General features: G+C 39.9%; 54 protein-coding genes and 1 tRNA gene (1 of these 55 running past the window's edge). 32 read left to right on the top strand and 23 right to left on the bottom strand.

Translation table 11 applies throughout. The features are described 5' to 3' along the window. Nucleotides 1-11 precede the first annotated feature (11 nt). Nucleotides 12-84: transfer RNA gene (locus H561_RS0102640), tRNA-Met, on the top strand. 376 nt (nucleotides 85-460) lie between these two features. Then, entirely contained in the window at nucleotides 461-871 is a 411-nt protein-coding gene (locus H561_RS0102630; protein WP_034761124.1) for a hypothetical protein, read from the top strand. Between the two features lie 45 nt (nucleotides 872-916). Here the strand turns inward: H561_RS0102630 and H561_RS0102625 are convergent, their stop codons facing one another. Together H561_RS0102625 and H561_RS0102620 are read right to left on the bottom strand one after the other, a co-directional pair. Further along, on the bottom strand, nucleotides 917-1,123 hold the full coding sequence (locus tag H561_RS0102625) for a hypervirulence associated TUDOR domain-containing protein (RefSeq protein WP_027385605.1): 207 nt from the start codon (nucleotides 1,121-1,123) through the stop codon (nucleotides 917-919). 138 nt (nucleotides 1,124-1,261) lie between these two features. Then, a complete protein-coding gene (locus H561_RS0102620) occupies nucleotides 1,262-1,843 on the bottom strand; it encodes a hypothetical protein (RefSeq protein ID WP_027385604.1) in 582 nt (193 codons plus the stop codon). A 325-nt stretch (nucleotides 1,844-2,168) separates the two neighbouring features. On the opposite strand from H561_RS0102620, the gene H561_RS0102615 reads away from it, so the two are divergent. The 5 genes from H561_RS0102615 (at nucleotide 2,169) to H561_RS0102595 (ending at nucleotide 6,898) form a co-directional block, all read left to right on the top strand. Then, a complete protein-coding gene (locus tag H561_RS0102615; protein ID WP_027385603.1) occupies nucleotides 2,169-2,534 on the top strand; it encodes a BlaI/MecI/CopY family transcriptional regulator in 366 nt (121 codons plus the stop codon). Nucleotides 2,535-2,540: 6 nt separating this feature from the next. Continuing rightward, nucleotides 2,541-4,412: a M56 family metallopeptidase gene (locus H561_RS0102610; protein ID WP_027385602.1), complete on the top strand. Its 1,872-nt coding sequence runs from the start codon at nucleotides 2,541-2,543 to the stop codon at nucleotides 4,410-4,412. A gap of 97 nt (nucleotides 4,413-4,509) precedes the next feature. Then, entirely contained in the window at nucleotides 4,510-5,331 is an 822-nt protein-coding gene (locus H561_RS0102605; protein WP_027385601.1) for a GLPGLI family protein, read from the top strand. Between the two features lie 4 nt (nucleotides 5,332-5,335). After that, on the top strand, nucleotides 5,336-6,232 hold the full coding sequence (locus H561_RS0102600) for a GLPGLI family protein (RefSeq protein WP_027385600.1): 897 nt from the start codon (nucleotides 5,336-5,338) through the stop codon (nucleotides 6,230-6,232). Between the two features lie 105 nt (nucleotides 6,233-6,337). Beyond that, nucleotides 6,338-6,898: a sugar O-acetyltransferase gene (locus H561_RS0102595; RefSeq protein ID WP_027385599.1), complete on the top strand. Its 561-nt coding sequence runs from the start codon at nucleotides 6,338-6,340 to the stop codon at nucleotides 6,896-6,898. 71 nt (nucleotides 6,899-6,969) lie between these two features. Here H561_RS0102595 and fsa read toward each other — a convergent pair whose 3' ends face one another. Then, nucleotides 6,970-7,623 carry a fructose-6-phosphate aldolase gene (fsa, locus tag H561_RS0102590; protein WP_027385598.1) on the bottom strand — a complete coding sequence of 218 codons (654 nt, stop codon included), beginning with the start codon at nucleotides 7,621-7,623 and terminating at the stop codon, nucleotides 6,970-6,972. 284 nt (nucleotides 7,624-7,907) lie between these two features. Then, a complete protein-coding gene (locus H561_RS0102585; protein WP_027385597.1) occupies nucleotides 7,908-8,459 on the bottom strand; it encodes a tetratricopeptide repeat protein in 552 nt (183 codons plus the stop codon). Between the two features lie 184 nt (nucleotides 8,460-8,643). On the opposite strand from H561_RS0102585, the gene pepE reads away from it, so the two are divergent. From pepE to H561_RS0102570, 3 genes are all read left to right on the top strand, one after another. Then, complete coding sequence (gene pepE, locus H561_RS0102580; RefSeq protein WP_027385596.1) at nucleotides 8,644-9,336, top strand: dipeptidase PepE; 693 nt, start codon at nucleotides 8,644-8,646, stop codon at nucleotides 9,334-9,336. Between the two features lie 102 nt (nucleotides 9,337-9,438). Beyond that, complete coding sequence (gene dacB, locus H561_RS0102575; protein WP_027385595.1) at nucleotides 9,439-10,809, top strand: D-alanyl-D-alanine carboxypeptidase/D-alanyl-D-alanine endopeptidase; 1,371 nt, start codon at nucleotides 9,439-9,441, stop codon at nucleotides 10,807-10,809. Between the two features lie 6 nt (nucleotides 10,810-10,815). Continuing rightward, entirely contained in the window at nucleotides 10,816-11,970 is a 1,155-nt protein-coding gene (locus H561_RS0102570) for a sensor histidine kinase (RefSeq protein WP_027385594.1), read from the top strand. 291 nt (nucleotides 11,971-12,261) lie between these two features. On the opposite strand, the gene H561_RS0102565 is transcribed toward H561_RS0102570, so the two are convergent. From H561_RS0102565 to H561_RS0102545, 5 genes are all read right to left on the bottom strand, one after another. Further along, nucleotides 12,262-14,118 (bottom strand): M61 family metallopeptidase, encoded by a 1,857-nt coding sequence (locus H561_RS0102565; RefSeq protein ID WP_027385593.1) that lies wholly within the window; start codon nucleotides 14,116-14,118, stop codon nucleotides 12,262-12,264. Between the two features lie 141 nt (nucleotides 14,119-14,259). Continuing rightward, complete coding sequence (locus H561_RS0102560) at nucleotides 14,260-15,891, bottom strand: M1 family metallopeptidase (RefSeq protein ID WP_027385592.1); 1,632 nt, start codon at nucleotides 15,889-15,891, stop codon at nucleotides 14,260-14,262. Nucleotides 15,892-16,095: 204 nt separating this feature from the next. Beyond that, nucleotides 16,096-16,920, bottom strand: coding sequence for a twin-arginine translocase subunit TatC (gene tatC, locus H561_RS0102555; protein ID WP_027385591.1), 825 nt, complete (start codon nucleotides 16,918-16,920; stop codon nucleotides 16,096-16,098). A gap of 77 nt (nucleotides 16,921-16,997) precedes the next feature. Beyond that, complete coding sequence (locus H561_RS0102550) at nucleotides 16,998-17,507, bottom strand: hypothetical protein (protein WP_027385590.1); 510 nt, start codon at nucleotides 17,505-17,507, stop codon at nucleotides 16,998-17,000. 8 nt (nucleotides 17,508-17,515) lie between these two features. After that, nucleotides 17,516-18,475, bottom strand: a complete 960-nt coding sequence (locus tag H561_RS0102545) for a KpsF/GutQ family sugar-phosphate isomerase (protein ID WP_027385589.1) — start codon at nucleotides 18,473-18,475, stop codon at nucleotides 17,516-17,518. Between the two features lie 157 nt (nucleotides 18,476-18,632). Here H561_RS0102545 and recQ point away from each other — a divergent pair, with 157 nt between their 5' ends. From recQ to H561_RS0102510, 6 genes are all read left to right on the top strand, one after another. Next, nucleotides 18,633-20,837, top strand: coding sequence for a DNA helicase RecQ (gene recQ / locus H561_RS0102540; RefSeq protein ID WP_027385588.1), 2,205 nt, complete (start codon nucleotides 18,633-18,635; stop codon nucleotides 20,835-20,837). A 591-nt stretch (nucleotides 20,838-21,428) separates the two neighbouring features. Beyond that, on the top strand, nucleotides 21,429-21,779 hold the full coding sequence (locus H561_RS0102530) for a hypothetical protein (protein ID WP_027385586.1): 351 nt from the start codon (nucleotides 21,429-21,431) through the stop codon (nucleotides 21,777-21,779). Nucleotides 21,780-21,897: 118 nt separating this feature from the next. After that, nucleotides 21,898-23,301, top strand: a complete 1,404-nt coding sequence (gene lpdA, locus H561_RS0102525; protein WP_027385585.1) for a dihydrolipoyl dehydrogenase — start codon at nucleotides 21,898-21,900, stop codon at nucleotides 23,299-23,301. Nucleotides 23,302-23,401: 100 nt separating this feature from the next. Next, on the top strand, nucleotides 23,402-24,265 hold the full coding sequence (locus H561_RS0102520; protein ID WP_027385584.1) for a DUF4476 domain-containing protein: 864 nt from the start codon (nucleotides 23,402-23,404) through the stop codon (nucleotides 24,263-24,265). 95 nt (nucleotides 24,266-24,360) lie between these two features. Further along, entirely contained in the window at nucleotides 24,361-24,846 is a 486-nt protein-coding gene (locus H561_RS0102515) for a hypothetical protein (RefSeq protein WP_027385583.1), read from the top strand. A gap of 47 nt (nucleotides 24,847-24,893) precedes the next feature. Next, the gene (locus H561_RS0102510) at nucleotides 24,894-25,718 is read left to right on the top strand and encodes a CvfB family protein (RefSeq protein WP_027385582.1); all 825 of its coding nucleotides are present in this window, start codon (nucleotides 24,894-24,896) and stop codon (nucleotides 25,716-25,718) included. 50 nt (nucleotides 25,719-25,768) lie between these two features. On the opposite strand, the gene H561_RS0102505 is transcribed toward H561_RS0102510, so the two are convergent. Continuing rightward, the gene (locus H561_RS0102505; RefSeq protein ID WP_027385581.1) at nucleotides 25,769-29,692 is read right to left on the bottom strand and encodes a DUF7948 domain-containing protein; all 3,924 of its coding nucleotides are present in this window, start codon (nucleotides 29,690-29,692) and stop codon (nucleotides 25,769-25,771) included. A gap of 181 nt (nucleotides 29,693-29,873) precedes the next feature. Here H561_RS0102505 and H561_RS0102500 point away from each other — a divergent pair, with 181 nt between their 5' ends. The 4 genes from H561_RS0102500 (at nucleotide 29,874) to H561_RS0102485 (ending at nucleotide 36,177) form a co-directional block, all read left to right on the top strand. Then, complete coding sequence (locus H561_RS0102500) at nucleotides 29,874-30,467, top strand: TetR/AcrR family transcriptional regulator (protein WP_027385580.1); 594 nt, start codon at nucleotides 29,874-29,876, stop codon at nucleotides 30,465-30,467. A gap of 91 nt (nucleotides 30,468-30,558) precedes the next feature. Then, complete coding sequence (locus H561_RS0102495) at nucleotides 30,559-31,911, top strand: TolC family protein (RefSeq protein ID WP_027385579.1); 1,353 nt, start codon at nucleotides 30,559-30,561, stop codon at nucleotides 31,909-31,911. A 5-nt stretch (nucleotides 31,912-31,916) separates the two neighbouring features. Next, complete coding sequence (locus tag H561_RS0102490) at nucleotides 31,917-32,978, top strand: efflux RND transporter periplasmic adaptor subunit (RefSeq protein WP_027385578.1); 1,062 nt, start codon at nucleotides 31,917-31,919, stop codon at nucleotides 32,976-32,978. Nucleotides 32,979-32,985: 7 nt separating this feature from the next. Continuing rightward, nucleotides 32,986-36,177: an efflux RND transporter permease subunit gene (locus H561_RS0102485; protein ID WP_027385577.1), complete on the top strand. Its 3,192-nt coding sequence runs from the start codon at nucleotides 32,986-32,988 to the stop codon at nucleotides 36,175-36,177. Between the two features lie 255 nt (nucleotides 36,178-36,432). Here H561_RS0102485 and H561_RS0102480 read toward each other — a convergent pair whose 3' ends face one another. The 4 genes from H561_RS0102480 to H561_RS0102465 all read right to left on the bottom strand — a co-directional run bounded on the left by H561_RS0102480 (nucleotide 36,433) and on the right by H561_RS0102465 (nucleotide 38,787). Further along, nucleotides 36,433-36,954, bottom strand: a complete 522-nt coding sequence (locus tag H561_RS0102480) for a hypothetical protein (RefSeq protein WP_027385576.1) — start codon at nucleotides 36,952-36,954, stop codon at nucleotides 36,433-36,435. A 205-nt stretch (nucleotides 36,955-37,159) separates the two neighbouring features. After that, nucleotides 37,160-37,606 (bottom strand): KTSC domain-containing protein, encoded by a 447-nt coding sequence (locus H561_RS0102475; RefSeq protein WP_027385575.1) that lies wholly within the window; start codon nucleotides 37,604-37,606, stop codon nucleotides 37,160-37,162. Nucleotides 37,607-37,691: 85 nt separating this feature from the next. Further along, nucleotides 37,692-38,237, bottom strand: a complete 546-nt coding sequence (locus tag H561_RS0102470; protein ID WP_027385574.1) for a hypothetical protein — start codon at nucleotides 38,235-38,237, stop codon at nucleotides 37,692-37,694. Between the two features lie 133 nt (nucleotides 38,238-38,370). Next, nucleotides 38,371-38,787, bottom strand: a complete 417-nt coding sequence (locus H561_RS0102465) for a winged helix-turn-helix transcriptional regulator (RefSeq protein ID WP_027385573.1) — start codon at nucleotides 38,785-38,787, stop codon at nucleotides 38,371-38,373. A gap of 108 nt (nucleotides 38,788-38,895) precedes the next feature. Here H561_RS0102465 and H561_RS0102460 point away from each other — a divergent pair, with 108 nt between their 5' ends. From H561_RS0102460 to H561_RS0102440, 4 genes are all read left to right on the top strand, one after another. Next, on the top strand, nucleotides 38,896-39,987 hold the full coding sequence (locus H561_RS0102460; RefSeq protein WP_027385572.1) for an alkene reductase: 1,092 nt from the start codon (nucleotides 38,896-38,898) through the stop codon (nucleotides 39,985-39,987). A 120-nt stretch (nucleotides 39,988-40,107) separates the two neighbouring features. Then, nucleotides 40,108-40,812 (top strand): SDR family oxidoreductase, encoded by a 705-nt coding sequence (locus H561_RS0102450; protein WP_027385571.1) that lies wholly within the window; start codon nucleotides 40,108-40,110, stop codon nucleotides 40,810-40,812. A 91-nt stretch (nucleotides 40,813-40,903) separates the two neighbouring features. Further along, nucleotides 40,904-41,668, top strand: a complete 765-nt coding sequence (locus H561_RS0102445) for an SDR family oxidoreductase (protein ID WP_027385570.1) — start codon at nucleotides 40,904-40,906, stop codon at nucleotides 41,666-41,668. 11 nt (nucleotides 41,669-41,679) lie between these two features. Continuing rightward, a complete protein-coding gene (locus H561_RS0102440) occupies nucleotides 41,680-42,681 on the top strand; it encodes an NADP-dependent oxidoreductase (protein WP_027385569.1) in 1,002 nt (333 codons plus the stop codon). Between the two features lie 17 nt (nucleotides 42,682-42,698). Here H561_RS0102440 and H561_RS0102435 read toward each other — a convergent pair whose 3' ends face one another. The 6 genes from H561_RS0102435 to H561_RS0102410 form a co-directional block, all read right to left on the bottom strand. After that, a complete protein-coding gene (locus H561_RS0102435) occupies nucleotides 42,699-43,238 on the bottom strand; it encodes a hypothetical protein (protein WP_228372210.1) in 540 nt (179 codons plus the stop codon). 226 nt (nucleotides 43,239-43,464) lie between these two features. Then, nucleotides 43,465-44,043 (bottom strand): hypothetical protein, encoded by a 579-nt coding sequence (locus H561_RS0102430; protein ID WP_027385567.1) that lies wholly within the window; start codon nucleotides 44,041-44,043, stop codon nucleotides 43,465-43,467. Between the two features lie 31 nt (nucleotides 44,044-44,074). Then, nucleotides 44,075-44,656 (bottom strand): GDP-mannose pyrophosphatase NudK, encoded by a 582-nt coding sequence (gene nudK / locus H561_RS0102425; protein WP_027385566.1) that lies wholly within the window; start codon nucleotides 44,654-44,656, stop codon nucleotides 44,075-44,077. Nucleotides 44,657-44,685: 29 nt separating this feature from the next. Next, the gene (locus H561_RS0102420) at nucleotides 44,686-45,594 is read right to left on the bottom strand and encodes a TIGR01777 family oxidoreductase (RefSeq protein WP_027385565.1); all 909 of its coding nucleotides are present in this window, start codon (nucleotides 45,592-45,594) and stop codon (nucleotides 44,686-44,688) included. A 25-nt stretch (nucleotides 45,595-45,619) separates the two neighbouring features. Continuing rightward, complete coding sequence (locus tag H561_RS0102415) at nucleotides 45,620-45,964, bottom strand: hypothetical protein (RefSeq protein WP_027385564.1); 345 nt, start codon at nucleotides 45,962-45,964, stop codon at nucleotides 45,620-45,622. A gap of 4 nt (nucleotides 45,965-45,968) precedes the next feature. After that, entirely contained in the window at nucleotides 45,969-46,577 is a 609-nt protein-coding gene (locus H561_RS0102410) for an HPP family protein (RefSeq protein WP_027385563.1), read from the bottom strand. Nucleotides 46,578-46,776: 199 nt separating this feature from the next. Here H561_RS0102410 and H561_RS0102405 point away from each other — a divergent pair, with 199 nt between their 5' ends. From H561_RS0102405 to H561_RS0102375, 7 genes are all read left to right on the top strand, one after another. Continuing rightward, nucleotides 46,777-47,109: a single-stranded DNA-binding protein gene (locus H561_RS0102405; RefSeq protein WP_027385562.1), complete on the top strand. Its 333-nt coding sequence runs from the start codon at nucleotides 46,777-46,779 to the stop codon at nucleotides 47,107-47,109. Nucleotides 47,110-47,125: 16 nt separating this feature from the next. After that, on the top strand, nucleotides 47,126-47,578 hold the full coding sequence (locus H561_RS0102400; RefSeq protein WP_034761115.1) for an HRDC domain-containing protein: 453 nt from the start codon (nucleotides 47,126-47,128) through the stop codon (nucleotides 47,576-47,578). A 151-nt stretch (nucleotides 47,579-47,729) separates the two neighbouring features. Beyond that, the gene (hisS, locus tag H561_RS0102395; protein WP_027385560.1) at nucleotides 47,730-49,079 is read left to right on the top strand and encodes a histidine--tRNA ligase; all 1,350 of its coding nucleotides are present in this window, start codon (nucleotides 47,730-47,732) and stop codon (nucleotides 49,077-49,079) included. A gap of 3 nt (nucleotides 49,080-49,082) precedes the next feature. Then, nucleotides 49,083-49,736 (top strand): GNAT family N-acetyltransferase, encoded by a 654-nt coding sequence (locus tag H561_RS0102390; RefSeq protein WP_027385559.1) that lies wholly within the window; start codon nucleotides 49,083-49,085, stop codon nucleotides 49,734-49,736. A gap of 153 nt (nucleotides 49,737-49,889) precedes the next feature. Beyond that, nucleotides 49,890-50,819, top strand: a complete 930-nt coding sequence (locus H561_RS0102385; RefSeq protein ID WP_081411618.1) for a PH domain-containing protein — start codon at nucleotides 49,890-49,892, stop codon at nucleotides 50,817-50,819. Between the two features lie 44 nt (nucleotides 50,820-50,863). After that, nucleotides 50,864-51,718, top strand: coding sequence for a PH domain-containing protein (locus H561_RS0102380; protein ID WP_027385557.1), 855 nt, complete (start codon nucleotides 50,864-50,866; stop codon nucleotides 51,716-51,718). Between the two features lie 63 nt (nucleotides 51,719-51,781). Next, the gene (locus H561_RS0102375; RefSeq protein WP_081411617.1) at nucleotides 51,782-52,582 is read left to right on the top strand and encodes a class I SAM-dependent methyltransferase; all 801 of its coding nucleotides are present in this window, start codon (nucleotides 51,782-51,784) and stop codon (nucleotides 52,580-52,582) included. 47 nt (nucleotides 52,583-52,629) lie between these two features. Here the strand turns inward: H561_RS0102375 and H561_RS0102370 are convergent, their stop codons facing one another. The 3 genes from H561_RS0102370 to H561_RS0102360 form a co-directional block, all read right to left on the bottom strand. Then, nucleotides 52,630-52,899, bottom strand: a complete 270-nt coding sequence (locus tag H561_RS0102370; protein WP_027385555.1) for a YtxH domain-containing protein — start codon at nucleotides 52,897-52,899, stop codon at nucleotides 52,630-52,632. A 96-nt stretch (nucleotides 52,900-52,995) separates the two neighbouring features. Then, a complete protein-coding gene (locus H561_RS0102365) occupies nucleotides 52,996-53,838 on the bottom strand; it encodes an isoaspartyl peptidase/L-asparaginase (protein ID WP_027385554.1) in 843 nt (280 codons plus the stop codon). Between the two features lie 75 nt (nucleotides 53,839-53,913). Then, nucleotides 53,914-54,801, bottom strand: coding sequence for a cyanophycinase (locus H561_RS0102360; protein WP_034761207.1), 888 nt, complete (start codon nucleotides 54,799-54,801; stop codon nucleotides 53,914-53,916). Between the two features lie 201 nt (nucleotides 54,802-55,002). Between H561_RS0102360 and cphA the strand changes: the two genes are divergently transcribed. Beyond that, a protein-coding gene (cphA, locus tag H561_RS0102355; RefSeq protein WP_027385552.1) for a cyanophycin synthetase crosses the window boundary here: on the top strand, nucleotides 55,003-56,747 show its 5' portion. 883 nt of this gene lie beyond the right edge of the window; the window shows 1,745 of its 2,628 coding nt (coding positions 1-1,745); it begins with the start codon at nucleotides 55,003-55,005; the stop codon falls past the right edge of the window.

Here is a 56,747-nt window from a genome sequence, read left to right as displayed (position 1 = left end):
TAAAGATACACCGCGGGATGGAGCAGTAGGTAGCTCGTCGGGCTCATAACCCGAAGGTCATCGGTTCGAGTCCGGTTCCCGCTACTAAAGAAGAGTATTACAAAAATTGTAATACTCTTTCTTATTTCCCCAAATGGTGAATTTTATATCGCCTGACTGATTTATCCATTTGATGTCCTGATCCGGATCATACAACAGGAGAGAAAGATTATTCTTTAATGCAAAGATTTTATTTGAGAAGGCAGGGAAGTAAGATGATGTTGCCGATATATAGAAGAACTGCATTGATCCTGTTATTTTATCTTAATGTATACCTGTTGTATTTTACCTGCAGAAGAAATGAAATTTCCGGCTTTAAATACCTCTGCATTTATTTAAAGACTTTTACAGATGAGTTGCTGTAATGGCTTAATTTATGCAGGTGAATATCTATATATAATATACCATTAAATATAAGACTATGTATAAAAAAATCCTTGCAGGTCTGGGAGGTGCCGTTGCACTCAGCCTGCTTCACGAAGCCATCAGAAAAAATTTCGACAATGTTCCGGAGATCAACAAAGTGGGCGAGGAAGCGCTGAATATGGCTTTGGATAAAGTGGATATGAAGGTGACGAACCACGAGCAGCTGTATGCCGCTACATTGGCCGGTGACGTGATCGGAAACGGAATGTATTATGCAGCGACTGCCACTACCGACTTTAATATTGCTTCCGGCGTATTGATGGGGCTCGGTGCAGTAGCCCTTCCTGAAAAAATGGGCCTCGATGATACACCGGTTGCCGAGAATAACCAGAAAAAAATAATGACGGTTGCCTATTACCTTTTCGGAGCGGTTGTTACCAAACTGATTTACGATAGAATAAAGTAAGGATCCATACCCTAAAATAACTGCCACAAATTAATTTGTGGCAGTTTACATTTTTTTAAGAGCGGAAGCTTTGTGCACCGCTGATTTTCCTGTCTTTTCACTCATCACCTCATATTGGGGTTCTTCCTCCGAGGCGCGCCGCTGCCTGTTCATAAAAACGAAATCCTTTGTATGGATGTGGGTAATCTTCCCATGGGTTTCCCCGTAGCTGGAATTCCATCTTACCATGTCTCCTTTTTTTAAACCGCTCATTTTCTTTGTTTTAAATTTCGGATTACCTGATCATTTATCATGCCATACGTATCTGCCTGGCTTCAATGGCCGCATCACACATAAAAAATCCCGCCTTGGATAAAAGCAGGATTATTTCAATACGGTAATTTAGGTCTTTTACTGAGCCAGCTGGCTGAAAGGCTTAAGCGCATTGTCATCAGCCATTGTCTGTCCTATGAATTCTTTTTTCTGACCTCTTTTCATTCTGTTGGCTGCATCGCCTCCGTTAAAATAAGAATCGTTCAGTTTTGTTGTGATTTCAGAAGGGTTAAACTCAAATTTCGTATCACCTTCCACCCCAAGATAACCGTTTTTCCGGGTCAGGTTGGTAATATAGTTGTTATAATTGATCAGAGTCCCCCTGAACATAGAATTGTGGTACTCCATACATTTTTTCGCTTTTTTGGAAGAATTGTTAAGGATACAGTTGTTCATGTTCCCTCTGTACAGACGCCATTCCGTTTCCACTTTTCCGTATTCCTTCGCTAAGGCAGTCTGGCCATTGGTAAGAATATTCGGATCGTTTTCTTTTTCGCTGATCTCTTTTAAATGCTTGATCACTAACGGAACGGTATTTTCAATTTTTTTCTTCGCTTCTCCTATCGCACTGAAATCTGCTGCCGGAGAGGCTTTCTTCTGAGCAGTGGTAAAGTTAAAAATGAAGAGTAATAGTACAAACAATAAATTATATCTTTTCATGAGAAATTTTTAAAGCACTAAAATAAATATATTTTCTGAGTTTAAACCATTTCCTTTTAATTTTCTGTAAGAAAAATTAACAACTTTTAAGAACTTCAGGGCTAATAATGCACTTTGCTATACAATAGACAGGAAATAATTTTACTTATTGCAAATGCAGTAAATTTAATTTAAAATTATCATTCTGATTTTCAGGGTATTGAATATATATATTCCTTATCACTAAAAAAATAGTTGTTTGAACGGATTTTATTTCTACATTTGTATCACTAAGGAATTAGTGATATTAATCTGTATGATAATAAAACGATAAAATGAAAAGGATATGAAAATTCAGACTTTAACCAAGGCAGAAGAGCAGGTGATGCAGTACTTATGGAACCTCGAAAAAGGATTCCTGAAAGATGTCCTGGATCTGTTCCCTGAACCGAAACCCCATACGAATACCGTTTCTACCATTTTAAAAGTACTGAAAGAAAAGGAATTCGTAGACTATAATGTATACGGAAGACAGCATGAATATTTCCCGCTGGTTTCCAAATCCCAGTATTCCGGGAAAACCATGAAAAGCCTGGTAAAGAATTATTTTAAAGGCTCTTATAAAAATGCCGTTTCCTTTCTGGTGGAAAAGAATGAAATGACGGTAGAAGACCTTGAGATGTTACTGAGCGAACTCAAAAAGAAAAATTAGCAGCCTATGGAACCTGTACTTCTGTATTTCGGGAAAGTTATTGTATGCTCCGGTGTAACATTTCTATATTACCGGTTGTCTTTAAAAGACAGGACCTTTCATCACTACAACCGATTTTATCTTTTGTCTGCGATGCTGCTCTCGATTCTGCTCCCTTTAATAAGGATAGAAGACTTTACGATTGAAGTAAGCCCTGATGTATACCGGTTAATTGATAAGGTACAGAATTTTAACACCTATAAAAACACGACCTATGATTACATTTATGTTAGAATTATTTTTTCAGCTCTGGCACTTGTTTCTTTCTTTTTTTTAGGAAGGTTCATCTACGGGATTTTCAGGATCCACCAGCTTAAAAGCCGGTTTCAGAAAGAGCGCTTCGAAGGGATCAACTTTTACCGGACGGATCTGTCCGAAGCTCCGTTTTCTTATTTCAGAAATCTGTTCTGGAAGAATACGATTATGATCAATTCTGATGTCGGAAAGCAGATTTTGAAGCATGAAATGGTTCACATTGAACAAAAGCACTCATATGATAAAATAGGTATCGAAATAATCACTTCTGTTTTCTGGTTCAACCCGTTCTTTCATATCATTAAAAAAGAAATAAGCTTAATTCATGAATACCTGGCGGATAAAAAAGCCGTCAGACAATCGGACACCCAAGCATTTGCGCAGATGCTGCTGGCCAGTCACTTTTCCGGAACCCCGTTGCCGGCAACCAGTCCGTTTCTCAGTTCAAACCTTAAAAAACGATTAAAAATGTTACAAAAACCTAAAACCCAATTCGGGTATGCACGGAGAATACTGGCATTGCCGGTAGTATTTTCAGTAGCCTTTGCATATATGGTAAATGCCAAAAACCAGGAAATCAGAGCGACGAATATAGAAATTGAGAAAGCGGTTTCCCGGATTGAAAAAGATAAGGATACCGTTGCCGGAAAAGATACAATAAGTCCCGGCATCTCTAAAAATCCTGTCGTAATAGCCCATGCTTACAAGCGTTCGGATGATGAAAAGAAAATTGCCGGTTTAAGTAAGAAAATCCAGGAAAACACGGCAACGCTGAAAAACCTAGCCCCTAAAAGCGAAGAATACAACAGACACCTTGAAGAAATAGGAAAGCTGTCCGGAGAGATTGGAAAAATTGCAGGCTCGGAAAACTTTCTGAATTCTGTAATGGTGATAAGAATGGACGGTAAAGATGTAAATATTAAAGATTATTTCAAATCGGCAGCGTGGAAGGATAAAATGAAGACTGTTGAAAATATGAAGCCTGAAGAAATGCCTGAGCTTCCTGAAATTAATATTGAACTTCCTGATCTTCCGCCAACTCCGCCGATGCCGAATGTGCCCAACGCACCGGATGTACAGGTGTATGCTTTTAAAGACGTGAAAGAAATGAAATGGTCTCCTGAACTGAAAAGGGATTTTAAAGTATCAGGGACAAAAGTACAGGAATCTGCAGCGACGGCAAAAAGAAGAGCTAAGCTTGATAAGGAAAGGATGAAGTTAGATGTAAAAAGAGCAAAACTTGAAGGTGAAAGAGCAAGACTGGATGCGGAAAAAAGAGCTTTGGAAGGTGATAGAAAAGTTTACATTTACAGCAACACATTAAAAAATATACAGGGTGATAAAATTTCTAAATTGACCGCAAATAACCTTAAGATCGTCTACAACAAAGATGCTGCGATGGCATCGGGAATTAAAAATATCAACGGCACGGATGACATGAAGATCTATTTTGACGGAAAAGAAGTGACGAAGCAGCAGATGGAAGCCCTGAACCCGGATAAGATTAAAAGGATGAGTGTTAATAAAAAAAACGTTGACGGAGGCAGAACTTCCGGAGAAATCTGGATCGAAACCAGAAAATAACCATAAAACCAGATATAGCCCTATCAGTACTTTAAGTTTCAAACTTTGATATGATGTATTGACAGGGATTTTTATTTATTTAAAACCAGCAGAACCCATGAAAAACAGTATTTTACTTTTTATATTTTTAAGTATCATCACCAGTGCCCAGAGCCAGCGTTTTACCTATGACTATCAGTTCATCCCGGATTCCACTAACGTTTCGGAGGTTAAAAACGAACTGATGAACCTGGATGTCTCGAAATCCGGCTCTAAATTTTACAGTTATACCGTTTACCACTCAGATTCTCTGATGAAAATTGATCTTAACCGGCAGCTGGCATCCACGGGATCAATCAATGTAAAGTCTGATAATCAAAAAGGTCTGGTGAGATATACCGTTTCAAAAAAATACCCCAAGTATGAAGTCTTTTTGCACAACAGGATTTTAAGGGACCAGTATAATGTTTCTGAAGAAAGGCAGATGGTGTGGAAAATAACTTCAGAAAAAATGAAAATCGGGGAGTGGTCCACGCAAAAAGCAGAAACTGATTTCGCCGGAAGACATTGGTATGCCTGGTTTACGACTGAGATCCCGATTCAGGACGGACCCTATAAATTTCACGGGCTTCCCGGTCTTATCGTGAAACTGGAAGACCAGACCGGATCTCACCGTTTCACTTTGCAGGCTGTAAAAAATATCAGTTCCATTCCAGAAGAGATCTTCGGTGCCAATGAAATTCCGGTTAATGCCAAACAGTACAGCAAACTCTTAAAAGATTATGAAAATGATCCTACAAAAGGACTTAAGCAAATGCAGATGGGCGGTGCGATAATGATTATGAAAGACGGACAGAATTCCGACATGAAAAGCCAGGAAGAGCGCATCAAGGAAAGAATGAGAAAGGATAATAACAAGATCGAACTTGAGAATATTTAAAGCGATGAAGAAAATTTTTGCAGCATTATTTTTAGCTACAGGCCTTAGCCTTTTTGCGCAAAACCGTTTTTTTTACGAATACCGGTTCATTTCAGATTCTACCGATACAGCAGATGTGAAAAAGGAAATGATGCTTTTGGATATTGATCAAAACGGATCAAATTATTACAGTCAGGATAAATTTGTAGCAGATTCCACATCAAAAGCCGATCTGGAAAAACAACTGAAACTGAATCCCGGCAATATTAATATCAGCCGGAGTGATAAGCCGGGACAGGTATCGTATAAAGTAACAAAGCGATATCCTGATTTTAAGACCTATCTTTTTACCAGCGTATCATCTGACCGCTATAAAATCGAAGAAGATCAAAAACCGGAATGGAAAATACTGCCTGACAAACAGAAAATAGGCGCATACAATGCGCAAAAAGCCACAACCGATTTCGGAGGAAGAGAATGGACAGCGTGGTTTACCACAGATCTGCCTTTCCAGGACGGGCCGTATAAGTTTTATGGACTGCCCGGGCTGATTGTGAAGATTGAAGACAAAACAGGTTCTCATTCGATGACGCTGGTCGGAAATAAAACGATTGCCATTACAGCAGATAAAGAGCCGGAACTTCCGCAGGGAATGCAGGTATACGGAATGGGCGGGAAAGATATTGAAATCAATAAAAACCAGTTCAGAAAAGTATGGAAAGCCTATGTGAACGACCCCACGAAAAATATGCGTGAGATGATGATGAAGAATACCGATAATAACAGGGTGGTCTTCAAGACCAAAACGGCAGACGGCAAAGAAATTTCAGATCCGAATCAGGTATTCAGAGAAGTGGAGAAAAAAGCAAAGGAAGGTTTTAAAAAGAACAACAATCCCATCGAGCCGGATTTATACCGGTAAAAATATCATTTTTTTTAAAAGCAGGGTGAAAGTCATTTTTCATCCTGCTTTCTTTTTGTTATATTTAATAATACATCTTAAACATCAAACCTAAAATAAGAATTTATGACAGAAAAGGAAAAATGTGAAAACGGACTTTTATATGACGCCAATTACGATCAGGAACTGATCAACGAACGGATGGCCGTTAAAGATCTCTGCCTGGAATACAATCAGCTTAAAAATTCCGATACGGAAGGAAGAGCAGCATTGATTAGGAAGATTGTAGGAAAAACAAAAGAAACCGTCTGCATAGAGCCGAACTTCTGGTGCGATTACGGCTATAATATTGAAGTCGGGGAAAATTTCTATGCCAACCATAACCTGGTGATCCTGGATTGTGCCAGGGTGATTTTCGGGGATTATGTCTTCATCGGGCCGAACTGCAGTTTTTACACCGCCAGCCATCCGCTTGATGTACAGCAGAGAAACCAGGGGCTGGAGTCTGCACACCCGATTACGGTAGGAAACAATGTATGGTTCGGAGGAAACGTTGTTGTTCTACCGGGAGTCAGCATAGGGAACAATTCCGTGATCGGAGCGGGAAGCGTCGTGACGAAGGATATTCCGGATAATGTAGTGGCTGTGGGAAATCCCTGTAAGGTTATAAAGACTATTGATCAGTAGTAAGAATAAATCAACCGGGCGCGGAAACTTTGTTTCCGCGCCCGGTTATATTAAGAAAAGCCTGTTGAGGCTTATGCTAATTTCTGGGAATCCGAAATAAACTGAGCCAGTCCGCTGTCTGTTAACGGGTGTTTCAGCAAGCTCAAGATCGGAGGAAGCGGTGAAGTGATGACATCGGCACCGATCTTCGCACAGTCGACAATGTGCATCGAGTGGCGGATGGAAGCTGCTAAAATTTCAGTTTCATACATGTAGTTATCGAAAATCAGCCTGATTTCTTTAATCAGATTCAGTCCGTCGGTAGAAATATCATCCAGTCTTCCCAGGAACGGAGAAACATAGGATGCCCCTGCTTTTGCTGCCAGAAGCGCCTGTCCCGGAGAGAAAATCAGGGTACAGTTGGTTCTGATCCCTTTGTCTGAAAAATATTTTAACGCTTTGATGCCGTCTTTGATCATCGGGATCTTCACAACGATATTCGGGTGGATCGCTGCCAGTTCATCCCCTTCTTTGATCATTTCTTCATATGTGGTAGAAAGTACTTCTGCAGAAATATCCCCGTCTACGATTTCGCAGATGGCTTTATAATGGTTTTTAATGGCTTCAGGCCCCTGAATTCCTTCTTTTGCCATCAGGGAAGGATTGGTGGTTACACCGTCAAGGATTCCAAGGTCTTTCGCTTCTTTAATCTGCTCTAAATTCGCAGTGTCTATAAAAAATTTCATTTGTTTAAAGATTTATTTAATACAAAGATAAACATTCCTTTCTGAGTGTAAAATTTTTTAGTCAAGGTTTATGGAGAGTGGTAAGAACAGCAAGAAATAAACAACGGTTTTTTACTTTTGAAAACGCCGGATTCTCAATTAAAGTTGAATTAAAAGTTAAATCAGCTTTGTTTTTATAAAGTCCCGATACTCAAATTTAAACAGGCTTAAGGGTATTATTTTTAAGTCCGACAGAAACATAAGAAGGGATAAAAAAAGATCCTGAAATTTCAGGATCTTTTTGATTACGAATTTAATGCTTTGCTTAGTTTTACAGCATCCTGGTTGGTAGGATCATACTGTAAAGACTTGGCGATATGCTGCTTGGCTTTATCCGGGTTGCTCTGCTGTTCTGCAAAAGCAACATAGAAATAGGCGTATGCCAGGTTTTTCTTATTCTGTTCCACTTCTTCCGGTTTTACCAGAGAAATGTATTTTTCGTAAGCCATTTTTGCATTGGCATCGTCTTTAGCCGACTGGTAAGCATAGGCCTGACTGTAATAGGAAGGCGCCCAATCCGGTAATAAAACGGATATTTTTTTCCAGGTGTCAATGGCATTCGTCCAGTCCGAAGCCTCCTGATATGCGGTCGCCAGTTTCGCTAATGCTTCTGTATCCTTAGGATTGGCTTCTGTTTGTTTTTTAAGGTTGTCGATAGCCGGGTTTGATGACTGGCTGGTGGCTGCTACCGTAGCCGTACTGTCTGTCTGGGCAGTCTGTGCGCTTACAAAACCGGCACTTCCCATAAACATTAAACCTAAAAAAAGATTTTTGATATTAATTTTAGTCACTTTCATAATTCTTTATTTTTTAATAATCTCGGATTTTAAAATTCAATAATAGTTCCAGAAAACTCGAAAGTTTAGATCCGTTAAGATTTTTTTGAAAAGATTAACAACCTGCCGGTGTGTTTTATATTAATTTTTGATTTGTTACGGTTTAAACTATCTTTGTTATTCAACAATCAATCAAGAATTTTATATGAATGTCATACTCGCTTCAACGTCTACTATTTTCGGAGGAACCTATCTGGATTATTTAAAGGAAGAACTCATAGGGTTATACGATGGAATCGATGAACTGATTTTCATTCCTTTTGCAAGGCCCGGCGGGATCTCCCATGATGAGTATACTGAAAAAGCCCGATCCTTCTTTGAAACGATTAATATTACAGTCAAAGGATTGCATGAATTTGACAACGCCATTGAAGCTGTTGATAATGCAAAAGCCTTTTTTACAGGTGGCGGAAATACTTTCCTGCTGGTAAAAACACTTCATGAACAAGGCCTGATGCCGGTCCTGAAAAAAAATATAGAAAGCGGAAAGCCTTATCTGGGCTGCAGCGCCGGGAGCAATATCGGCGGACAGAATATGAAAACCACGAATGATATGCCGATCGTTTACCCACCAAGCTTCGACTGTATGGGGCTGGTGCCGTTCAACATCAATCCGCATTATCTGGACCCGAATCCGGACCTGAAGCACAACGGGGAAACAAGAGAAACGAGAATCAGGGAATTCTTAACCCAAAATGATATAATGGTGGTGGGACTCCGCGAAGGAAACTGGATCAGGATAACCGGAGATCGGATTACGGTGGAAGGAAGTGAACTGACCCGGATTTTTGAAAAAGGAAAAGAGCCTTATGAAATAGAAGCAGGCTCCGGCTTATAAACTTTACTTTAACTATATTGGACTACAGAATGCGATACCCGGCAGTGGTTAGGAAACTAAGCCGTCTTGCCGAAGCATCTGCATTCAGAAAATAAATCCGCAATGAGAAAAACATGTGCTGCTCTTATCGCATCGACACAGATTATTCTGGCCCAGAATACAGCCCAGAAACTGGATGCCGCCACGGAAAACCTGATGAAATCTTCTGCCGCCGTTTCATCCAACCTGTCATTATATGTTTCTGATGAAAACGGAAACCTTATCTATGAATACCAGGGGAATAAAGGGCTGTCCACCGCATCGACCCAAAAAATATTTACTGCAGCGGCTGCTTTGGAGACCCTCGGTAAAAATTACAGATATAAGACTACCGCCGGCTATTCAGGAACGGTTTCAGGAGGAACCCTGAACGGTAACCTGTTCATTGCTTCCACCGGAGATCCTACATTGGGAAGCTGGCGGTATGACGGGTACAAACCTGAAAACTTTAAGCAGAAACTAACCGAAGCAATCAGGAAATCCGGAATTTCCGGAATTTCCGGCGATCTGGTTATTGACGATTCTTATTTTGACCACCAGACCATTCCCGGAGGCTGGCCCTGGGATGATCTCGGAAATTATTACGGAGCCGGGGTCTGGGGCGTCAACTGGCGCGAAAACCAGTTTGACATCAACCTCAACGGAACGGAATTCAAAAGTTTTTCCTACCCATTGGAAGGGGTCAGGTGGCTGAATGACCTTAAGGTGGCCGGAAATTCAGATCAGAGCTTGGTTTTTACGGCACCCTATTCCAATGTGGCACTGATCAACGGAACCTTACCTTCAAAAACAGTTACGGTTTCGGGTGCGACACCCAATCCGCCCTTACAGCTCGGGATTGAAGTACAGCAATGGCTAAAGGAATCGGGAATAGCCTTTTCAGGAAAGGTAATCACCAATTCCCAGCTCGAAATTGAAGGGAAAAAACTGATGGACGTTCCAAAAAGCAACATCATTCTTACCTATGAATCGCCGACGCTGGATAAAATCGTTTATTGGTTTTTAAGGAAAAGTATCAATATGTACGGTGAAACCTTGATCAAAACATTAGGGAAAGAGAAAAAAGGAAATCCGGGGTTTAAAAGCGGTGTCGCTTTTCTGAAAGAGTTCTGGACATCGAAGGGGATTAATCCGAATATGATCAATTTTGCCGACGGAAGCGGGCTGTCGCCACAAAACTACGTTTCGGCGAAGGCGGAAGTACAGGCTTTATTGTATGCCCGGAAACAACCTTGGTTTGATGCTTACTATGATGGGTTTCCTACCCAGGATAACGGACTTAAAATGAAGAGCGGGACCATGAGGGATACAAAATCTTTTGCCGGCTACCATACGTCAAAAGAAGGAAAAAAATATGTGTTTTCAATCATTATCAACAACTACCAGGGAAGCGGGAGCACCGAGCTCCAGAAAATCCTGAATGTTTTAAAATAAACTGTTTTGAGGAAATCAATACTGTCAAGGCTTAATAACTGGATTATTTTCTTTCTGATGACCCTTGTGGTTTTAACGGTGGTCATTGCTTCAACCGTCCTGATCAATTTCCTTCGTAAAGAGGAAATTAAAAGGGTGGACATTCTGGTGAGTGCTGTAAAATTCCAGCAGGAAGCAACCACTCCGAACCTTGAAGTTCAGGGGCTGATCCTTCAGATCTACAGTTCGAATACGACCATTCCGGTCATTATCCTGGACAAAGACAATCAGATCATAGAACATAAGAATATTCCGCAGGAAATAGAAAATGATCCCAAGGAGATCATTGCTTTTGCTGAAAAAATGGCTAAGACCTATCCCCCGATCGAACTTAAGTTTCCCAATAAAAATAACCAGTTTGTCTATTATGATAATTCTCCGTTATTAAATAATCTACGCTACTCCCCTTATATTTTAGGATTTTTCATCCTCTGCTACTTCCTGTTTTCGTTCTGGTTCCTGAGAACCATTAAAAAAACGGATGAAGGCTATCTCTGGGCCGGACTGGCCAAAGAAACGGCGCACCAGATCGGGACCCCTCTGTCATCCATGATCGGGTGGATGGAAATCATGAAGCTGGATACCCCGGATTCCGAAGGCGTCCATGAAATCGAAAAGGATATTGAACGGCTGAGAACCATTTCGGAACGGTTTTCCAAGATCGGTTCTGTACCGGAGCTGAATGACCGGGACTTTAATGCAACCATCCGGGAAAACTATGATTATCTGAAAACAAGGATTTCAAGGAAGATCAACTTCGGGCTGCATCTTCCCAATTACGATATTTCGGTTCCCCATAACAGAATTCTGATCAGCTGGGTAATTGAAAACCTGGTTAAAAATGCAGTGGATGCCATGAAAGGGGTGGGCTCAATTTCCATGACGGTATCTGAACGGAATAAACATATTATCATCGAGGTACAGGATAACGGAAGCGGAATGACGAAACAGCAGGCCGGAAATGCCTTTAAACCGGGATATTCAACCAAAAAGCGCGGCTGGGGACTCGGCCTGTCATTGGCCAAAAGGGTGATTAAAGAATACCACAACGGTGATATTAAAATTGCACAGACCGAAGTAGGAAAGGGCACGACTTTCAGGATTACGATCAGAAAAGCTTGAGGGTATTGTAATTTTTAAGTTGCTGAAACGAAAGGCAATAAGTGTGATTATATTATATCAAAGCCTGTTTTTGGTTTTACAAAAAGATAATTTCCCGCAGATAATCGCAGTCCCATAGATCTTGATGTACATTTAAACCCGCTGAATCTAAAAATCAGCGGTAGCAACATTAAAATCAGGCTTTAAAAAGTTTTAATTTTAAAATTTAAATAGCTCTTGATCTTAAAAATAAACAAGCGGAGATTCTTTCTCCGCTTGTTGTTGTATTGCTGATGGCATGTTGAATGAGGATTACTTTTTCCCGGTCAGCCACTGATCCTGCAGTTTCTGTTCTGCAGCAGAAGGGCTGGCTTTAAACTGAAGGGTTTCCATCGTCATCTTATCCAGAATGGCTTTCCCTTTAAGCTCCGTTTTTTCAGATTTTCCGCCATTGTTCCTTAATACCGTTACGGTTACATTCTGCCCTTCCTTAATGGTTTTGGAATAATTGATAAAGTCCTGAATATTCTGAACATTAATGGTCTTCCCGTCTAGTGCAGCGATTTCGTCGGTAATCTTAAATCCTATGCTTTTTGCGAAAGGCGATAACGCTGAGCTCTCATCAAACACAAACGTATTGTTTTTGTCATTATAGCCGGTCTGGTTCGGATCTCTGATAAACCAGAATATAGGCGGGGTTTCCTGTTTCTTCATTTCCACGCCTACCATATTCAGGTATTGCGCGTAAGGTGTCGGCTGGTCTCCCGCAATGTATTTGTTATAGAAATCTTTCACCTGGGGATAGCCTGTAACCGTTACCAGTTCATCAATCAGCTTGTCATCCTTGAAAGGTTTGTTTTCCCCGAACCTCTGGGACAGTTTCCGGATCATATCACGGTAGCCCATTTCACCGTTTGACAGTTTCCTTAATTCAATATCCAAGCACATCGCCAGAAGCGTTCCTTTTTCATAAACGTTCCTGTACTGGTCCTTGTATTCATCCTTAAGAATATTCTTGCTCATGACCGTAAAGGGCATGGTATCATTGTAATTCTTAGAGTTGGTGATTTTTTCATTCATCCTCTGCAGGAACTCGTTTTTCGTAATCAACCCTTCCTGGATCTGGAACAGGTTGGCAAAATATTCCGTTCCGCCTTCATACATCCAAAGGTGCTGGGACATTTTCGGATCTGCGTAATCGAAGTAATGAATCTCTTCAGAATGCGTTTTCAGAGGATTTACCGTATGGAAAAACTCGTGGGAAACCACATCCGTAATGGTTTTGTCGATAGCTTCCTTCGGCATCATCTCAGGCAGGACGACACTGGTGGATTCATGGTGCTCCAGTGCCCCGAAACCTTTGATCTGAGGGCCTTCGGCTCCGGCCAGGTAAAGCATGATCGCATATTTTTTATTGGTATTCATGTCGCCCAGGAACTTTTTCTGAGCCATGACCATTTTTTCGAGATTGTCTTTAAAATCAGCCGCTTTATATTTCCCGGAAGGAGAATAAACACCCAGAACGAGATCCATTCCGCCGGCATTGAAGGTAATATAATCCGGTTTTGTGTACATTAATGGCGAGTCGGTAACCTTGGCGTAATTGGCCAGCGTAAACGTATCGGTAGATTCAGACTTGTCCTGGTCAACCAGAGCCGTAGTCCCGTAAAAATCAGCAGGCTTCTGAATCACCAGCTGGTAAGGGACATCCTGCATGTTATCGATATATCCTATAAAACCGTGGGTATTGATCAGGTATACTTTTCCTGCTTCGATATCCGTTCCTGAAGGTGAAAATACCGCCTTATGTTTCGAGGCATCCATTTCATCGTCAAAACTGTCATTAACCAGATACGTCACTTTGGTTAAATTCTGGGCATTTTTAATTGAATAGGTATTGTCACCTGCCTTCGTAAAAGCGAGTTCTTTTCCTTTATTGTCTAAAAACTTAATGCCTTCCACAAATCTTCCGTAGTCATCTACGGAGTAGGTTCCGGGAACCGTTTTCGGGAAGTGGAATTTTACGTCCCCTGATTTCATTTTGGGGAAGTCCATGGTCACGGCAACCTGGTCATTTTTTACATTCACCAGGTCAATGGTGGTTTTTATGGATTGGGCATTCGCCAGAAAAGCAGTTAAAATGCCTAAACTGAGGGCTGTTTTTTTCATTGAATTCTAATTTATACAGTAATTAGTTGTGCTCAGGAAACTTTTGTTACAGGAAGCTGTACTAATTTTTCTTAAAACGGATGGCTTACGCATGATTTGAAACAGAAGGTAAAACAGCGCCTGCCGTTTTACCTGTTCGGGTTATTGTACTCTTTTGTAGTTGACATAATAATTCCTGTTAAATTCTATAGGAGACCCTTTTTTGAGTTTTACGGTCTGCCATTCTTCTGTCGGGTTAATGGTCTGTTCACCGTCTATCCTGACAGGCAGATTCAGATTTTTCACAACATTGGTATACCGGAACTTGAGCTTTTCTCCCAGCTGCGAATATTCTAAAACCGGTATTTTCGTAGTCCTCAGGTATTGATTGAATACTCCCGAAAAATCAATTCCCGCTTTCTTTGAAATATATTCCTCAACCTGCCGGGTGGTTACCGTCTGATGGTAAAAGTCTTTATTCAGCCCTCTTAAGATCTGCCTGAATTTATCATCATTATTGATCACCTGACGGATGGTATGAAGCATACTCGCGCCTTTCGGGTACATATCCCCGCTGCCTTCATTTCTTACCCCGTATTTTCCGATAATCGGAACGTCATTGGCAACGATCTTTCTGATTCCCATGGCATAGAGATCAGCCGATTTTTTATCCATATAACGTTCAGTAAACAAAACCTCGGAGTAATTGGTAAAGCTTTCATGAATCCACATATCCGCCTGATCCTTGGCCGTGATATTATTGGCAAACCATTCATGGCCGCTTTCGTGAACAATAATAAAATCCCAGTTGAGACCGACCCCGGTGCCGGAAAGGTCTCTTCCCAGATACCCGTTCTGATACCCGTTTCCATAGGCCACACTGCTCTGATGCTCCATGCCCAGGTAAGGCGATTCTACGAGTTTATAAGAATCTTCATAAAAAGGGTAGGGACCGAACCAATACTCAAAAGCGGAAAGCATCGGCTTTACCTGCTGGAACTGTTTTTTAGCTTTATCCAGGTTATAGTCCATCACCCAGTAATCAAGAGCGAGCTTTCCTTTTTCCCCGTTAAACGTATCTTTAAAATTTACATATTTTCCGATATTCGGGATGATGGAGTACGGGTTAATGGGGCTTTTTACTTCCCATGTATAGGTAACTTTATCCCCGGTTATTTTTTTGTCGGTCAGCCTGCCGTTTCCGACACCCACCAGATCTTTCGGCGTAATGATCTTCATCACAATCCCCTCGTCAGGCTCATCGCTCCAGATGTCTTTTACCGGCAGCCAGACCGAGGCCCCGATTCCTTCATCCGCAACGCTCATCCAAGGATTTCCTTTTTCATCATTGGTGAATACCCAGCCTCCGTCCCACGGAGCATTTTTGGCAATGACAGGATTTCCGGAATAAGCAATCTCCAGGGTATACTTTTCTCCTTTTTTAAAGTTTTTATTGCTTCTGATCCAGATAAAGTCACCGTCCTGCTTATACTCTGCCACCGGGAAGCTTGCTCCCACTTTATCGGCTTTCATCGGCTGCTGCAGATCGATCTGGAAAGTCGGATTTTTAACGTCTTTAATGATCTCGAAACTGATGATATTGCTTCCCTTAATGCTTTTCTGCGTAAAGTCCGGTTCCACGGAAAGATTATATTTCTTCACGTCCCAAAAATTCCGGAACGGGGTATCGGAACCTTTTAAGGTGTCCTGTCTGGTAAAAACTTTATCTTTCTCAAAGAATTGCCCGAAGGCAAGACCGGAAGCCAGCAGAAGCGTCAATGGCAGCTTTTTCATTTGAAGTACATAATTTAATCTTCCAAAAATAGAAAATTAATTAATGGCAAAACCTGTGAAAGGATAAAAATGCGGGGAGTTTTGATAAAAAAAAGTTTCCGTCTGAATTATAAACAAACCCCAGGCAGAAAATCCTGATCCTGCCAGCCCATAAAAAAACCCGCAGAGTCAGTCTGCGGGAATATATTTAAAAAGCCTAGGTAATTATTTCTTCACCGGTAAATTTCCGGCTGCTTTCTGAACTTTCTTGTAGGTATAGGCGCACATAATGATGCTGAACTCATACAGCAGAAGCAGCGGAAGTGCAGCCATCAGCATGCTCAATACATCTGCCGGCGTAATAATAGCGGCAACCACCATGATGAGGACAATGGCATGACGGCGGTACGTCCTCATGAACACCGGCGTCAGAATCCCGATCGTCGTCAGGAAATAGATAAGGACCGGAAAAAGGAAAATAACGCCCATTCCCAGCACCACCTGTAAAAATAAGGTCGTATAATCACTTAGATCATAGAGCGGAATGATGATGTCTGAAATTTTAAAGATCACCCCGAAATTAACGGCAAAAGGAAGGATTAAAAAATAGCCGCACAAAACGCCCATCATGAAAAGGATCCAGACGGAATTGATAATAAAAATAGAGTTTTTCCTTTCATTCGGATGCAGGGCCGGACTGATAAATCTCCATAATTCCCAGACAATATACGGGAAGGCCACCACGATTCCCCCGAATATAGAGACGGCCATCATCACGTTAAACTGCTGGTAAAGTTTGCTTGCCCGCACCGGGAAATCTTTGGGAAGATGGATGCTTTCCTCACCCAGGATCAGCCTTGAAAAATGGTTGACCATTTCAAACGTCGGAAAATCGTTTCTGGTAGGACCAAAAAAAATGTGATCCATAATCCAGTTGATATTGAAGCCGATAATGAAAGCGGCAATGATAATAGCAATAATCGAACGGATGAGATGGCCTCTTAATTCACCAATATGCCCGAAGAAGGACATGTCTTTAACATCACTCACAGAATAATATTTTTACGGCTTCAAATGTATGAAAAAAGTTTTAGTAAAGCAGGACGTTAAGGGTATGAAGATGAAGTTTAATGATTGACAGCACCGCTGCTCAGATCAACTTTCATGTCGGTCAGTAATTCTTCTGCCATTTTGTTGATTTCCTTCCATCGCTTATCCATATTGAGATCTACCTTTTCAAAAAACCACTCGTCTCCGGTAATTTTGGAAGTTATTTCTTTAAACTGTAAAAGTTTTGGCCGTACAGTTTCATTGATGACGCCGTTTCTGAACATGCTTCTGAATATTTCTTCTGTGAAGATAAATTCGATATCTTCTTCCAGTCTTCTGAATGGGAAATCTTCAGATATAGTTGAGGCGCTGAATTTTTCAGCATTGTGTGAACATAAGATTAAAGCCCTTATTAAAATATCAAAGTAATCAGTATAATTTTCATTAAACGTCTTTTCCGTGAAATGATTTTCCTTTTGTTCCTTCTTTCTTGTAATGTAATACGTGCGTGGCTGATCTGCCTGATTGTACAGATAACATCTTAATAAATAGATTAAAAGGGATACAACAACTATCAAAAAATACATCGTGAAGTTTAGTTGATTCCTTCATCCAACAGTTTATGCAGGTCAATAATGCCGAAATATTTTCCGTTTTCCGTCACGATCAGCTGCCCGATGTTGTTGTCTTTCAGTATTTTCATGGCTTCTTTTGCCAGAGCGCTTCTTTCAATGGTCTTCGGGTGGGCAGACATAATGTCTCCGGCCGTCACTTTGGAAATATCGTCGCCTTTCAAGAGCATCCTTCTTAAGTCGCCGTCGGTAATGACGCCTATGATCCGGTCATTATCGGTTACTACCGTAATCCCGTGCCGCGATGCGCTGATGGAAATGATCACGTCTTTTACCGTAGCGTGTTCTGTGACGTTGGGTTTCTGGGAAGACAGGAAATCGTCCACTTTTGAAATCAGATTCTTGCCCAAGCTTCCTCCGGGATGGAATTTTGCAAAATCATTGGCTTTAAAATCATTCATTTCCATTAAAGAAACGGCCAGCGCGTCTCCCAAAGCCATCTGAAGAGTTGTTGAACTGGTCGGGGCCAGCTGGTTCGGGCACGCTTCCACATCCACATGGGTATCCAGGATAACCTCGGAAAATTCTGCCAGTTTACTGCTTTTGTTCCCGGTCATGGCGATCAGGGCAGAAGAATACTCTTTTAAGTAGGATACTAAATTGACAATCTCCGGTGAGTTTCCTGAATTTGAAATGCATAAAACGACATCCTGTTTCTGGATGACGCCCAGATCCCCATGAATGGCTTCCGAAGCGTGGAGAAACTGCGAAGGAGTACCGGTGGAATTTAAGGTCGCCACTATTTTATTCCCCACATGCGCTGATTTTCCGATGCCCACCACGATCAGCTTTCCTTTTGCAGCATGGATGATGTCCACGGCTTTTACAAATTGATCGTCAAGCCTGTTTTTCAGTTTTTCAAGTTCAGAAATTTCAATTTCCAGGGTGTTTTTCGCAATTGAAATGATGTTGGCTCTCTCCATTTTACTTTTTGATGGCTCTATACAAACTCTTAGAAAATACCATAATTTTACAAGAGTTATTAATATAAATTTTATTTTTAATACCTTCGTTTGCTTTTATGTTAAGCAAAAAATGTATAACTTTGGGTTAGATGCAAATTTAGCAATAGAAAATTAGATGAGCGCAAAAAAAGCCAATTTATCAGGCGAATTGAAGAAATATTTCGGGTTTTCTACTTTTAAAGGCCAGCAAAAACAAATTATCCAGGACCTGTTAGACGGCAAGGATATATTTGTGCTGATGCCTACAGGAGGCGGAAAATCCCTATGCTATCAGCTTCCGGCTCTTATTTCTGAAGGTACGGCAATTGTCGTTTCACCTTTAATCGCATTAATGAAGAACCAGGTGGATGCCGTGAACGGACTTTCATCCGACGACGGGGTGGCACATGTTTTAAATTCATCATTAAACAAAACACAGACCAAACAGGTATTTGACGATATTAAAGCCGGGAAAACGAAGCTTCTGTATGTCGCTCCCGAATCCCTGATCAAGGAAGATTATGTAGACTTTTTGAAAGATGTGAAAATTTCTTTCGTCGCGATCGATGAAGCTCACTGTATTTCGGAATGGGGACACGATTTCAGGCCTGAGTACAGGAACCTGAAATCCATTATCGATAAAATTGCGGATGTACCGGTTATCGCCTTAACGGCTACGGCAACGCCCAAGGTTCAGGACGATATCCAGAAAACGCTGGGCATGACGAATGCCCTGGTTTTTAAAGAAAGCTTCAACAGGCCCAACCTGTTCTACGAGGTACAGCCTAAAGTAAATATAGACCGGGCCATCGTTAAATTTATCAGTCACCACAAAGGAAAATCAGGAATTGTTTACTGCCTGAGCCGGAGAAAGGTAGAAGAGTTTGCCCAGCTTTTACAGGTAAACGGCATCAATGCGCTGCCTTATCATGCGGGACTTGACCAGAAAGTCAGGGTGGCGAACCAGGATAAATTTCTGATGGAAGAAGTGGATATCATCGTCGCAACCATCGCATTCGGAATGGGAATCGATAAGCCTGATGTCCGTTTCGTTATTCATTATGATTTTCCGAAATCCCTGGAAAGCTATTACCAGGAAACCGGACGGGCAGGACGTGACGGAGGCGAAGGCCACTGTCTGGCATTCTATGACCCGAAAGATATTGAAAAATTAGAGAAATTCCTGGCCCAGAAGCCCGTTTCAGAAAGAGAAATCGGATTACAGCTTCTGAATGAAGTGGTAGGCTATGCCGAAACGTCCATGAGCAGGAGGCAGTATATTCTTTGTTATTTCGGTGAAAACTTTGATCCGGTGAACGGAGACGGCGCCAACATGTGTGACAATTCAACGAATCCGCCGAAACTTAAGGATGCCACGGATGATCTAATAAAAGTACTCAAGTTAATCCGCGATACGGGAGAAAAATTCAAATCCAAAGACCTGATTTCTGTCGTTACAGGGAAAGAGAATGCGGTAACAAAGTCTTACAAACTTGAGCAGACCTCTTATTTCGGCTTCGGCAAAGAGGAAAAAGACAATTACTGGAAAACGGTTTTAAGACAGGCTACGGTTCAGAATTTTTTACTGAAAGATATTGAAACGTACGGGGTTTTGAAGATCACCGAAAAAGGGAGGATGGCCCTGAGCAGAGCGCTTGAAGTTTCATTTTTAATTGCTGAAGACCGGGAGTTTGACCTTACGCAGACCAAAGCTGAAAATGACCAGATCCAGATGCAGTCCGGAGGCGGATTGGACCAGAACCTGTTTACTTTATTAAAGGAATTAAGAAAAAAAGTTGCCAAAAAGTACGGGATTCCACCTTACACCGTGTTTATGGATCCGAGCCTGGAAGATATGACGGTTCAGTACCCGGTTACCTTAGACGAAATTGCAAAAATTTACGGAGTAGGAGAAGGAAAGGCCAAGAAATACGGTAAGGAATTCGCTGACTTCATCAGTAAATATGTAGAAGATCATGCGATTGAGCGTACCCAGGATATGGTGATGAAACAGGTGGCCAATAAATCAAGCCATAAGGTCTTCATCATCCAGAGTACGGATAAGAAAATTGACCTTGAAGATATTGCCAGAGCCAAAAACCTTTCAATGGATGAGCTCCTGAAGGAAATGGAACGCATTGTTTATCAGGGAACCAAACTTAATATTGATTATTATATCGAAGATAATTTCGATGAAGATATTGTAGACGGCTTCATGGAATTCATGAATGAATCTGAAAGCGACAGCATGAAAGTCCTGCTGGATGAATTCGGGGACGAGCTCTCTGATGAGGAAGTACGGATGCTGAGAATAAAATTTATAAGCGATGTAGCCAACTAAAAATGGATCTGCATCCTGATGAAATCATCATAAAAGAAATTCTTCCCCGGAAGAGTTTCTTTTTTAATTTGACGGAAAAACTGAGAATGGTTTTTTCAATTTTTTACCTTGCAATATCCTCTTTTTTATTAGCTAGTGTTTTTGATACCGGTTTTTCTGTATTTTCATTGGTGGGAACAGGTATTTTCTGCAACGCATTATATATTGCTTTTTTCAGATGGATTGTTAAATATTTTAACCTGAAAACAACCTGTTATGTAATAACGGACCGGAGAATCATAATTGCCGGAAAAGAAAGCAGAAGTGTATTTAAATTCAAAAACTTACAGGATATAAAACAGATCAATGCTGAAATGAATAATAAATTCTTTGGGAATATTATTTTCGGAGAGTCTGAACATATTTTCGGTAGAAACGACGAACCTTTCTCGCTGTTGAAAAACAGAGGCATAAATTTCAATGAAAATCAGTATGCTTTTATAAGTGTTAAACATATCAACGAAATAATCCCCGTCTTTGAAAATCTCGGATTAAGGTTAACAAAACTTTTTACTAATTTTATGGTGGTAGAAAAGCCTAATATTTTAATACATGAAAAAAATACCGAAACTCGGTTGTACCTGTGAAAAACCTCCTTTCAACTATATGGATTTCAGACAATCTGAACTGGGTACAGATCCAACCAACGGAAGATATGCCGAAGTCAGTATCCTGCAATGCAGACTCTGCCAGAGAATCTGGATTCATTATCTGGTTGAATACGAGCATTTTTCCCATTCGGGAAGATGGTACAGGGGAATTGTCGCCAAGAAGGATCTTTCCGGGATCACTCCTGAAAATGCCCTGGAATATCTGGAAAATCTTGAATGGTATCTATATGGAGGTTCTTTTTTTAAAACCGCCGGAACATTCGGGCAAGGGAAAGCTGCTGTAGATTTATAATTTCTTCATTAAAACAGTGCATCCTAAAATTTGACAAATCTCAGTTGGGCACTTGGTAATTAATCAGTAAATTTGTAAGCATTAAGAAAGTTAATAATAACAAATTCATAAAAATAACATGAGTCAATTCGATGTTACCGTAATCGGTTCCGGTCCTGGTGGTTATGTTGCTGCAATCCGTGCCGCACAATTAGGTTTCACAACAGCAATTATAGAAAAATATCCGACTTTGGGAGGAACCTGCCTTAACGTAGGATGTATTCCGTCTAAGGCACTGTTGGACAGTTCTGAGCATTTTGAGAATGCCAAGCACAATTTTGCCGGTCATGGAATTATTATCAATGAGCCTAAGGCTGATATCGCAAGAATGATCGAGCGTAAAAATGAGGTGATCAAACAAAATACGGACGGAATCAGCTACCTGATGAACAAAAACAAAATCACTGTTTTTGAAGGCGTGGGAAGCTTCGAATCTGCCACTCAGATCAAAGTAACGAAAAACGACGGTTCTGAAGAAACGATCGAATCCAAATATACCATTATTGCTACCGGTTCCAAACCGACTTCTTTGCCGTTTATTACATTAGACAAAGAAAGAGTGATTACTTCTACGGAAGCTCTGAACCTTAAAGAAATCCCCAAGCATCTGGTGGTCATCGGAGGCGGTGTCATCGGCCTTGAATTGGGTTCTGTTTACCTGAGATTAGGTGCCCAGGTAACCGTTGTTGAATTTATGGATAAGATTATTCCCGGAATGGACGGTGCATTAAGCAAGGAACTGACAAAAGTCCTTAAGAAGCAGGGAATGAAATTCATGCTTTCTACTGCTGTTTCTGCCGTTGAGAGAAATGGTGATGCGGTAAAAATTACCGCTAGGGATAAAAAAGGAGAGGAAGTAACGGTAGAAGGAGATTACTGCCTTGTTTCTGTAGGCAGAAGACCTTTCACAGACGGACTTGGCCTTGAAAAAGCAGGGGTTGAGCTGGATGAGAGAGGCAGAGTAAAGGTAAACGACCATTTGCAGACCAATGTGGCCAATATCTATGCGATCGGAGACGTGATCAAAGGCGCTATGCTGGCACATAAAGCGGAAGAAGAAGGCGTTTTTGTGGCTGAAACACTGGCCGGACAGAAACCTCACATCAATTATAATTTAATTCCGGGCGTTGTTTACACATGGCCTGAAGTTGCCGGAGTGGGTAAAACCGAAGAGCAGCTGAAAGAAGAAGGCGTGGCTTACAAAGTAGGGTCTTTCCCGATGAGAGCTTTGGGAAGAAGCCGTGCGAGCGGAGACGTTGACGGATTAGTAAAGATCATTGCCGATGAAAAAACGGATGAAGTACTGGGAATGCACATTGTAGGAGCCAGAGCAGCGGATCTTATTGCAGAAGGGGTTATTGCAATGGAATTCCGTGCCAGCGCCGAAGATATCGCCAGAAGCTCACATGCGCACCCGACCTATGCGGAAGCCATTAAAGAAGCTGCATTGGATGCTACGGCTAAGAGACCGATTCATATGTAATATTTATCTGATTAAAATTTAATCTTTTAAAAATATTTGTAAATTAGAGAGGCATTAGCCTCTCTTTTTGTATGAAAATATGAGCTACAAATAAAAAATTATGAAAAGTATTTTTATAAGCGTATTGCTTCTCTTTGTGAACAATTCATTTGCTCAGGAAGCAGGGAAAGTGGGTGAGTTTCTGAAAAATGAAGCTTCCAGAACTGAGATCGGATCTTTAAACAAAAAAAGGTCAGATACAAAAGATAATAATAATTCAGGTTTTAGACATCAGGGTAACAGCGGCTTCAGAACAAAAAATCCACAATACCAATGGAATCAGGAGTATGGCTATTCTGAGGTTTTTCTCAGAATTCCCGAACAGGGACTTTTCAGTGTGGAAATAGGAGATCAGTTGATTTCAAACAATTCCGGGAAATTCCGTTTTTTTGACTTGCCGGCGGGAAGAATCCCTATTTTTGTTTATGAAAGCGGCTATTTATTGTACAGAACTACTTTAAATGTCCGGAACAACAGCAGGCTGGTTCTTGATTTTTTTTCAGATAAAGGTCTTTATCTGTTGGATTCATATCCTGTTCAGAATCAATCTTATGGTTTCAACAGCTGGAATGATGTCTGGAATACTCCTTATGGAAGCCAGGGAGGCAGTTGGAATAATTCAGGAAATAATGCAAACGTCATGGACAACAGTTCTTTCAGCGAGTTTCTCGATATGCTCAGAAAAAATGCAAAATTTGATGACAGCAGATTTTCTATGATCAGACAGCAGATGCAGACAACCATGTTTACTGCCCAGCAGATCAGTATTCTGGTGAAGGAGATGAGTTTTGATAAAAACAGGCTTTCACTGGCAAAATCGATGTATGCTAAATGTCCGGACAAGCAAAAATATTTCCTCGTTTATGATGCTTTTGATTTTGAAAGCAGTAAAAGAGAGCTGATGGATTTTATTTCTAAATTATAAGTGGGTACTATATTTCCGAGCCTTACCGAATGATTTTATAAAATTAAGAGATGCTTTTGTCTCTCTTTTTTCTTATATTCAGTTAAAATTTTTCTATGAGAAGCAGGTTTTTCCTTTTACTGATTTTATATTCCGGTTTTGTATTAAGTCAGGATATAAAGCCTATCACCAAAGCTGTAGCAGAAATCAGTCAAATCAAAAATTATAAAATTAAAACCGTTCCGGACTACTATTTTGCGGATCAGGGAAAGACAACTGATAACGGGATTGAACTGAAAGGGTTTTACAGCAAAGGGCAGCTCAGGAAAATGGTGCACTCTGTAGGCTTGTCTGCATGGAATATCGTAACCCAATATTTTCTCACAGAAAAAGGTGAACTGATTTTTGTCTACTCCAAGAAATACCGAATACTGGATGGAAACGGATACCTGAAAAAACCTGAAAAGATATCGGAAGCAAGGTATTATTATATCCGTGGGAAGCTCGTGAAGAAGCTTAAAGTTTCTGCTGACCAGGACCCTGAAACCAATTACCTGTATGAGGCAAAAATACTTGAAGAAGATTTAAGACAATATAAATAGGTTGAAATTTTCAATTTCCGTACCTTTGTCAGCTAATTTATCATTCAATGCAAATAGGAAAGACACAGACTTTAAAAATTTCAGAAAAAAACAATTCAGGATGGATTTTGGCAGATGAATCGGGCGAAAAGGCCTTTCTTCCTAAAATTTTCACTCAGGACGATAAGGAAATTGATGATGAAATTGAAGTTTTTGTGTATCAGGATGACAGTAAGCTGAAGGCCACTACAGAAATCCCTTTGGCGGAAGTGGGGGAATTTGCCGTAATGAGCTGTGTTCAGAGTCTTCCGAGCGGCGCGTTTATGGACTGGGGCATTATCAAGGATTTATTCGTTCCTTACAAGCAGCAGAAAACCAAAATTATTGAAGGGAAAAGATATCTGGTCTACCTGTATATAGATGACGAACTTGAACTGATTACCGGGACTACCAAATTCAAAAGAAACCCGCAGTACGAGGACCTGCCTTTCGCAAAGGGGGATAAAGTGGACCTGCTGATGATGAATGAAAGCGAACTTGGTTGGAATGTGGTAATCAATAAAAAATACATCGGATTGATTTATACTTCTGATGTTTTCAAAAAACTGTATCCTTTATCAGAAGAAACGGGATACATCAAGGCCATCCGCGAAGATGGGAAAATAGATGTTTCCTTACAGCCTGAAGGTTTTGAAAATATCGACGAGTTCAAACAGAAAATCCTGAATAAACTGGAAGAAAACTACGGCTTGCTTTACCTTTCAGACAAATCGACTCCCGAAGAGATCAAAGATGAGCTTCAGATGAGCAAGAAGAACTTTAAGAAAGCAATCGGCGGGCTTTATAAAGATAAGGTGATTGACCTTTCAGAAGATAAGATCAAGTTATTATAACAAAATAGATAAAAATAAAACGGGCAGAAAATTCTGCCCGTTTTATTTTTTTACTCCCTGTTCTTTATCAGCAGCCAGCCGGTATACAGCCTTCCGTCTGATACCTTAATTGTGTACCAGTAATTGCCTGTCGGAACCGGGGTCCCGTTTAACTTACCGTCCCAGGCCATCGGTTTTTTGGTTGTTGTTTCCTTAAATACCGGAAGTCCTTTTCTGTCGTATACATTGACTTCGGTTCCCGGATAATTTTCAAGGCCGGTGATTTTCCAATGGTCATTGTATCCATCGCCGTTCGGAGTAAAAGCATTAGGGATACTGAATATCGAAAAACGTTTTTGCCCGATGATACATCCGCCTTTGGTCCTTACATACACGGTATATTCTCCTACAGGCAAATTCATAAAGATATTTGAATCCTGCCAGATGAAATTGTCTAAAGAATATTCAAAACTTCCTGTTGCGGAAAGGATAACGGTTGCTGTATTATTGCTCATATTCACAGCCGTGATTTCCGGTAAAGCAGTATAGCTTACCTGGACAGCATCTGTATTCTGGCAGCCGAAACTGTTGGCTACCGTCACCGAATAATTTCCCGGAGCAGAAACGGTAATGGTTTGTGTGGTGGCTCCCGTACTCCAGAGATAGGATGAATATCCGCTTCCTGCATCCAGGGTGGCATTTTTGCCGTTACAGAAATCAACTTTTTCGGGAAGATTAATCTTAGGCTTCGGGTTCAGGGTTAAGTTTAATCTCACCACTTTAAAACATCCCTCGGGTGTGGAAACTTTCACATGAATGATGGTGGTTCCGATGCTTAAACTGTAACTGGAAGGATTTGAAATGGGGTTTCCTGCGTCATCCGTATAGGTAAATGTATAAATGCTGGGATTGACAATAATATCAGCCTGATAAGAGGTGAGGTTGACTATCATTGATCCCCCTGTCGTACTGTTACATAGTATTTCGGAATAATCATCAGCCGGAACATTGTTCGTGGAAAGGGTCACGGAAACAGCAAGCTTCTCCGATTCACATGAATTCAGGGTCTGGGTAACAAAGTAAGTGGCACCGTAGACCAGCGGAGTGGTTAACGGCAGGATGTTCCCTGCTGCATCATAGAATTTTAAAGCAGTTCCTGTAACGGCCAGATTCGCCAAAGTAGGATTTGCTGAAGCACAAAAATCCTGAGCTGTGTTTCCTGTTGGTTTCGGCGTTTCGTTTACCGTAACCTGAATGGCTGTCGTATTGCTTTCACAGCCGTTAATGGTTTGGGAAGCATAATAGGTCTGACCGTTTACCAATGGAATGGTCGGAGCCAAAAGTATTCCTGCCGCATCATACCATTTGATGTTCTGCCCGGTAATCTGAATATTGGAAATGGCTGGATGATTGCCTGCGCAGAAAATCTGCTGGGTGTTTAAGGTAGCAGGAAGGGCAGGAGCTGTAACAATCACATTTTGGTTTTGAGTTGCCGTATTTCCATGCCCATCATTGTAAGTCCAGTGAATTACATACGTTCCAGGAAGAGAATAGGAAAGCAGATCTGTTGTTGTGGCATTAAGTATTCCTGCGCAATTATCCGTCGCTGTAGGAATATTCGAAACAATCGTATGACAATCTCCTGTGATGTCAGGAAGAGTTGCTGCATTTGGAACGGGTGCGACGTTGTCACCTACAATAACGTTTACCGTAAATATACCGTCACAATCTCCCAATCCTGAAATCTGACAGGTATAAGTTCCTGCGTTTGCAGAAGTAGCATTTGGAATTGTTGGATTTTGTAAAGCGGATGTGAATCCGCTTGGTCCGGTCCAACTGTAAATTGCGCCTGGTGTTGCATTCAGTTGGATCGTTGAATTAATACAAACCGGAGAGTTTGATGCAATAGAAGAGCTGGATGTACAATCTCTGAATTTAGCAACAAACATATCATTTCCTCCACCAGGAGTTTGTTGAAAGGTTCCCGGAGTTGCAATTCCAGATGTATTTCCATTTGACATTCCTGTTAAGTAAATAGCTCCTTCATTATCTTTTGTGATTAATCCGAGTTGTGTTGCTCCGTTGCCTTTATAATAAGTTCCCCATTCTTTTGCTCCAGTTTGATTAAACTTTAAAAGGAAAACACCATTATATATTGTAGGCATTCCCATATAAGCCCCGGGAGTAGATACATCAGGCATACCGAAATTTTGTAAATGTAAGCCTGTGAAAAAGACATTACCCGATGAATCGGGATATGCAGATAATTGTCCTCCAGAATTAAAATCAAAATAAGTTTTTGTTATGTTGTTGGTTAGTAGATCTACTCTCCAAACTCCGGGTTTTCTTAAAGCTCCTCCAGTAGGAACAAATGTCATATATTCACCTGCTAAAACTAAAGTGTTGTTGATTATTCTTGCTTCTCTAACAGTTTCCCATCCGACTTCTCCGAAATAGCTGGATTTCAATAAATTTCCTGTTTTAGAAAACTTTAAATATATTCCATCAGTATTACCTGCATTTGTTGCCTGAAAAGGATTTAACATGGGTATGTTCACGGATTGTGTAGCCCCAATTATTTCAATGTCGTTAGCCGAAGAAAATATTTGAAAAATAGAAGTAGATCCATCTGGCTTTCCGAAATATGTTGCCCAATCTACATTTCCGGTAGTAGAATTTAATGAAGCTAATATACCATCTGTATATCCGTCCGGAGTAGCCTTAGTAGTTTGAGTAGCATTTACAGTTGGAAAGTCTGCACTAAAAGCATCTCCTCCAAAATAAATATGATTTTGATTATAAGAAATAGTAAAAAGTTCATCATTCTTACTGGATATAAACTCTTTTTGAAAAATTAGATTTCCATTATTATTGAATTTTACAATAACAATATTATAATTATTAAATCCTCTTTGAACTTTTCCTCCAGCATAAACATTGTAATTTTCATCAAATGTAACATCATTAAACAAATCATCCATTCCGAAGCCATAATAAGTACCCCATAGTTTCTGTCCATTTTTTGTAATTTTCATTAAAAAAGCATCATATCCTCCGTTCATATTTTGCTGATAAGCTCCTGAGGTAGTATAATTTGTTGGGCTATTGGTTGTTCCTAAAACATATCCAATATTTTGAGAATCAGTTTTAATTTTTCCAAAATCTGCATTGCTTCCGCCAACATAGCTTCCCCAAACTCTTGTAGGGACAGGATCAATAACGATAATTTTATTTGAGGAATTAAGAGGAGAATTAAATCCAAAAGTTTGTTCTCCAAGATCTTTGAAAGAAACATCAATGTTTTCTTTTTTATTACCTGCAATCCAGCTGTTCGGAATATTTTCAAACATTTCCCCGAAACGGATTTTCATTAAAAGCTTATGGTCTTTAACAGAAGTTGGAGCGCCATTAAATTTCATTTTAATATCTGAAATTTTTCCTCCCGGATGGATGATAAAGTTATACTCAACAGGCTTCAACGTATCTTTTGGTTTAAAAAATACCAAATCAATATTCGGATAAATATTTTTATAGGAGACTTTTTGATAACGATAAACGTTTGTTATACCTTTAGGTTTATTGGGAATATTGTAATAGTTATCATAATCAGCAGATTTTCCTTCTGCAATAATCTTTGCCTCTTTATTCGAATTAAGCAGTTCAATGTCAATTCTGTGAAATTGGTTTTCATAAAGAAATTCATCATAATGATAGTCTTTTGCAGCAACCGACTGGTCTTTTCTAAACTTTGACGAATTGGGGTTTACTGTTTTATTTGTTTCATACACATCATAAGAAAATCCGTTAGAACGCAGTTGCACATTCAATCCGGCAGAGTGGAAGAGATACTTTACATCGGCATTTTCTTTGCCATCCTGATCAACGATCTGGCCTTTGTTTTCATAGAAGAAATAATCATTGTTTTGCGAACTTATTTTCTGTGAGAAAAGGAAGCTACAGCAGAATACTGTAAAAAGAAGCAAGATTTTTTGCATCGGTTATTAATTTTCGGCAAATATATAAAAACACTTTGCTTAGTACAGATTAAGAAAGATTAATCTCATCACTAAACTCCAAAACCTGATACATCTCATTCCTATTTGATTAATTATTTTGTTTAACAATTTTGTCAAAACAATTGATTGGTTTATATTTGCACAAAATTGTTTAACAAAAATGTCAAAACAAGAAAAAAAAGACCAAACACAGGAACTGATAAAAGAGACCGCAAAGAATTTATTCTTTGTGAAAGGGAAATTTAACGCCACTACGCAGGAAATTGCGGATGAAGCGGGTGTCAACAGAACATTGATTAATTATTATTTCAGATCAAGGGATAACTTAATCCAGATCATTTTCGATGAGGCCCACCGGGTAGAAAAAGAAAAATCTGAAATCATTATGAGTTCTGACCTTCCCTTTAAAGCTAAAATATCAGAATTTATCAAGGAAAGCTTATCCACCAGCCTTCAATATCCTTACCTGGAAACGTATATCGTTTCGCAAATCAATAAAGGAAGCTGTCATAAAAAAGATGTGGAGGAAGAAGAGCTTAAGAGGCTTTACAGAGATATTGAAAAAGAAATGGAGTTGGGGAATATCGAAAAAATGGCACCTGTACAGTTTCTGCTGAATATGGTTTCGCTTCTGGTGTTTCCGAGTGCGGTCCGGCCATTATTACTAGAAAATCTGATGATCACTGATAAAGAATTCGATACAATAATTTCGGAAAGAAAAGAGATCATTCTCAACATGTTATTTAAAAAATAAGAAATGTTAAAGTATTTTAAGAAATGATCCGTCATTTAGAAGTAAACATTGAACAAGTAATTGCATTAAAAAAATAAACGAAGTTAAAATTATGAAAAGAAAACGTATAACTGCAAATAAGCTAAAAATTGGGATAGCTGCTGCATTTATGATTTTCGGTTTTTCATCGGTGTCTGCACAACAGCAGGTTTCTCTACAGGAAGCCATCAAGCAGGCGCTACAAAACAAAGCAGAAGCCAAAAAAGCTGCTTTACAGATTAAAAAAGCCGAATATAAGATTGATGAAGCCCGTGCCGGGGCTTTACCACAGATCAGTGCCACGGCAGGCTTAACCTATAATCCGGTAATCCAGGAGTCTTTGCTTGAATTCGGTGGCGAAAGGATCAGGGCCCAGCTGGGACAGCCGTGGAGTTCTACCGCTTCCGTGCAGGTTCAGCAGGCTATTTTTGATCAACGGGTTTTTACAGGTCTTAAGGCCGCAAAATCTACGAGAGAATTTTATGTGCTGAATGCCCAGTTAACGAATGAGCAGATCATTGAAAATGTAGCTACTGCCTATTATCAGGTTTTTGTACAGGAGGAAAACCTTAAAACCGTGGAGGCCAGCTATGCCAATACGGAACGGGTAAGAAATGTGATTAAAAGCCTGGTGGATAACGGCCTGGCTAAATCCATTGACCTTGACCGTACCAATGTTCAGCTGACAAATATCGGTTCTAACAGGCAGACTCTGGTCAACTCAGTGGAGCTCTCAAAGAATGCCCTGAAGTTTTATATGGGCGTTCCGATGAATACTGAGATTGAACTTGAGGAAAAAACAATTGAGCCAAGACCTGAGCTTGCTGCCGCTATGGTTAACCTTGATGACCGTACGGAAATCAAAGTTTTAAATAAGAACAGGGAACTTTTGGTCTATAACAAGAAAGCAACGGAAGCCTATCTTTATCCTACCGTAGGGCTGATCGCCAATTACGGATGGGGCGGACAGGGAAGTAAATTCCCGCTGACCAACGGCATCAACAACGGAGTGCTGTGGAGTGATTATTCGGCAATCGGCCTTAATATCAATATCCCGATTTTTACCGGCGGTTCTACTAAGGCAAAGATCAATCAGGCGGAAATTGATATTCAGGATCTTGATCTTGATATCCAGAATACCCAGCTGAGCCTGAGCCTGGACTACAAAAATGCTGTGACCAATATTGAAAATACACTGATCAATATCGAAAGCATGAAAGGCAATGTAGGCCTTGCGGAAAGGGTTCAGAAAAACACGCAGTCCAACTACCAGTATGGTCTGGCAACCCTTACGGAAGTACTGGATTCTGAAAATGCGCTGACCCAGGCAAAACAGAACTATGCCAATGCATTGCTGGACTATAAGCAGGCTGAAATCAAGTTAATCAAAGCAAAAGGAGAATTAAACACACTACAAAACCCGTAACAGTTATGAAAAAAACTTTAATATATATCATCGTAGCGGCTGTCCTTATTGGCCTGGCAGCGTATAAGATTGCCGACAATAAGAAAAAGCAGGAGACAGAAGTAAAAGAAGTGGCCAAGCAGGTTGACAAAATCAACGTTAACGTGATCACGGTAGCAAGAGAAAATATAGATACCGATTATTCGGCTAACGGAACTTTTATCCCGAAGCAGGAAATGCAGCAGTCTGCTGAAATTTCAGGACGTATCGTAAATGTTCTGGTCAAAGAAGGTTCAAGAGTGGGTGCAGGCCAGGTACTGGCAACCATTAAAAGAGATGCCATTGAAGTGGATGTTACCCAGGCCCAGAATAATTTACAGAATGCCATTTCAGATAACCAGCGTTATGAAAATGCATTTAAAACCGGCGGTGTTACCAAGCAGCAGGTTGACAATTCAAGACTGCAGCTGAAAAATGCCCAGGCAGCCGTCAGAGCCCAGGGCGTAAGGGTGAATGATGCCAGCATCCGTGCAGGAATCAGCGGTACCATCAATAAAAAAATGGTGGAACCGGGAATGGTTGTCGCACCGGGAACCGCTTTATTTGAAATCGTAAATATCAACAGCTTAAAACTTTCGGTTTTGGTTGACGAAAGCCAGATCGGAAGAATTCAGTTAGGCCAGGAAGTTCCGATTAATGTGAATGTTTTGCCTGAAGATTCTTTCAGCGGCAGAATTACATTTATCGCTCCTAAAAGTGATGCTTCCCTTAATTTCCCTGTTGAAATCGAGGTGCAGAACAGAGGAAACCTAAAAGCGGGTATGTACGCAACGGCTTTATTCAAAACAAACAACGGTGCTGAAACTCAAAATATGCTGACGGTTCCTGCAGAAGCTTTCGCAAACGGAGTTAGTTCAGGACAGATTTTCATCGTTCAGAATGGTACTGCTAAAATGATCACTGTGAAAACAGGAAAAGTATATGGTGACAAAGTACAGATCTTAAGCGGGCTCAACGGCGGCGAGCAGGTGATTACCAGCGGACAGATCAACCTAGACAACGGTTCAAAAATCAATATCGTAAAGTAACCAGAAGATGAAGTTAGCAGAAATATCCATTAAAAGACCATCCCTGGTAATCGTATTGTTTACGATTCTTACTTTGGGAGGTTTATTAAGTTACTCCATGATGGGGTATGAATTGATTCCGAAGTTTGAAACCAACATGGTAACCATTTCTACGGTATATCCGGGAGCTTCGCCTGCTGAGGTGGAAACTTCGGTAACGCGAAAGATTGAAGACGCTGTGGGTTCTTTGGAAAACGTAAAAAAAGTAGAATCCTCTTCTTATGAGAGTTTATCGGTAATTATGGTTCAGCTGAACACGGGTGCCGATGTAAATTATGCTTTGAATGATGCGCAGAGAAAGGTCAATGCGATTCTGGCAGACCTTCCGGAAGATGCAGATCCTCCATCATTGCAGAAATTCTCACTGGATGATTTACCGATCATGACTTTGAGTATTTCAAGTGATAAATTGAATAATAAGGAACTTTACGATCTTTTAGATAAAAAAGTAGAGCCGGTTTTCTCCCGTGTAAACGGTGTTGCTCAGGTTGATCTTGTAGGCGGACAGGAGAGAGAAATTCAGGTAAATTTAGATGAAAAGAAAATGCAGGGTTATGGCGTTGCCATTTCAGATGTACAGCAGGCAATTCTTTCTTCTAACTTAGACTTCCCAACAGGAGCTTTAAAGACGAGAACTTCAAGATCTACCATCAGACTTTCCGGGAAATACAGAGATATTGCCGAGATGAACAGTCTTGTAGTATCAAACAAAAATGGAGCTCAGGTTCGTTTATCTGATATTGCAACAGTTTTCGATACTCAGAAAGATATTGAAAAAGTAGCGAGATTTAATCAAAATCCTACCATTTTACTTCAGGTAAAAAAACAGTCTGATGCCAATGCCGTATCAGTTTCTGAAGCAGTAAAGAAGACGATTGAGCAGGTTCAGACCAATTATACAGTTCAGGGATTAAAAGTTGCGATTGTAGATGACAATACAGACTTTACGCTTGAAGCGGCAGATCACGTAATTTTCGATTTATTCTTGGCGATTATTTTGGTGGCCGTTGTAATGTTATTGTTCCTTCACAACATCAGAAACGCATTTATCGTAATGGTTTCCATTCCGGTATCATTGATTGCAACGGTTATTGGAATGTATTTGATGGGATATACTTTAAACTTAATGAGTTTATTGGGACTTTCACTGGTTGTAGGTATTCTTGTGGATGACGCGATTGTAGTATTGGAGAACGTTTACCGTCACATGGAAATGGGGAAAAGCAGAATCCGTGCGGCCTACGACGGAGCTTCAGAAATTGGATTTACCGTAACAGCGATTACAATGGTAATCGTGGTAGTATTCTTACCGATTGCGATGAGTTCAGGTTTGGTTTCAGATATCTTAGCGCAGTTCTGTGTCACGGTAGTTATTGCAACACTATTCTCATTACTGGCATCATTTACCATTATTCCTTGGCTGTCTTCAAGATTTGGAAAGTTGGTTCATTTGACGGGTAAAAATCCTTTCGAGAAATTCATCCTTTGGTTTGAAAAACAATTGGATAAATTCACGCACTGGATTACAGGAATTCTGGAATGGGTTTTAAAAACCGGTTTAAGAAGGGTAATGACCGTTGTTCTTACATTTGTACTTCTGATTGTTGTGACAATGGGATTAATGGGTGGCGGATTTATCGGTGGAGAATTCTTCCCGAAAATGGACAGAGGTCAGTTCCTTGTTCAGATGGAATTACCTAAAGATGCTTCCGTTGAAAAAACAAACCAATTGACTTTACAGGTTGAAAAATATCTGAGAAATGATAAAGATGTAGTCGATATGATTACTACAGTTGGTCAGCAGTCATCAGGTTTTGGTGGCGCGCAGGCAACTTTATACCAATCAGAAATTCAGGTAATTTTAGTTGATAAATCTGAACGTAACGAAAGTACAGATATTAAATCTGCTAAAATTAAAAGAGCTTTAGAAGAAAAATTCACCGGAGTTGAGTTTAAAACAGCACCAATCGGATTAATGGGAGCAGATGCTGCACCAATCGAAATGGTAGTTACTGCTCCTGATAACGCAACGGCAAACAAAGAAGCCAACAGAATTCTGGCTTTGCTTAAAAAAGTTCCGGGAGCTGTAGATGCAGAATTATCTTCCGACTCAGGAAATCCTGAAGTGCAGGTTAATATCGACCGAGATAAAATGTCTTCTTTAGGTTTAAATCTTTCAAGTGTTGGTCAAACAATGCAGACTGCATTCTCAGGAAACACAGACGGAAAATTCAGAGCCGGAGAATACGAATATGATATCAACATCCGTTTTGGTGATGCCAACAGACAGTCAATTGATGATGTAAGAAACTTAATGTTTACCAATCCATCAGGCGAGCAAATCAGATTGAGTCAGTTTGCTGATGTGAAAATGGGATCAGGACCAAGTTTGCTGGAGCGTAGAGATAAAACGGCTTCCGTAAAAGTGAAATCTAAAGTGGTAGGCCGTGCAATGGCTGATGTTGCCAACGAATGGGCAGACCAGTTTATGACCAATGAAAAAACAAAACCAGCCGGAGTAAATTACCTTTGGAGTGGAGATATGGAGAACCAGACAGAAGGTATGGGGACTTTAGGAATCGCTTTACTGGCAGCTATTGTACTGGTTTATCTGGTGATGGTTTCGCTTTATGATTCGTTTGTGTATCCGTTTGTGGTATTGTTCTCAATTCCTTTGGCATTGATCGGAGTAATGGTGATTCTTGCCATTACAGGAAATACGATTAATATCTTTACAATGCTGGGGATGATCATGTTGATCGGTTTGGTAGCGAAAAACGCGATTATGATTGTCGATTTTGCCAACATGAGAAAAGCAGCAGGAGCAAGTACGCATGACGCTTTGATTCAGGCTAACCACGCACGTCTCCGTCCGATTTTGATGACAACGATCGCAATGATCTTCGGTATGATCCCGATTGCGATTGCAAAAGGGGCAGGAGCGGAGATGAACAACGGATTGGCTTGGGTAATCATCGGTGGTCTGACCTCATCATTATTCCTTACCTTAATTATTGTTCCTACGGTTTATTCACTATTCGATTCAATGTTGAGAAGAATGGGTAAACATGAAACAGTTGATTATGAAGCTGAAATGAAAGCAGACTATGAACATAAAGAATTAAGTGAAGACGGGTACACCCCGAAACACATAGATTAATATACCAACCTTAACCTTAATTAACCGAAAGAAGCGTATCAGCAATGATGCGCTTCTTTTTATTTGGATTTTAAGCGATATTGAATATCAGATAATCAGAATTAATTTCAGCCAATATTAGAATTTCTTTGGACAGGGAGTCTCACTTCGTAGCTTTTGGGAAAAGCGTATCGAGAAGTTAGTCCCGGCTAAAAATTTTCAATACATTTTTCTCCGCTCTGCTGCGAAAAACATCCGAACTGATGAAACTTTAAATCAAGGTAATTTTAAGTAATCAAAACACAGGTTTAAAGACGCTGTGATATGCCGATCCAGCTCCAGATCGTTTTCCAGAGGATAATAGAACTCTTTCGGATTCACAAAAACATTATTGTATTTCGTCCGCTCGCTGGCGCCGTCTACGTCAATGTTCAAGGGTTTTATTCTGTTCACAGTGGGCAAGCCTTTGCATGTAATCTTGGATTCCACACATCCGACCAATGCGCCTCTTCCCAGGATGTCAAAACATATGGCCGTATAAATTCCGTTGGGGACAGCTTGTCCGGGCGGCAAAATACAGGCATACAGAACATTTGGGAAATTACTGAAGCCTTTGGAAATTTTTACGGAAAGTTCAGTATCTCTGAAAGCCGGATAGCGGCTTTCAAGTTCGGTTTTAAAATCAAGAAGCGTGTCGCGGATATTTCCTAAAGTGGGATCAGAGATTCTCATCGCATGACCTTTAATAGCCGGATTGACCTGCCTGAATTCGCAGATGGAATTGAAATAATGAATCATGGAAGTTGAATGAATACGAATATAGGTATATCAGAGGAAACTCAAATCGATATGGTAAAATATTTTATAAGGAAAAATCTGCTTAATTTATCTCAAAAAATAATTTCTTACTGATTTTTTAGATTGAACAAGATTCTTATAAGTAAATGAAAAAGACTTCCGGAATCAACCGAAAGCCTCATTATTTTATCATATAGAAAAGAAATTAATCTGCCATTACCTCACCGGATTTTCTGTAGATGAACTTTCCGTAAATATGCCTTCTTGCAAAACGGCTCGCCGAATCGGAATTGACCATTTTGATGTACACATTCCTTGGAACCCCGATGTATTCGAACATTTTACCGTTCAGATGCTGAACTTTCAGAATCTGTTTCTCCAGATAGAAATCAGTAATGATGGATGTGGTAATTGTTTCCGTGTATTCTTCCTTATATTTTTCCTGCGTTTCCGGGTTGATGCTTACCAGAAAATGATAGGCTTCGATGATCGATTTGCTTTTCTCTTCTGCTTCCAGCTGTCCGGCTTCATCGTTCACAAATTTATCAGGATGCGTATCTTTCATCACATTTCTGTAGATGGTTTTCAAATCTTTCAGGGTAGCGGTATTATCTACGCCCAGAAGTTTTCGGTGTTCGCCAATTCTTTTCATACTGTATAATCCTTATTTCGGGGTGCAAAATTAAGCTTTTAAATTGGAAAACTGTAAGTTATTCATTATTAATATAAAAACAATTTTATTTTATGTGCTTTCCTGTTTCTTCCAATAGCATTTTTACATTTTTAAATTCAAAATTATCCTTATTATTTTCTTTTAAATTAAAAAATTCAGTTTTATTTGTTACCAATGCATCAGAAATATAAGTTTTAGAAGTATACTTAGCTAAATCAGGTTGTTGAAATTCGTCAAAATAAATTGTTATTTCACTAATTACACTTTTTTGAGATTTATAATCATATTTTTTATAGTGCTTAACTTCAGATTTTAAAACACGGATTAGCCTATTATTAATATCTCTTGTTATTTGAATTGTATAGCCAATTGAGCCAATTTTTCTATTCTTGTTTATTATAAATCCGGAACCTTCAATAAGTTTGGTTGGATAATCTTTTGAATATACATCAATAGTATCTAACCGACTATAGTTTTTTTGTTTCCCCGGTTTAGGATATTTACAAGTTATTATGGGAGTTTTATAAATTGAATCACATAAAGAACCCATATTTTGACTATAAACACTTTGTGTCAAAAGGAAAATAATCAACATAATACTATTTTTCATTATTGTGATACATTTTATTCTAAAGATAAAAAATTGAAGCTAAATCTCTTTAAAGAAATAATAAACTCTAAATGTGATTTATAGAAGAATTTTAAAATCGCAATCAATAATTTCTAACATGTTATTATACCAATCACAAAATCACCCTCTTTAACTCCTCAATTTTCTCTTTAATAAACCCTTCCTTATCCTTTTTCACCTCTTCCAAAACCATCGCCTGGCTTTCAGGAATGACCGAATATTTTTCTGCCCAGAGATTGATTTCAATCAGCAAAGGCATAAGGTCAATCCCTTTTTCGGTGAGTTTATACAGGACTTTGGCTTTGCTTTCGGGATGCTCCTGTTTGGTAATGATACCGTTCTGTTCTAACATCAGAAGACGCGAAGCCAGGATATTGGTCGCTATTTTTTCGTCGGATTTCAGGAAATCCCCATAGGTACATTGTCTGGAAAACATGAGGTCTCTTACAATCAGCAGAGACCATTTGTCTCCCCATACATCTAATGAGCTGCTGATCGGGCAGTCTGATCTCTTTTTTGAAGTTGACATAAAAATAAATTTAAATAATTAAAAATAAATACTTGCATTTTGAAAGTAATTGTATAGATTTGTACTTGCAAAACGAAAGCAAATTTACTCAATTAAATTTAAGGTACAATGGAAAACCTACTTTTTGATCATTACGACAGCAATAACCTGAATCTTAATAACCGTATCGTCATGGCTCCGATGACCCGAAGCCGTTCAGACAACGCCGAACATAAAGCTACTGAACTCACTGCAAAATATTATCAGCAGCGAGCAACAGCAGGCCTGATAATCACAGAAGGCACCTTCATCAGTCCCGAAGCGGTCGGTGTTGTCAATGTTCCCGGAATCTATACTGCGGCACAGATTGAAGGCTGGAAACTCACGACGGAAGCCGTTCATAAAGAAGGTGGAAAAATATTCGCACAGCTCTGGCATACCGGAGCGTATTCACATCCCGATTTACACAACGGTAAAAAACCATTGGCTCCGTCCAATGTCAATCCTGAACAGCAGATCTTTACGGCAAAAGGGTTTCAGTCATCGCATGAACCTCAGCCAATGACCACGGAAGATATCAAAAGAACGGTAAACGATTTCAAACAAGCCGCACTCAATGCTTTTGAAGCAGGTTTTGACGGGATAGAGCTTCACGGAGCCAACGGATATCTGCTGCAACAGTTCTTCAGTAAGAATAGTAACCTGAGAACCGATGAATACGGCGGTTCTGTAGAAAACAGGGCACGGATATTGTTCGAAATCCTGGATGCAATAAAAGAAATGACCGACATCCGGAAAGTCGGAGTCCGCCTAAATCCTTCACTCAACGGTATTATGGGAATTTTGGTGGATGATGAAACCATTGAGCTGTATAATTATATCGTCAGCCGTCTCAACGATTACGATTTGGCTTACATTCACCTGATTGAGCCTTTTACCGATGTTTCGGGTAATGCTCACGCTGTACAGGAAGTGGCAAAGCATTTCCGTAAAATCTACCACGGAACCATTATCATCAACCGGGGCTTCACCAAAGAAACAGCCATGAAAGTGTTGGAGGACGGTGATGCCGATTTGGTTTCTTTCGGAGTTCCGTTCATTGCCAATCCCGATCTGCCAGCACGTTTCAAAACAAGCGCACCGCTGAACGAGGCGGATCAGGCAACATTTTACACGCCGGGCGAAAAAGGGTATACCGACTATCCTGTGCTGAACAATTAAAAAATCCGGGCGAACGGGCGGGCTTTCCGCTGTATCTTTTGTTTCACAAAAGGATGCCGCTGCAATCCCTGTCGCAAACCCACAACCATATCAATATTTAACATTCAAACAGACAAAACAATGAAAACAACAGGAAATACCGTATTCATCAGCGGCGGAAGTGCCGGAATCGGATTAGCCATTGCAAAAAAACTTCATGTAGAAGGAAATAGTGTCATCATCAACGGAAGGAACGGAGAACGTCTCCAGAACGCCCTAAATGAACTTGACGGTGCCGTAGGAATTCAGGGCGACCTTTCGGTGGAAACAGACCGGCTTCGGATCGCAGAAGAATTGAAAATTAATCATCCCGAACTGAATATAATCATCAACAATGCAGGATCGGCATTCGCCTATCTGTTAAATGAGACCCGGAATGCCCATGAAAAAGCTGTTGTTGAGATGAATACCAACTATTTCAGCATCATTCATTTTACAGAGCTTTTACTTCCTTATTTAATTCAAAAAACAGAAGCAGCGGTAATTAATGTTTCATCAATTGCTGTTTTTAGAAGTCATAAAATGTTGCCGACTTACAGCGCATCAAAAGCTGCTTTACATGGCTACACAGAAGCGTTAAGACAGACCTATGAAGAGCAGGAAAATGTTCAGATTTACGAAGTATACCCGCCATTAGTAAATACAGAATTTTCTGCAGAAATCGGTGGTGCTAATGGAATCCCGCCTTCTGAAGTTGCTGACGAACTGTTGAATGCGTTAAAGCAAAATCAGTTTGATGTTCCGGTAGGGGATTCAAAACAGTTTTTTGCAAAAGAACCGGCGTAACCTGAAATTTAACATCATTCTTCGTCAGTAACTGTTTATTTAAATAATATTTCTGACGAAGAGTTTCTAATATCTAATTAATCAATCAGTCATGGAATTAAAAGGAAAAACAATTCTCATTACCGGCGGAGCTTCAGGAATCGGATTGGAAGCTGCCAAACAGTTTCTGGAAATCGGGGCAAGAGTCATTATTACAGGCAGAAACCAGGATAAACTGAATGCCGCCAAAAGCAAATACCCGGAATTAACAGCCATCAAAAGTGATTTGGCCAATGCCGGCGATGCTACAATTCTTTATGACAAAATAAAAAAACTCGGAGGAATTGATATTCTTTATAATAATGCAGGGGTTATGGTTTCGTCGTCTAATTTAGGAATGGCCAATGACAGACATTTAGAAGGTGCCGCTTACGAAATGGATATCAATTACCTGGGGGTCATAAGAATTAATAATATTTTTATGGATATGCTGAAATCAAGAAAAGAAGCGGCCATCATCAATACGACATCTATCTTGAGTAAGGTTCCTTCTTTGATTGAAGCAACCTATTCATCTTCGAAAACTGCACTTGCCTTTTATACCGTGACACTCCGCGAACACTTAAGGATTTTAGAAAGCCGCCTAAAAATATTTGAACTGGTTCCGCCATTGGTCGCCACAGAAATGACTGCAGAGCGGAATGATAAGAAGATAAGTCCCGAAGATATGGCAAAAGGCCTTATTAAAGGGTTGCAGAAAGATGTGTACACCATTCGTGTGGGAGACGCAAAAATATTTGATCCTATAAGGAGATTTTTTCCAAAACTCGCCTTTAAAATAATAAACCCGAAGAAAGCGGATCAATTTTTAAAATAAAAACTAAAAATATGAAAGCATTCAGCATCAGCCGTTATAAAAAAGAAAGTCCGTCAAAATTGACAAACCTTCCCGAACCGTCGATAAAGGATCATGAAGTTTTAGTCGAAATTCACGCCGCAAGTGTCAATCTATTGGATTCAAAGATAAAAAGCGGTGAATTTAAACTGATCCTGCCGTATAAAATGCCGTTGGTTCTGGGGCATGATGTTGCCGGAATTGTTGTAAAAACAGGAGCGAAGGTAAAAAACTTTAAAGTAGGTGACGAAATTTATTCAAGACCGGCCGATTTTCAGATCGGTACTTTTGCAGAGTTCATTGCCATTCATGAAAAAGATGTTGCTTTAAAGCCTGAAAATCTTACGATGGAAGAGGCCGCTTCAATTCCATTGGTGGGTCTGACCGGCTGGCAGGCTTTGGTTGAGAGATCAAAGGTGCAGAAAGGACAGAATGTTTTTATTCAGGCAGGATCAGGTGGGGTAGGAACTTTTGCCATTCAGTTAGCCAAACATTTGGGCGCAACGGTAGCAACTACCGCGAGTAAAAAAAGCTTTGATTTTCTGAAAAGCCTCGGTGCAGATGTTTTAATCGATTATAAAACGCAGGATTTTGAAGATGTTTTGATTGATTATGATGTGGTGTTAAACAGCCAGGATAACAAGACCCTCGAAAAATCTTTTCATGTGGTAAAGCCTGGAGGCAAAATTGTTTCAATTTCCGGTCCGCCCACGCCGGCATTTGCGGAAGACCAAAACTTACCCTGGTATGTAAGACTGGCAACCGGATTTTTAAGCAGAAAAATCAGAAGAACCGCTGAAAAGCAGCATGTCAGTTATTCATTTCTGTTTATGAAAGCCAACGGAGCACAGCTCGCAGAAATTACCGGCCTCATTGAAGCCGGAAAAATAAAACCGGTCATTGACAAAGTTTTCCCCTTCCATCAAACCAATGACGCGGTGGCTTATGTTGAAAGCGGCCGTGCAAAAGGAAAAGTGGTGATAAAAATGAAATAAGAGTTTAAATCTTATAACTATTTATTCTTACTAATATAAATAATTTCAGGATTTTTACCGTCAAGATCTCTTTTTGATCTGCCAAATAATCCGACTTCAAGATCATTAGCTGATGCATTTTGCATTTCGGAAGGTGAAACATATGTATACATTCCATATCCATGACCTGCAACAATCCAGCCTTCGGTCTTTGTTAAATGAATTGTATTAAAATCTCCTGCAGGACCACCTGCGAAGACCGGTCCAAATTCTTTCATCATACTAATTGCTTCATCTTTAATATTTTTCACTTTTTTTATATCATCAAAAATGATATAAGTACCGTTTTTAAAAATTACCCAATCTTTAAATTTAGGATTTATGGCCAGTTTTATATTTTCAATGAGTTCCTGATCAGTCATTTTGTTTTTGTAGATTTTATCTGATTGGTCATTTCTTAAAGTATCACCGGTCACTTGACCAAGTTGTATTTGGTCATGATTAAGTTTTGTATTGCTTTCTTTAGGGCTGCAGGAAAATAATAAAATCAAAATTTGAATGCTGTAAATACTCTTCATTTTTATGTTTTAACAAATATAAGTTTTATTCTATTCGGCTGTTTAAATGTTAGTCTGGAAACTTAACAACAATTTTTAATCCTATTCTCATTATTTTTAAGCAGATTTAAACACAAATAAAGGTCTGCCTGATCGCCATAATCCGCGATAATTTTTTTAAAATAATAAATTTCAATCCGAATGTATTTCATAAAACCGGATCTGTCAGTCCTGTTTTATACAGGTATTATTCAGTCCTCTGGTAGATATGGGTAAGCCTGGCATTTTTGATGAAGTCTTCCATAGATGTATTCTTATCGCTGCTTTTATTGGTGAGCTCAAAATAATAAACCATTATATTTGGAAATTTGGGGTCTTTACACAATACTTTAAATCTTTTGATGGCAGGATCGGAACTCAAAAATACCAGTTCTGAAGGATTGCTCAGCTTAATATTATTGACTTCAAAAGCATCTTTCCAGTTTTTCTGCAGCTTGGCAAACCTTTTCTGGGTCCGGTCGCTGTCTTCATTTTCGAATTTATCCACCTGGAAACCGGTTAACAGCTGCGGATAAACCAATCCTTCCTGCAACAGTAATTTTATTATCTTATCGGATTCACTGTAAAAAATAATTTTATTGTCAAAAAGGACCTGGCTGGTATTAAGCATGATCTTTCCTTCAAATCTTTTATAATTTTTCTTCTTATAATCGTTTTTAAAATGTTCGATAACAGCTTTATCTTTAGGACCGGCTTTATCTCTTTTCTGCCCGAATGCAGGACCGGATAGTAATAATGAAAGGCTTATGGTATATAGAATTTTCATAATATTTAATTCAAAGAGTTTATTAATGATTTTACAAAACGTTTTTAAGTCTCAGATATTGCAGCAGCATAATGGTTTTTGCATCTTTGATCTCCCCGGAATCAATCATCTCCAATGCCTTCTCAAACGGAAGTTCCAGCACTTCAATATTTTCACCTTCATCATCGAGTCCGCCGCCGTCATTAATTTTCATTTCCGTTGAATATTCGGCAATGAAGAAATGGAGGATTTCCGTTACGGAACCCGGCGACATATAGGCCTCAAATATTTTTTTGATATGCGAAATCTGATAGCCGGTTTCTTCTTCCGTTTCCCTTCTGATGCAGTCTTCAGGATTGTCATTATCCAGCAGCCCTGCGCAGGCTTCAATCATCATACCCGTCGGATTTCCGTTGATAAAGGTCGGTAATCTGAACTGGCGGGTTACGATTACCGTGTCTGTATTTTTATTATACAGTAAAATAACGGCTCCGTTTCCTCTGTCATAAGCTTCACGGCTCTGCTGTTCAAAAGTCCCGTCTTTTTTCTGAATATGAAACGTTACTTTTTTCAGCGTATACCAGTTATCGGATAAGATCTCTGTTTTTTCAATACGTACGTTTGTATCTTGCATAAAATGTACAATCTTGGTTGAATTGATATTTAATTATTTTTTAGTAAATCTTCTAAAGCGGTTTTCAAACCGGGGAATTCAAACTGAAAGCCTGCTTCCGTGATTTTTTGGGAAGAAGCTCTGGAACCTTCGAGCACAGCAACAGACAGTTCGCCAAACAGTAGTTTTAAAACAAATGACGGAACGTTGGGCATGAATAACGGTTTATCTAATACCTGTGCAATTTTTTCCGTAAGATCTTTATTGGTAGCGTGTTCTGGAGCTACGGCATTAAAGGCACCATCGATTCCAGCATTTTTTAAGGCAAATTCATAAAGGGTGCAGATATCTTTAATATGGATCCACGGCATATACTGTTTCCCTTTTCCCAGTGGTGACCCGATTCCCATTTTTATTGTCGGGAGCATTTTCTTTAAAGCCCCGTCTTTTTCAGAGAGGACAACAGCGGTTCTTAATTTTACCACACGTTCTGCAAGATGCTGTTCTTTAAATTCATCGGCGGCTTTCTCCCACTGTACCACAACATCGCTTAAAAAATCGTTTCCCGGACTGTCTTCTTCAGTAAATATTTTATCTGTTGTTTTAGTACCATAGTAGTTGATTCCGGATGCTGAAATAAATGATTTTAGTCTGATGTTTTTTTGTTGTAAAGTTTTTAATATCAGGCGGGCTGAATCTATACGGCTGGAAATCAGTTCTTTTTTTCTTTCATCGGTCCACCGTTTTTCAGAAATGCTGGCTCCTGCCAGATGGATAACATGCGAAACCCCGTCCAAAGCCTTTTCATCAATAGTTCCCTGCTTGATATCCCATTCAAATTCATGGTCATGTTTCTTTTTCCGGGTTAGGAACCTGATGGTATAATCTTTTTCAAGCTGCTTCGACAGTTCACGGGCAATCAGCCCGCCGGCTCCGGTAATCACAACAATTTCCTTCATATCAATCAGTTAGTTTAAGATGTGTTTACGACTGTTTTTTTACAATCAGCACAAAGTCTTCATCCAGAAGTTTGTAGCCATAGTCGTAGATAAATTTGTATTCAGAACCGTTTTTATAGACCTTAAGATTCGTGAAATACTCAAAGTCAAAACCTAAGCCATTAAGCTTCGCCCTGGTTATTTTCGTTTTACCGTCAGTATTGACTTCAGCAAGGATCCTGTAATTCCTGCGCAGTTTATTATTAACATTGCGCATCAGGTTGCTGGAATCTTTATTCTGCTTATTGTTGTAGGCATTCCGGCAGGCATCATTACAAAATTTTTTGTCTGACCTCCCGATAATTTTTTCACCGCATTCGAGACAGTTCATCTTTTTATTTTTTCATGTTGTGTGGATGTGAATGTGCATGTTTTTTCCTGTATGGTTTCCTGAATACGGAATGGACAGGATATTTTCTGTTGGATGTGATATTGTTGAAAATCAATGCAACCATTAAAAGGATGATACAGCCTGTAAGTACGGGAGACCATACATACCAGTATCCCAGTTCAGGAATTTTACCTGTAGAGCTTACTGCAATTAAAGCTGTTGCACCGCCGGGCGGGTGCAGGGTTCTGGTGTACTGCATCAGGACAATGGAAAAGGCAACAGCCAGCGGTGCGGAGAGCCAGATAATATCCGGAACAATTTTATAAACAGTAACTCCTACCAGTGCGGAAATGACATGTCCTCCCACCAGGTTTCTGGGTTGTGCCAGCGGGCTCTGGATGGCACCGTAAATCAGGACACTGGAAGCCCCGAACGAACCGATCAGGAAAATATTTTCCGTTGCAGATAATGTATGGGACTGAATAAAAGCAATCATCCCGATTCCGAAAAAGGCTCCGAGAAAAGACCAGAAATGTTCTTTGTAATCGACCAGGGTCTCCCGGTATATCACATATTTTGAAACCCTGAATGTTCTTTTGATCATCTTCCTCATATGATCAAAGATACATAATTATCCGTTTGCAAATGGATAACTTTTTACAAGTAAATAATTATTCGTTTTCAAACGACTACAAACGGATTTAAATAATTTTATACCGACTTAAGCTGCTGATTTCCCCAACCTTTGTCCCAGAGATTTGAGAAAACAGTGAACGTCTCTGATCTGAATATTAACATTTAAAATTAAAGTTATGTCACTAAGAAACAAAGTAACATTAGTAGGTTACACAGGAAAAGAAGTTGAAATGATCAGCTTTGAAAACGGAAACGTAAAAGCAGCCGTGTCTTTGGCTACAAGCGATTATTACACCAATGCAAAAGGGGATAAAGTAGAGGAAACCCAATGGCACAGCCTCGTTGCTTTCGGTAAAACCGCAGAGATCCTTCAGAAATATGTTACTAAAGGAAAAGAAATCGCGGTAGAAGGTAAACTGACCTATCGGTCTTATGATGATAAAGACGGTATTAAACGCTATATCACTGAAATCAAAGTGGATGAAATCCTGTTTTTAGGAAGCAAATAATTAAAAAACACCAATCATGAAAGTAAAAGTATTTAAAATCAGGTTACCGAAAGAATTCCTGCATCAGGATCAGAAAGCATTGGATGCATTCCTGGAATCCAAAGACATTATAAAAGTAGAAACTGCTTTTGTCAGCGATGAAAATTACTGGTCTGTTGTCCTTTATTTTGAAGAACTGAAAATCAGCCAGAATATGGTAAAAGATGCAAAACAGATAAAATATTCCGCAGATAATGAGGCGTTAAATGGTGATGAAGAGAAAATTCTGGATGCCCTGAAACTGTGGAGATCCGAAAAAGCCAGAGAACAGAACCTGCCGACCTATTTTATTGCTACCAATAAAGAACTGACTTCCGTAGCCAAATACAAACCGGCTAAAAAAGAAGAGCTGCTTGATATCAAAGGTTTCGGAAAACATAAAATAGAAAACTACGGTGAAGAAATTCTGGAAATATTAGAAAGTACCTGAAGGTAGAAACACAAGTGATCGAAAGATGATGATGAAAGCTGGGAGATAAATTTCTTTCAGCTTTCTAATCTGTTATATCTTTAGCAAAAGTCTTTGCAATTCCTTATTTTTGTAATCTTTATACATATTAATTATCATTATCAATTACACAATGAAACCAGGTTTAGCAAAAGGGACAAGGGATTTTACCGCATTGGAAGTTTCAAGAAGACGGTACATCATCAATATATTACAGAAAAATTTTGAGTTGTTCGGATTTCAGCCTCTGGAAACCCCGAGCTTTGAAAACCTCTCTACCTTAACCGGAAAATACGGGGAAGAAGGAGACCGTCTGATTTTCAAAATTTTAAATTCAGGAGATTATACTTCAAAGGTAAATAAAGAGGACTGGGAGAATAAAAGTCATCAGAAACTGACTTCTCAGATTTCCGATAAAGCCCTTCGTTACGATCTTACCGTGCCTTTTGCAAGATTCGTGGCCATGAACCATAATCAGCTGACTTTCCCTTTCAAGCGCTACCAGATCCAACCGGTTTGGAGAGCCGACCGACCGCAGAAAGGAAGGTTCAGGGAGTTTTACCAGTGTGATGCAGATGTTGTGGGAAGTGAAAGCCTGTTACAGGAAGTTGACCTTGTTCAGTTGTATTTAAAATCATTTTCAGATTTAAAAGTACCCGTTACCATTCATATCAACAACCGGAAAATTCTTTCCGGACTGGCAGAATATGCGGGAATTACGGATAAATTAATCGACTTTACTGTGGCTCTTGATAAACTTGATAAAATCGGGAGAGACGGTGTAGTGAAAGAATTACTGGAAAGAGGGATCAGTCAGGAATCCATTGATAAGCTTGATTTCCTGTTCACGCAGTCTGACAATGCACTGGAAAACCTTCATCAGCTGAAAGAAAAATTTGACGGAAATGAAACTGGCTCAAAAGGAGTTGACGAATTGGAATTTGTTATTAAACAATCTGTAGCACTGGGCGTACACCTTAACAGTCTGGTTTTTGACATTACCCTGGCGAGAGGGCTAGATTATTATACCGGAGCCATTTTTGAGGTTAAAGCCAACACGGTCCAGATGGGATCCATCGGCGGCGGCGGAAGATATGATAACCTTACGGAAGTTTTCGGAGTAAAGAATATTCCGGGAATCGGTATTTCCTTCGGACTGGACAGGACTTATCTGGTAATGGAAGAACTGGGGCTTTTTCCTGAAGAAGCCGCTGCAAACGTGGAATACTTATTCGCTAATTTCGGAAGTCATGAGTCTATTGATGCCTTAAAACTAATCGGGCAGTTAAGAGAAAAGGGCATTTCTGCAGAACTGTATCCTGAGAATTCCAAGATTGGGAAACAATTCACCTATGCAGAAAAGAAAGGAATTAAAAACCTGGTATTTTTAGGTGAAGAAGAGCTTAAAAATGGAACGGTCACCTATAAAAACCTCGAAGCCGGGGAACAGAAAACGGTTTCTCTGGAAGAATTTTTAGGCTAACTGATGGGCTGTCAGGTGTCTGAAGAACTTGTAGAGAAATGGCTTAGAGGCTGGTCATTATCCAGGGATTTGTCATTACCGGCCCGGTACAGATCCGGATTCAGAGTGGACGTTGGAGAAGAAAAGCAGAAAATCCGGTATGTATTTTCTGAGCTGAATGATGATTTTATTCAGCTGGCAGAATATGTTACCGAACCGTGGATTTATTTAAAAGTCTGTGCTTCTCCCGAGCAGCTGAAAGGCCTTGTTCCTGAACGCTGGATCGTTCAGCCGGAAGGATATATGATGAATTGCCGACATCCCATGATCATCCCGGATCATGTATTGCCTGGTAATTATTCAATAGCAATTCAGTGCATAATCCCGGAATATTTTATAGTGAGGATTCTCTGTAATAATACGGAACAGGCAGCTGTAGGAAGGCTAATTATAGTCGACGATGTAGCAGTATATGACAGAGTGGTAACAGAAGAAAAACATCGGAGAAAGGGGCTTGCAACCATAGTTCTGGCTAAGCTTGAAGGAATTGCTTTATCGAAAGGAGTTTCAAATAATTTTTTGGTGGCTACGCAACAGGGAAAGTTGTTATACGAATCATTAGGCTGGAAACTGTACAGCAGTTACAGTTCCATAGTTATTCCAGATAAGGAAGGATAAACAAAAAGTGAATACCTTCCCGGTCATTTTACCTAACGTCATCGTTCAGATCATTTTTCCGAATGATATACAGCTGAATTTATATAAAATTCGTAATTTGGTGTGTATAGGAAATTAAATAATCATATTTTTAAACTCATAATATAAAACCGGATGAACAATATTTGCGGATTGTGCGGCGCTCCTTTAACCTCTATGGATACGCTCTTAGGTGAAAACAAACTGGCAGACGGCCATATTTTGTGCAATAAATGCCTGAATCAGGCTACCGAGATCAATAAGGATATTGTTGGCCATCTGGAGCAATTATTTCTTCCGGAGATCAGAGGGATTATTCTTCAGGGGAAAATAGGAGCGTTTGAATCACCGACCGCTTCCCAAGTGCCTGATGTTCAGAATAACGTAACCCGGAGTTTTGGATTCGGTGGGGCAACAACAAGGCTGGACAGCATTCAGGACCAGATCGTAGCACTTAATGCAAGACTTAGTATTTTTGCCGATGCAGAGGTTAAGGAACTGGTGAATGTACTCGATGGAGATGAGTTATTAACGGCAATTGCTGAAGGGCTGACGATCCCTGACAAAGTGGAAGGCCTTATTTTTTCCACTCAGAAAAGGGTTGTTTTTATCGATAAGAAGTTCTTCGGTAATCTCCAGAAAGACGATTATCTTTATCAGAATATTTCTTCGGTGGAGCATACAGAAAGCCTTTTGTACTCAACCCTTAAGATATTTGCCAAGAACGGTTCCGCTGCGGAATTCAAGCTTCATAATAAAAATGACGGGAAAAATTTCTCTAACGCAGTTAACAATTATATTAACGGATCCGTGAAACAGCCTGTTCAACAACAACAACAACAAATTCAGGCTTCATCTTTCAATATTTACAACCTGCCTGTTTCAGACTCTGTATTTCCGCAAAGTACTCCGAAACCTGTTCAGCAAAGTTCGCCGGAGATCAGAAAAGAATCTGCTGAGGTTATCTTTGAACAATTGGAAAAGCTTGGGAAACTGCGGGAAATCGGAGTTTTAACAGAAGATGAATTTGCAGAACAGAAAAAGAAATTACTCGAAAGGCTTTAAATTGAATTTAAAAATCATCTGATAGTATATTAAATATTAAAATTATGAATGATCATTGCGGATTGTGCGGAAATACTTTAACATCAATCGACCGGATGCTGGGCGAAAATAAATTATCAGACGGTAATATTCTCTGCAATACCTGTCTGGATAAAGCCAGTAATATTAATCAGGAATTGCTGTATAATCTTCACAGTTTCAATATTCATGATATTCAGAATCTTATAAAAAGCGGTATCCCAGTATCAGACCCAAATAATACCCATCCATTGCAGGTTCAGGATCACAGTGAAAATCTTCCCGTTGCATCAAATGCCGTATCAAATCTGATGATCAATGATCACGGTCTTTATAAGAAGAGATTAAAAGAAATAAAAAATCAGATGAAGCAGGTTAATGCCAACCTGTCTGTATTTACGCGCGGAGAAATCAAAGAGCTGCCGCATATCCTAGGATTGGAGGAACCGGTTCTGGCCATTACGGATGCTCAGTTTTTAAATACGGTAGATGCCGGGATTCTGCTGGTAACCCCCAAAAGAATCGTTTCTGTTTCCAAAGCCATGTTTAAACCGGTAAAAGTTAGTGAGTTCACCAATGAAACCATCAATGAAGTAAGCTTTGTAAAGAATTTTATATCTCCTGTTATTAAAATACACACCAATGAAAAAATTGTCGAATTTGAGTGTTTTTATGATAAACAGGATGCGGAAATTTTCTACGGTTTCATTGAAAAAATATACAATAAAGAAAAATTCCAGAAGCAGCAGGATAAAATAAAAACAGTTTCTACCGATACTGTTCTCGAACAGCTTGAGAAATTGGCTCAGCTGCGGGAAAACGGAATTTTAACGGAAGAAGAATTTGCAGAACAGAAGCAGAAACTTTTAGGAAAATTATAGCTTTAAAAAAATATTAAATTAACTGCCAGGATGTAAATAAATTAACCTGGCCTGAATGTAATCATGGAAAATTATTTAGACATCAATAAAAATTCCTGGAATGCCAAGGTAGATATACACCTGAAGTCTGAGTTCTATTTTGTTGAGGAATTTTTAAAAGGCAGAACTTCCCTGAATTCCATTGAACTGGAACTTTTAGGCGATATTAAAGATAAATCAATTCTTCATTTGCAGTGCCATTTCGGGCAGGACTCTATTTCCCTGTCGAGAATGGGTGCAAAAGTTACCGGAATTGATTTTTCGGATAAAGCGGTGGATGCTGCCAGAGATCTTGCTGTGAAAGCCGGAACCGATACCCGGTTCATCTGCAGTGATCTCTACCGTCTTCCTGAGGTACTGGATCATAAGTTCGATTATGTTTTTACCAGTTATGGAACCATCGGATGGCTTCCTGATCTGAATAAATGGGCGGAAATTATCAGTTACTTCCTAAAACCGGAGGGGAAATTTATAATGGCAGAATTTCATCCTGTAGTCTGGATGTTTGACGATGATTTTGATCAGCTGAAATATAATTATTTTAATGAAAAGCCGATTATGGAAACCTATGAAGGAACATACGCCGATCAGTCTGCAGATCTTGTTCAGGATTATGTGATGTGGAACCACTCCCTGGCTGATGTATTACAAAATTTGATTGATAAAGGAATAAGGATCAATAGTTTTAAAGAATTCGACTGGTCACCGTATCCGTGTTTCAAACATGTAGAAGAGTTTGAAAAAGGAAAATGGAGAATTACAAAATTCAATAACAAAATACCTATGGTGTATGCGGTCGGAGCAGAAAAAAAGTCATCACAATAACTTATTGTGATGACTTTCTTATATATGAATGTTAAAATAAACTAGTCTTAACTAACCACTTCCTGTGCCTGGTTTTTTACATCTTCCGCCTGGTCTTTAACCTGTGAGGCTACGTTACCTGCTTTGTCCTGTACTTGTGAAGCTACATTGTTCGCTTTATCTTTAAGATCATTGCCCCATTTGTTGAAATTATCCTTTGCGGTGTTGATCTTATCTTTTACCAATTGTTTATCTTCATCAGAAGAATTTTTGTATTTCCAATACGCTATTGCTCCTAAACCAACTAATGCTAATAATCCTTTTGTCTTATTTCCCATGATTTCTATTCTTAAATGTTAATATTTAATTTGTTATTAGTAATCATGTAAAATGTGTGCCAAAAAAATAAGCTTACTTATAAAATAATGTTAAAGTTATTGGAAGACTTCGAAATCTTTTCCGTCAAAGCTCGCAAAAACCATCGTGGGATGTGAATCCTGGTGATAAATATTTCCATCTTTGTCAATGGCAATCGCACCGGCGAAGCCGTCAATCGCTTTTAATTCGTCGAAGGTTTTTTTAAAAGCATGGTGCAGGGACATGCCGTCAGTTACCCGGGTCACAATTTTTGCTGCCGTTGCATTGCTGACAATATCTTCACCGACTCCGGTACAGCTTACGGCACAGATTGAATTGGCATAATTTCCGGCTACCGTAGCTGAATCTGAAATCCTTCCCGGAAGTTCGAAACCTTTTCCGCCGGTAGATGTGGCTACTGCCAATTTACCGTCTTTATCAATAGCTACACAGCCCACAGTTCCTTTTCCTCCGTTTTTCAGCTTTTCATCATACTCTTTTCGTCTCTGGGGAATTTCAGTAGAAAAATTTTCAAAGCCATGCCCGGCAGCATACGTTTTTGCTCCATCGCCTCCGAGGATCCGGTCATCTTCTTTCATCAGTTCTTTGGCTACAAAAACCGGGTTTTTTACATCCTGAATATTGATTACGCCGCTCATCTTCTCGGTTCCGCCATCCATGATCGCAGCACTCATCCTGATCACGCCGTCGCCCTGGATCTGGGAACCTGTTCCGGCATTATACAGCGTATCGTCTTCAAGTAGTGAAACCGCATAGGCTACCGTATCAAAAGCAGAATGGGTCTGCAGATATTCAAATGCATGCTGAGCGATATTTTTTAAAGAATTTTGTTTGGCGGTCTTCACTTCGTGGCTTTGGTCGCTCTCCGAGAAAAATCCGCCGTGGATGATTATTTTCATATAAGATGTAATGGATTATAGGTGGATAATGAATTGTATTGAATCAGTAAATAAAGTATAATTTACTCATTGCGATTAAATGTCCTGCGGGATCGGGTTATACTGAGAGTTTTCAATGGTTAACACTTTTGTGGTCAGGTCATAATGATCATTCATTGACATGACGTGAACCGTTAAATTGTCAATTGAAATAGGTTCTCCCAGATTGATGTTCGTGAGATTGGTATCTTTGATAAACCGTCCGTCCACCAGAATGACCAGTCCGGAACCAACGGCAGTCATCACATCATTATGGATAAAAAGCCCGGTATCTTCCCCCAATCCGATTCCCAGCGTTCTCGGATTGTTGACTACAGCCTGGAAAAGTCTCCCGATTCTTCCCCGCTGCACAAAGTGGGTATCTATAATAACATTGTCGATCAGTCCTAAGCCCTGTGTTGTTTTAATTTCCCCTTTTAACAGAGATTCTGAACTGCTTCCCTGATAAATCATATTTTCAGAGGCAGCAGCAGCGCCGGCAGACGTCCCGGAATAGATAAAATCCTGCTCCTGGTATTTCAATAAAATCGTATCGTGAAACCTGGTCCCGCCTAAAATGGAGGTAAGCCTGAGCTGGTCTCCTCCGGTGAACATCACAACGTCTGCAGCATTGGCTCTGGCCACGATAGCATCAGAATTGGCTTCTTCGCGGTTGTGGATATCCAGTACGTTAACGTTTTTAGCACCTAAAAATTCAAATGCTTTTTTATATTCCGAACCTACAATCTGGGGGATTTGTGATGCGGTCGTAATGATTTCAATAACGGAATTTTCCTTAAGTTTAGATTCGTTAATGATCTTACGGAGTATCCCCCGTTCAAAGAAATTCAGGTTTTTTTCTATATTCTGATCAAAATCGGTTTCAGCAAAACTGCCCTTGTTGACAGCGCCACCGATAACAATTAATTTTCCAACAGGTTTCATCATAGAGTGCAAAGTTAGAAAATAATTAAGAGGTGAAAAAATTCACAGCAGGTTTAATTTGATTTTGAGAATTTTATAATGCTTACATTTTTTGATTTATTTTTTATAAATGTTTAACCATGGTATAGTTTCATTTAGGGTTTTGCATTATCTTTGATTTCTGATGGACTTATCGTTAACTATTAAAAATGAAAATAGACTATGAAAATTGAGAAATTACAGGCATTGCGCGGCCCTAATATATGGAGTATCAGAAGAAAAAAGCTGATACAGATGAGGCTGGATCTCGAAGAAATGGAAAATTTTCCTACCAATAAAATAGAAGGGTTCAGAGAAAGAATAGAAAAACTGATGCCTTCATTATACAGTCACCGATGTTCCGAAGGTTGTGAAGGCGGATTTTTTCACCGCGTGGAAACAGGGACGTGGATGGGGCACGTTATTGAGCATATTGCATTGGAAATGCAGACGCTGGCCGGGATGGAAGTAGGTTTCGGAAGGACCCGTGAAACGAGGACGCCGGGCGTATACAATGTTGTATTTAACTATATCGAAGAAAATGCAGGAATCTATGCAGCGGAAGAAGCTGTAAAAATTGCAGAAGCGTTGATTGACGGTGAAGAATATGATTTGAATGCCTGTATCCAGACCTTAAAAGAAATCCGCGAAAAAGTCCGTCTTGGTCCTTCTACAGGAAGTATTGTACAGGAAGCGGTTTCCCGTAAAATCCCATGGATCCGTTTAGGTAAAAATTCTCTGGTCCAGTTGGGATATGGGGTCAACCAGCAGCGGTTTCAGGCCACCATTACAGGGAAGACCAGCTCAATTGCCGTAGATATTGCATGTAATAAAGAATTGACCAAAAGAATGCTTCATGAAGCAGCAATCCCTGTTCCGACCGGCGACCTGATTATGGATGAAGAAGGCCTGGACAGCGTAGTGAGAGCAATAGGCTATCCGGTAGTGATAAAGCCGCTTGACGGGAACCATGGAAAAGGTTCTTCCATCAATGTCAATGACTGGGAAGCTGCAAAATTAGGCCTTGAGCATGCTCAGCAGTTTTCCAAAAAAGTCATTGTCGAAAAATACATTACGGGCTATGATTTCCGCATTCTGGTTATCAACAATAAAATGGTAGCTGCAGCGAGAAGGGTTCCGGCACATGTTGTAGGCGACGGCGAACTGAATCTTCAGCAGCTGATTGAAAAAGAAAATAAAGATACCCGGAGAGGCTACGGACATGAAAATGTCTTAACTGAAATTGAAGTGGATAAAGACACGACGGAGCTTCTTGAAAAACTTCATTATACTTTAGAAACGATACCGCAGAAAGGAGAAGTAGTCTATCTGAAATCCACAGCGAATCTTTCGACAGGCGGAACTTCCATTGACGTTACGGATATGGTACATCCTGAAAATATCACAATGGCTGAGAGGATTTCAAAAATTATCGGTCTTGATGTATGCGGAATCGATATTATGGCCCAAAACCTTACGCAGCCTTTAAAGGAAAGCGGGGGAGCGATCATTGAAGTTAATGCTGCACCCGGATTCAGAATGCATCTTGCCCCGAGTGAGGGGTTGCCGAGAAACGTAGCGGCGCCGGTAGTGGATATGCTGTATCCGCAGGGAAAACCTTTTACCATCCCGATTATCGCAGTAACGGGGACCAACGGAAAAACTACCACCACAAGGTTAATTTCACATATCGTTAAAAGCAACGGTTACAGGGTAGGCTTTACCACTTCAGACGGAATTTATATCCAGAATACCATGCTGACAAGAGGAGATACCACAGGCCCGATGTCTGCCGAATTTATCCTGAAAGATCCGACGGTGGAATTTGCTGTTCTTGAAACCGCCAGAGGCGGGATTTTACGTTCCGGGCTTGGTTTCTCTCAATGTGATATCGGTGTTTTAACGAATATTGAAGAAGACCATCTGGG

This window comes from Chryseobacterium gregarium DSM 19109 (assembly GCF_000430845.1).
Classification (GTDB): domain Bacteria; phylum Bacteroidota; class Bacteroidia; order Flavobacteriales; family Weeksellaceae; genus Chryseobacterium; species Chryseobacterium gregarium.
This window is presented reverse-complemented; position numbering and strand designations above follow the sequence as displayed.

Excerpts from the sequence above, each read along its gene's own strand:
- H561_RS0102515 (WP_027385583.1), top strand. The coding sequence starts at position 24,361 with ATGAGAAGCAGGTTTTTCCTTTTACTGATTTTATATTCCGGTTTTGTA.
- H561_RS0102600 (WP_027385600.1), top strand. The coding sequence starts at position 5,336 with ATGAAGAAAATTTTTGCAGCATTATTTTTAGCTACAGGCCTTAGCCTT.
- H561_RS0102420 (WP_027385565.1), bottom strand. The coding sequence starts at position 45,594 with ATGAAGGAAATTGTTGTGATTACCGGAGCCGGCGGGCTGATTGCCCGT.
- H561_RS0102595 (WP_027385599.1), top strand. The coding sequence starts at position 6,338 with ATGACAGAAAAGGAAAAATGTGAAAACGGACTTTTATATGACGCCAAT.
- nudK (WP_027385566.1), bottom strand. The coding sequence starts at position 44,656 with ATGCAAGATACAAACGTACGTATTGAAAAAACAGAGATCTTATCCGAT.
- H561_RS0102500 (WP_027385580.1), top strand. The coding sequence starts at position 29,874 with ATGTCAAAACAAGAAAAAAAAGACCAAACACAGGAACTGATAAAAGAG.
- H561_RS0102380 (WP_027385557.1), top strand. The coding sequence starts at position 50,864 with ATGAATGATCATTGCGGATTGTGCGGAAATACTTTAACATCAATCGAC.
- H561_RS0102390 (WP_027385559.1), top strand. The coding sequence starts at position 49,083 with ATGGGCTGTCAGGTGTCTGAAGAACTTGTAGAGAAATGGCTTAGAGGC.
- H561_RS0102460 (WP_027385572.1), top strand. The coding sequence starts at position 38,896 with ATGGAAAACCTACTTTTTGATCATTACGACAGCAATAACCTGAATCTT.
- H561_RS0102375 (WP_081411617.1), top strand. The coding sequence starts at position 51,782 with ATGGAAAATTATTTAGACATCAATAAAAATTCCTGGAATGCCAAGGTA.
- H561_RS0102470 (WP_027385574.1), bottom strand. The coding sequence starts at position 38,237 with ATGAAAAATAGTATTATGTTGATTATTTTCCTTTTGACACAAAGTGTT.
- pepE (WP_027385596.1), top strand. The coding sequence starts at position 8,644 with ATGAATGTCATACTCGCTTCAACGTCTACTATTTTCGGAGGAACCTAT.
- H561_RS0102410 (WP_027385563.1), bottom strand. The coding sequence starts at position 46,577 with ATGAGGAAGATGATCAAAAGAACATTCAGGGTTTCAAAATATGTGATA.
- H561_RS0102545 (WP_027385589.1), bottom strand. The coding sequence starts at position 18,475 with ATGGAGAGAGCCAACATCATTTCAATTGCGAAAAACACCCTGGAAATT.
- H561_RS0102365 (WP_027385554.1), bottom strand. The coding sequence starts at position 53,838 with ATGAAAATAATCATCCACGGCGGATTTTTCTCGGAGAGCGACCAAAGC.
- H561_RS0102400 (WP_034761115.1), top strand. The coding sequence starts at position 47,126 with ATGAAAGTAAAAGTATTTAAAATCAGGTTACCGAAAGAATTCCTGCAT.
- H561_RS0102615 (WP_027385603.1), top strand. The coding sequence starts at position 2,169 with ATGAAAATTCAGACTTTAACCAAGGCAGAAGAGCAGGTGATGCAGTAC.
- H561_RS0102560 (WP_027385592.1), bottom strand. The coding sequence starts at position 15,891 with ATGAAAAAGCTGCCATTGACGCTTCTGCTGGCTTCCGGTCTTGCCTTC.
- H561_RS0102505 (WP_027385581.1), bottom strand. The coding sequence starts at position 29,692 with ATGCAAAAAATCTTGCTTCTTTTTACAGTATTCTGCTGTAGCTTCCTT.
- H561_RS0102465 (WP_027385573.1), bottom strand. The coding sequence starts at position 38,787 with ATGTCAACTTCAAAAAAGAGATCAGACTGCCCGATCAGCAGCTCATTA.
- fsa (WP_027385598.1), bottom strand. The coding sequence starts at position 7,623 with ATGAAATTTTTTATAGACACTGCGAATTTAGAGCAGATTAAAGAAGCG.
- H561_RS0102370 (WP_027385555.1), bottom strand. The coding sequence starts at position 52,899 with ATGGGAAATAAGACAAAAGGATTATTAGCATTAGTTGGTTTAGGAGCA.
- lpdA (WP_027385585.1), top strand. The coding sequence starts at position 21,898 with ATGAGTCAATTCGATGTTACCGTAATCGGTTCCGGTCCTGGTGGTTAT.
- H561_RS0102620 (WP_027385604.1), bottom strand. The coding sequence starts at position 1,843 with ATGAAAAGATATAATTTATTGTTTGTACTATTACTCTTCATTTTTAAC.
- H561_RS0102480 (WP_027385576.1), bottom strand. The coding sequence starts at position 36,954 with ATGATTCATTATTTCAATTCCATCTGCGAATTCAGGCAGGTCAATCCG.
- H561_RS0102630 (WP_034761124.1), top strand. The coding sequence starts at position 461 with ATGTATAAAAAAATCCTTGCAGGTCTGGGAGGTGCCGTTGCACTCAGC.
- dacB (WP_027385595.1), top strand. The coding sequence starts at position 9,439 with ATGAGAAAAACATGTGCTGCTCTTATCGCATCGACACAGATTATTCTG.
- H561_RS0102415 (WP_027385564.1), bottom strand. The coding sequence starts at position 45,964 with ATGAACTGTCTCGAATGCGGTGAAAAAATTATCGGGAGGTCAGACAAA.
- H561_RS0102385 (WP_081411618.1), top strand. The coding sequence starts at position 49,890 with ATGAACAATATTTGCGGATTGTGCGGCGCTCCTTTAACCTCTATGGAT.
- H561_RS0102530 (WP_027385586.1), top strand. The coding sequence starts at position 21,429 with ATGAAAAAAATACCGAAACTCGGTTGTACCTGTGAAAAACCTCCTTTC.
- H561_RS0102625 (WP_027385605.1), bottom strand. The coding sequence starts at position 1,123 with ATGAGCGGTTTAAAAAAAGGAGACATGGTAAGATGGAATTCCAGCTAC.
- H561_RS0102360 (WP_034761207.1), bottom strand. The coding sequence starts at position 54,801 with ATGAAACCTGTTGGAAAATTAATTGTTATCGGTGGCGCTGTCAACAAG.
- H561_RS0102605 (WP_027385601.1), top strand. The coding sequence starts at position 4,510 with ATGAAAAACAGTATTTTACTTTTTATATTTTTAAGTATCATCACCAGT.
- H561_RS0102610 (WP_027385602.1), top strand. The coding sequence starts at position 2,541 with ATGGAACCTGTACTTCTGTATTTCGGGAAAGTTATTGTATGCTCCGGT.
- recQ (WP_027385588.1), top strand. The coding sequence starts at position 18,633 with ATGAGCGCAAAAAAAGCCAATTTATCAGGCGAATTGAAGAAATATTTC.
- H561_RS0102485 (WP_027385577.1), top strand. The coding sequence starts at position 32,986 with ATGAAGTTAGCAGAAATATCCATTAAAAGACCATCCCTGGTAATCGTA.
- H561_RS0102585 (WP_027385597.1), bottom strand. The coding sequence starts at position 8,459 with ATGAAAGTGACTAAAATTAATATCAAAAATCTTTTTTTAGGTTTAATG.
- H561_RS0102445 (WP_027385570.1), top strand. The coding sequence starts at position 40,904 with ATGGAATTAAAAGGAAAAACAATTCTCATTACCGGCGGAGCTTCAGGA.
- H561_RS0102550 (WP_027385590.1), bottom strand. The coding sequence starts at position 17,507 with ATGTATTTTTTGATAGTTGTTGTATCCCTTTTAATCTATTTATTAAGA.
- H561_RS0102520 (WP_027385584.1), top strand. The coding sequence starts at position 23,402 with ATGAAAAGTATTTTTATAAGCGTATTGCTTCTCTTTGTGAACAATTCA.
- H561_RS0102435 (WP_228372210.1), bottom strand. The coding sequence starts at position 43,238 with ATGAAGAGTATTTACAGCATTCAAATTTTGATTTTATTATTTTCCTGC.
- H561_RS0102430 (WP_027385567.1), bottom strand. The coding sequence starts at position 44,043 with ATGAAAATTCTATATACCATAAGCCTTTCATTATTACTATCCGGTCCT.
- H561_RS0102510 (WP_027385582.1), top strand. The coding sequence starts at position 24,894 with ATGCAAATAGGAAAGACACAGACTTTAAAAATTTCAGAAAAAAACAAT.
- H561_RS0102490 (WP_027385578.1), top strand. The coding sequence starts at position 31,917 with ATGAAAAAAACTTTAATATATATCATCGTAGCGGCTGTCCTTATTGGC.
- hisS (WP_027385560.1), top strand. The coding sequence starts at position 47,730 with ATGAAACCAGGTTTAGCAAAAGGGACAAGGGATTTTACCGCATTGGAA.
- H561_RS0102565 (WP_027385593.1), bottom strand. The coding sequence starts at position 14,118 with ATGAAAAAAACAGCCCTCAGTTTAGGCATTTTAACTGCTTTTCTGGCG.
- H561_RS0102450 (WP_027385571.1), top strand. The coding sequence starts at position 40,108 with ATGAAAACAACAGGAAATACCGTATTCATCAGCGGCGGAAGTGCCGGA.
- H561_RS0102440 (WP_027385569.1), top strand. The coding sequence starts at position 41,680 with ATGAAAGCATTCAGCATCAGCCGTTATAAAAAAGAAAGTCCGTCAAAA.
- H561_RS0102475 (WP_027385575.1), bottom strand. The coding sequence starts at position 37,606 with ATGAAAAGAATTGGCGAACACCGAAAACTTCTGGGCGTAGATAATACC.
- H561_RS0102405 (WP_027385562.1), top strand. The coding sequence starts at position 46,777 with ATGTCACTAAGAAACAAAGTAACATTAGTAGGTTACACAGGAAAAGAA.
- H561_RS0102495 (WP_027385579.1), top strand. The coding sequence starts at position 30,559 with ATGAAAAGAAAACGTATAACTGCAAATAAGCTAAAAATTGGGATAGCT.